Source organism: Ruminococcus champanellensis 18P13 = JCM 17042 (assembly GCF_000210095.1).
GTDB lineage: Bacteria > Bacillota > Clostridia > Oscillospirales > Ruminococcaceae > Ruminococcus_F > Ruminococcus_F champanellensis.
Genome location: NC_021039.1, coordinates 1170261 through 1227931, shown reverse-complemented (window position 1 = coordinate 1227931; position 57671 = coordinate 1170261). Strand labels below are relative to the sequence as shown.

Below are 57671 nucleotides of genomic sequence, written 5' to 3'. Positions count from 1 at the left end.
GTACGATCCAGGATCAGAGCCGCCACATCCCCTTCACGGATGCTGTCCACCTGCTTGCCGTCCGCAAAGATTCCCAGGATCTTTGCGCCGCAGGACATCTGGGTGTAGCCCACAAATTCCGTCTTGGGTGCGGAGATATCCGCAATGCTCTCGTTGCTCCAGGAGGTCTTGACCTTGGATGCACGATCCGCCCGTGCCATGGACTTCTGCTGCTCCATCAGCTCCCGGAACTTGTCCTCGTCCACCTTGATGCCCCGCTCTGCTGCGATCTCCATGGTCAGATCCAGAGGGAAGCCATAGGTGTCGCTGAGCTTGAATGCGTCTGCACCGGAAAGCATGGACAGGCTGTCGGAGCTGACCCGATCCAGGAACATGTTCAGCAGCTCCGTGCCCTTGTCGATGGTCTTGGCAAAGCTTTCTTCCTCGTGACGGATGATCTTGCAGATCAGATCCTTCTTTTCTGCCAGCTCCGGATACGCATTCTCATTCTCGTGAATGACGGTCTCTGCGACCTGATACAGGAAGGGCTCCTGGATGCCCAGCATCTTTCCATGCCGTGCAGCCCGCCGCAGCAGTCGCTTGAGCACATAGCCTCTGCCTTCGTTTGCAGGAGTCACACCGTCCCCCACCATAAAGGTAGTACTGCGCACATGGTCGGTGATGACACGGAGAGAAACATCCTTTTTCGGATCCTCCTTGTAGGTGATCCCGGCAATGCGGCAAATGTGCTGCATAATATTCTGCACCGTATCCACCTCAAACAGGTTGTCCACGCCCTGCATCACGCATGCCAGACGCTCCAGACCCATGCCGGTGTCGATGTTCTTGTGCTCCATTTCTGCGTAGTGCCCCTTGCCGTCGCTGTTGAACTGGCTGAATACCAGATTCCATACCTCAACAAACCGGTCACATTCGCAGCCCACCTTACAATCGGGAGAACCGCAGCCCTTTTCCGGACCCCGGTCAAAGTAGATTTCAGAGCAGGGACCGCAGGGACCGGAGCCATGCTCCCAGAAGTTATCCTCCTTGCCCAGTCGGGTCATATGATCCGGCGCAACGCCGATGTGCTTGATCCAGATGTCGTAAGCCTCATCGTCCTGTTCGTATACGGAAACGTACAGCTTGTCCACCGGCAGCTCCAGCACCTTGGTGAAAAACTCCCATGCCCACTCAATGGCTTCAGTTTTGAAGTAATCCCCAAAGGAGAAGTTCCCCAGCATTTCAAAGTAGGTACCGTGACGGGCAGTCTTGCCCACACGTTCAATATCCGGGGTACGAATACACTTCTGACAGGTGGTCACACGCACATTGGGAGGTGTCGCCTGCCCCAGGAAGTATTTCTTCAACGGTGCCATGCCGGAATTGATCAGAAGGAGACTGTTGTCCCCCTGGGGGATCAGGGACGCACTGTCCATCCGGGTATGCCCCTTACTCTCAAAGAATGAGAGAAATTTTTCACGTAATTCGTTCAGTCCTTGCCACTGCATTGCTTCATTACTCCTTTATGTATATTTGATGACAAAATAGATCACATAAACCCAGCCGAAAAAGCCGTTCACGATGGCCCAGAACAGGGAATGCCAGTGCATGGCGGATAAAATCGCTGCCACAATGTTGCCGGCACTGATCCCGTACACGATGGGGTTACATCCCAAAGCCTTGGCACAGCTTTCCTTCTCCTTCGCCATAGCTTCACCTCCATACAGAAAAAACACCTCCGTCACCGCAATGGGACGAAGGCGTTCGTGGTACCACCCAAATTCAAAAGCATAGGTCATGCTTTCCTCGTTCGCTTTAACGCAGCGCATACGTTCCGCTTTCGCAGACCGGCTCAAGGGGAGCACCCGTCCGTACACTAAAAGCTCACACCAACCGCTTTCTCTCTGAAAGGATCCGGAACAGTCAATCCTGTCAACGCCAAAATTATTATAGTATAAACCGACGAAAATGTCAACCGTTTTTTGTGATATTTTCCGTAATCCCCTCTGCGATCCGGCGAAAAATCGGTGCCGCCGCCGTATTACCGCTGCCCCCGTTTTCCACAAAGACCGTTACTGCATACTCCGGCGTCTTTAAGGGAAAATACCCGGTGATCCAGGCGTGACAGCATTCCACCCCGTCTGCATCATACTGACCGGTCTGGGCAGTAGAGGTCTTTCCCGCCGCCCGGGTATTGTCCGGCCGGGCAAGGGAATCCGGATTGCCGTCCACTGCCGCCTCCATCAGAAGCCGCACCTGTCGGGCAGTATCCGCCGGCAATGCCAGCCCCCGACGCTCCCCGTTCAGCTGGGTGCAGGTTTCTCCATCCGCTGTCCAGCCCTGCACCAGTCTTGCCACCGGCAGAGAGCCATCCCCGGCAATGGCACAGGTCATCATGCAGATCTGCAGCGGGGTGGCGGTCAGCTTCCCCTGACCAAAGGAGAAATTTGCAAGCTCCGCCGGAACAGAAAGCTGACGAGCAGTCTGTACCTGTCCCGGAGCAGATACCAGGGAGGAGCAGAGGATGGTCTCCCTGCCGAAGCCCAGGGCGGATACTGTTTCCAGCATCTGCTTCACCGACAGCTGCTGCACCAGGGAAATAAAATAGGTGTTGCAGGAATTGGCGGTGGCATCGATCATATTCTGAATACCGTGGCCGCTATGCCGATGACAGCGAAATATCTGACCATAGATCTGGGTCATGCCGGTACACTGATAGCTGTAGCCCGGAGAAATACCATTCTGGATCGCAGAAGCAGCAATGGCGAGCTTGAAAATAGAGCCAACGCTGTATGCGTTCAGCGCACGGTTTACAAAAGGGGAACCTTCTGACCGAAGGGCTTCCCCTAACGCTGCCGGGTCAAAATCCGGTCTGCTTACCATGGCGAGGATATCCCCGCTGTGTACATCCATTACCACCACAGCGCCCCGCTCCATCTGCTGCGCCGCATCCTCGCATATCTGCTGAATATCCCTGTCCAGGGTGGTCACCACCCCGGTTTTCACCGGCTCTGCCGGCGTCACCTTCGCAGGACTTCCTGCAAGCAGCTCACCTTGTCCGTTCACCTGATACACCACCTGGTTGGTGCCGGTATCCTGCCGAAGCAGCTGCTGGTATGCAGACTCCAGTCCGCATACCCCCTCCCCTTCCAGGGCATATCCCATCAGATGCTGGGCAAGGCGGCTTTCCCCGTACCGCACCGGCACAGAAAATACAAGCACATCCTCACCGGATATCTCCTCCGAATCCACCGGACACACAAAGGGCTTCCCCGCCCGGAGCTGTTCCGCCAGGTCATACCCCTCCGGCACATGCCCCTTCAGAACGGCAGCAGTCTGATCCGTGGGGATCACTGCCGCCAGGTATTCCGTATCCCGGTTGGTCAGCGGCTCCAGATTCCGGTCGTAAATATTCCCATAGGTACTGCCCACCCGGAGGGTATACGTACCCTGCCGTCCGGCGGCTGTCTGCACCTTTGGATCCCGCTGCACCAGTGCCAGACGGATATACAGCCCTGCATACAACAGCAGCAGTATCACACCCACCCAAAGCATCCGGCGGCGGATCTTTTCCAAATCCATACCATCACCTCAGTGTGAGTATGGACCTATGGGGCTTAATTATTCGAATCCAGCACAATGGTGAATGGACCGTCATTGCAAAGGGATACCTTCATATCCGCCCCGAATACGCCGGATTCCACTTTTTCCACCCGGCTGCGGCAGTACGCCAGAAAGGCTTCATACAACTGCTCTGCCAGTTCCGGTTTGGCTGCCTGGAGGAAGTTCGGCCGGTTGCCCTTCCGGCAGTCCGCATACAAAGTAAACTGGGAGATCACCAGTAATTCTCCATGCACCTGATCCAGGGAGCGGTTGATCTTCCCGTTTTCGTCCTCAAAAATTCGCAGCTGGAGCATCTTATCCGCCACCTTCCGCATATGACTTTCGTCATCCTCTGCACCGACCCCCAGCAGCACCAGATAGCCTTTCCCGATGGCGCCACGCACGGTTCCATCCACACTCACGCTTGCATGCTGTACACGCTGAATCACTGCACGCATGTTGATTGCCCTCACTTTCTTGCATCATACTTTGGGTGATATTGCCTTTGCTTATTGTAGCACAAACCGGCAAAAGATGCAACTGCGGGCATAAGACATGCAGAAACGGGATATACTAAGACAGAAGCAGGCAGCAGCCACAAAGAAAGGAGAACGGAATGGAGTACACGTTTGAGAAAATGCCGGCAGCAGAACAGATCCAGCAGCTTTTTGCCGCTGTCAACTGGGAATCCGCCCAGTATCCCCAGGCGCTGGTGCATGGGATTGCCAACGCCCAGTCCCTGCTGACAGTATGGGATGACACACAGCTGGCAGGACTGATGACTGCCATATCCGACGGCAGCATGAACGTATTCTTCCCCTATCTGCTGATCGATCCCAAGTATCAGGGGGCGGGCATTGGCAAGGAAATGGCGTGCCGGATGCTGGACAAATACGCCCACATCTACCGGAAGATCCTGGTGTGCGATGGGAACAAAGCCGGATTCTACGAAAAGTGCGGAATGGAATGTCGCACCGATCAGCGCCCTATGCTCCGGATCGATCCACCGGTTTTTCCGACTGTTCAGTGACAAAATAACCGGTTCTGCATAAGATAAAACATATCCGATGGGAGGTTTACATTATGCAGCAGTCTTATTTTCTCGGCGGAGTCACCGCCGGCGGATTCCGCACCAGATTTTCCGAACAGATCCAGCAGCCCGGCTTCTACACCTACATACTCAAGGGTGGACCGGGAACCGGAAAATCCACGCTGATGAAGCGTGTGGCAGCAGCCTTTGACGGGGAGCCGATTTCCCTGTATCACTGCTCCTCGGACGAAAGCTCTCTGGATGCAGTGGTGCTGGAGGATCGGGGCGTGGTGATCGTGGACGGCACAGCGCCCCATGTGTTTGAGGCAAAGTATCCTCTGGTGTCCCAGGAGCTTGTGAATCTGGGAGCATGCCTGGACAAGAAAAAAATGCAGGATGCGGGAGAGGAAGTCCGACAGGCGGCGGATGAAAACGCACAGTGGCATCAGCGTGCCCGGCAGTATGTGCAGGCAGTCACCGCCCTGCATCAGGATCTGACAGCGCTGGGGAATCACGCCCTTTTGCATCAGAAGCTGACAGGGTTCGGAGAACGACTTGCCAAGCGGACACTGCCAAAAGCCAGGGGCGCCGCCGGCAGCATTTCCTACCGACAGCTTTCCGCCCTCACCGCCTCCGGTTATGTGACCCAGTCCCTGCCCCCGGACTATCAGATCACGGAGCTGCTGGATCCCCTGTATACAGCCAGTGATACCCTGCTGCGGCAGCTGGCGGCTCAGGCATGCAAACGTGGGCTGCATGTAATCGCTTCGGAAAACATGCTCTTTCCGGAGCCTATGCTGGAGGCTGTGCTTTTGCCGGAGCTGAAGCTGGTATTCTCTGCCCGAACGCCCATCCGGCAGGAGGAGACACCCAACGCAGTCCACATGCACATGACCCGGTTCTACCACAAAGAACTGCTTGCCCAGCGAAAGCAGCGGATCACCTTCGACCGGAAGGCGGCTCTTGCCCTGGCAGAGGAGGCATCCAGCGCCATTGCCAATGCCCTTACAGTGCACGACCGACTGGAGTCCCATTATATTGACGCTCTGGATTTTGACCAGGTCAGCCGGATTGCAGAGGATCTGATTGCGCAGATCCGGGCACGGAGCTGATGCAAAAAAACAGACCGGAGTGTCCATCCTCCGGTCTGCATAAAAAATACGGCAGCAAAATCTGCTGCCGTATCTGATGGTCTGGTGCGCTGTGAGGGACTCGAACCCCCGACCTACTGGTTCGTAGCCAGTCACTCTATCCAGCTGAGCTAACAACGCATGTGATCATCCGAGATTCGGATGATCTCAACCAACGCTTAATATTATATCATGTCTGATCTAAAATGTCAAGCTTTTTTGAAAACTTTTTCAGTTTCAAAAAATTAGTCGTCGATGGTGTCAGCCAACTTCTCCCGGCACTCTTCGCAAACGTACTTGCCCATGAACATTTCATCGGTACGCTCGCTGCAGAATACACAGCTGGTCTCATACTTCTGCAGAATAATACGGCTGCCCTCTACATAGATTTCAAGGGGATCCCGCTCTGCAATACCCAGTGTGTTTCTCAGTTCCTTGGGGATAACCACACGGCCGAGCTCGTCAACTTTTCTTACAATACCTGTGCTTTTCATAGTTTTTCACCATTCCGCAGATCAATGTTTTTCAAATCTGCGCCTTTCCCATATTTAACTACTTCATTATACATTACGTTTTTCCGTTTGTCAAGTATTTTTGAGCTAAAATATGTGAAAAATAGATGATTTCAGGAGGAATGCTTATGATGAACCGTTTTTTCGCCCTGCTTGCTGTTGCCGCCATCCTTTGCGGCATCTGTACCGGCAGGGCGGATGCCCTGACAAATGTGGTTCTGGAGGAAGGTGCCGGTGCCATTGAGCTATGCATCTACCTCACCGGCGGCATGTGTGTCTGGGGCGGATTGCTTCGGATCGCCCAGTGCAGCGGTCTGACGGATCGGCTTGCAGCCTGCTTTGCCAAGCCCGCATGCTGGCTGTTTCCGGGACTGAATCCAAAGGGAACAGCCCTGCCCGCCATTACCATGAATTTTGCCGCCAACCTTCTGGGGCTGGGAAACGCAGCTACTCCCTTCGGTCTGACAGCAGTGGATGCGCTGAAAAAAGAGTCCGGCTGCGGCAGCACCGCCTCGGACAACATCGTCCTTTTCACCGTACTGAACACCGCTTCCCTGACCCTGTTTCCCACCACAGTGGCTGCTCTGCGGGCAAAGCACGGCTCCGCCGCTCCCCTGTCCATCCTGCCCTGGGTATGGCTCACCAGTGCTGTGACGCTGATCGTACTCATTGTCATTACCCGCACCCTCTCTGCCATCCAGGCATGCAGCCGTAGAAAGGAACGCAAATGCAGCTGACATCCTATTTTGTACCGGTGATCTTTGGGGCGGTGCTGCTGTATGGTACATACAAAAAAGTCCCCGTATTTGATGCATTCCTGGAAGGGGCGAAAGAAAATCTGAAGCTGGGCGTTGATTTGCTGCCCACTCTCATTGCGCTGCTGACAGTGGTATCCTTGGTGAAGGCATCCGGACTGACAGACCTGCTCACTTCCCTGTGCGCTCCCGTCCTGTCCGCCGTTGGCTTTCCCGCCGAGTGCATCCCGCTGGCACTGATCCGTCCCATTTCCGGCAGCGGCTCCCTTGCGGTATACGAAAGTCTGCTGGACAGCTACGGTCCGGACAGCACAGTCGGAACCATTGCCAGCGTGCTGCAGGGATCCTCCGAAACCACCTTTTACACCATTGCCCTGTATTACGGCACCTGCGGCATCCGCAACGGCAGACACACCCTGCTGTGCGCCCTGTGCGGAGACTGCACCGCCTTCCTGTGCAGCTGCCTGTGCATCCGGCTGTTCGGATAAAAGCGGCACTGCACAAGCATGCAACGCCGCTTTTATCCACTATTTTTTCAGCATCAGCTCTGCCTCCTGGATCTGATGCTCTCCGATCCGCTGGATCTTCACATCGAACAAAGGGAATTCCACCGGGATATCACAAGCTCCATCCTCCGGGATCCGGCTCAGGGCACCAAACACAAAGCCGCTGAAGGTGTCGAATTCCTCCCCGGGGATCTGAACCCCCAGTGCCTTTTCCAGCTTATGCATCTCCACATTGCCCCGGATCTTCCAACAGTCGCCCTCGCCCCGGATGATCCTGGGCATTTCTGCGTCCGCCTCTTCCCCTTCTGCCGGAAATTCTCCGATCAGCTGTTCGATCAGATCTTTCATGGTTATCACACCGGACATGCCACCGTATTCGTCCACGACAACCGCCATGGCATGGCCGCCGGCTCTCATGTTCCGGAACAGCACATCCGCCTTGATGCGCTCCGGCACAAAATAGGCTGGCTTCACTGCATGCTTCAAAATATTCTCCCGGCTTTTTTCCTCCAGTCGGTAATAATCCGCCACCCGAAGCACACCGGTGATGTCGTCCTTTGAGCCATCGCACACCGGGTACAGCCCGTGCCGGGTCAGACGAATGGATTCTGCCCACTGCTCCGGCGTATCCTTCAGCCACAGAGTATCCACCTCCGTCCGGTGTGTGGCGATCTCTCCGGCGGTCAGATCGTCAAATTCAAACACGTTGTGGATCAGCTCCTGCTCCGCTGCATCAATGGCACCGCTCTGACTGCCTGCGTCCACCATCATGCGGATCTCCTCCTCGCTGATCTCCTCATCCGCCGCTTCCGGATCAATGCCGATCAGCCGCAGCACGCCGTTGGTAGAAGCGGTCAGCAGCCATACTATGGGAGAAAAGATTACGGAAATGCCGCCGATCAGACCGGAAATCCCCAGTGCCAGCTTCTCCGACTTCCGCATGGCGATCCGCTTGGGTACAAGCTCTCCAAAAATCAAGGTAAAATAGGACAGGATCAAGGTGATGAGCACCACTGCAATGGTGTCCAGGGTCTTTTCAGAAACAGGCACTCCCAAAGAAAGCAGCCAGCTCACCAGTCCGTCTGAAAAGTTATCTGCCGCAAATGCACTGCCCAGGAATCCGGACAATGTGATGGCAACCTGGATGGTGGCAAGGAACTTCGCCGGCTGCCGGGTCAGCTTCATAAGCCGGGAGGCCTTCTTGTTTCCCTGCTCGGAAAGCTTGGCAAGCTTTGTTTCGCTGACGGACAGCACAGCAATCTCCGCACTGGCAAAAACGGCGTTCAGTCCGATCAAAAGTGCCTGTAACAGTAACATCCATATGACTTCACTCACAAACAATACCTCTTTCTCATGTGTTCTGTGTTTTCTGCTCGCCGGAGAAGATCACGTTGGAGTATGCGGTTTTGGTGCTGACCCCGTGCAGCCTGCCGATCTTCCCGGACAGGGCACTGATGCAGTCCTGGGGCGCATCCACTGCAATGCTGATCACGTTAATGTGCTTTTGCCGGTAGGGAATGCCCATTCTGCCGATGATGTAAGCACTGTACTCGTGGAGAATGCCGTTGAGAGCATCCACCGCCCCCGGATCCTCCACAATGATCCCGATCAAAGCCACCCTTGTATCCATATGTACCTCCTTTGGCTGATGATACCGCCCCTATTATAGCATACTTGCAACAGGTTTGCAATCAAAACGTATGTTTTTGCTTCGTATATCTTGACAGAACGTTCAGTGCATGGTATAATTTTTTGTTGGATTTTGTCGAATATTCTGTTATCCTGTACAAAAACCCGGATTCTTTTGCAGGCTTACAAATATTTGCACATCATTGTGTTAAAGGAGCTGAAACATGGACTCGTTCAACCAAATCGTCAAACTGGTGGATGACTATGTATGGGGCGTTCCCCTGATCGTACTCATTCTGGCATGCGGACTGCTGCTCACATGCCGAACCCGTTTTTTACAGGTTTCCAAGCTTGGCGCGGCACTCAAGTACATGTGGAAAGAGGAGGAAACCGGACACGGCGAGGTATCCAGCTTTGCCGCATTGTGTACCGCCCTTTCCGCCACCGTGGGCACCGGAAACATCGTTGGTGTCGCCACCGCCATTGCCGCAGGCGGACCCGGAGCACTGCTGTGGATGGAGGTTGCCGCATTCTTTGGCATGGCCACCAAGTATGCAGAAGGACTGCTGGCCATCAAGTACCGTGTCACCGACAGCCGGGGCAACATTCTGGGCGGCCCCTTCTACTACATTGAAAACGGTATGGGCAACCGCTGGAAGTGGCTGGCAAATCTGTTTGCCATATTCGGTCTGCTTGCCGGGCTTATGGGCATCGGCACCATCACCCAGATCAACGGCATTACCTCTGCGGCAAACAATTTCTTTGACCCGGATCAGGTGCACACCTTCCAGATCTTCGGCCAGACCTATACCTGGACTACCATGATCACCGGACTGCTCATTACTCTGTGCGTGGCGCTGATCGTCATCGGCGGCATCAAGCGCATTGCCGCTGCATCCGAGCTGATCGTCCCCTTTATGATCGTCGCATATGTGGTCAGCTGTCTGATCATCATCTTCACCCATGTGACTGAAATCCCCGCCGCCATTGTCACCATTGTGAAAAGTGCCTTTGGTCTGCGTCCCATTGCAGGCGGCGCAGCTGGCATCTCTATTGTACTGCTTTCCATGCGCAACGGTATCGCACGGGGCATTTTCTCCAACGAGGCCGGCCTTGGCTCTGCACCCATTGCGGCAGCCGCAGCAAAAACAAAGGAACCGGTTCGCCAAGGACTTGTTACCATGACGGGCACCTTCATTGATACCATCATCGTCTGCACCATGACCGGTCTGTCCATCGTCATGGCGGGCAGCTATGCAAAGGATCTGAAGGGCGTTGCCATTACCACTGACGCCTTCCGGTATGGACTGCCCTTCCCGGAAAAGGTATCCGCATTCATTCTGATGGCATGCCTGGCAGTATTCGCCTTCACCACCATTCTGGGCTGGAACTACTACTCTGAGCGCTGCCTGGCGTATTTGACCGGCTCCAATAAGACAGCTGCCATGCTGTTCCGTTTGCTCTACGTGGCTGCTGTATTCATCGGCCCCTATCTGACCGTAGAAGTTGTCTGGAACCTGGCAGACATCTTCAACGGACTGATGGCAATCCCAAATGTGACTGCGCTGATTTATCTGTCCGGAGTAGTATCCTCAGAAACGAAGGATTACTTGAAACGCTTAAAGGCAGGTAAAGTGCCAGAAGACGCCTAAGCGCACACTCAGGAAATACAAAGCGGTGTATCCAAAAGATACCCCGCTTTTTGTGTCCATCCCCTGTAATTACCGATCCAGCATCTTTTCCAGCATCACCGGATTCAGCTGATTGACTGTTTGCAGCTTTCCATGATAGAACACGGCAAAATTGTTGAACACGCCGGGCAGATTTTTCGCCTTTACAAGGGTATCTACCAACACGAAGGTTGCAGGAATCCGGTGAGCCGTACAGTAAGCCTTGAGCTTTTCCACCCGTTCCAGGATAAAGGGGCACTGCATGTCGTAATAGATCACCAGCTTTTGCTCCGGGATCTCCGGGTGATGCACCTGGGGCGCAAATCGGGGCTTTGAGCCATCAAAGGACATGGCAAGCAGCTGATACCCGTTTTCTGTCTGATCCACCGTCTGAAATCCAAACTGCTTTGCAAAGCTCTGATCCAACAGCCACGCCTTCTGCTTATCTGCTCCCAGTATGCAAATTCCGGACTTTGCCTTGGATTGGGCATCGAAAATGCAATATTCCATCAACGCATGCCCATAGCCGTGATGCTTCAGCGCTCCATCCACCCACAGGCAGTAAATGTACAAGAAATTTTCACCCAGAATCGGCACCCAGGCACGCTCCAAAGGCGCATACTCAATGAATGCGCAGCCCTTGGCATCCAGCTTCCGGAACATATGTCCCTCCGGCAGTCTGGCAGCTAGCCAGCGCCGTTTCGCCTCCACACCGGGATGCTGTGCTTTTTGCCGGATGATGCAGCACAGATGCTCCTGCATCAGGTTCCCGGGCGACAGATTGATATACTCCCCACCCAATCATTTAACCTCCTTGATTATTTAAGTGTACTTGCATTATACGCCAGATCCGGACAATTGTCAAGAAAAAAGCGCACAGAATATCCTGTGCGCTTTTTGAGGTGCACTGCACAAAAAACTGCCCAGTGCTCCCGTGATTATTTCAGCATGGAAATAGCGTCCCGAATGGTTTTTTCCATGGCTTCCTTGCCGTATTTGTCAACCTCTGTCCGGTTCTTTTCTCCGTGGGTCAGACAGCCTGCACCACCGATGCAGCCTCCCACGCATGCCATACCCTCAATAAAGTTGGCATCCAGCCGGTTGACCTTTTTCTTCAGCAGAGCCTGACGACATTCTTCAATGCCATCGCAGGCGCAGGCCTTCAACTCAAAATTGGTAATACCATTTTCCTTCAAGCCCTCTGCCACCGCATCTGACAAGCCGCCGCACCGGGCAAAGATCCGGCCAAAGTAAGAGGCATTGTCCAGCACATCCTCCTGTAGCTGGGTAATGTCGATATCCCGGCTGTCGAACAGCGCTTGCAGTTCCTCAAAGGTCATTGCCTCATCCACATAGGGACGGACGGATTCCTTGCGCACTTCCGCCTTTTTTGCAGTACAGGGGCCGATGAATACCACCTTACAGGGAGCATCCTCATGCTCCTTGAGGTACTTGGAGATTGCCGCCATAGGCGACAGATTGTGGGACACATAAGGGAGAAGGTCGGGGAAGGATTTCTCAATATAGTCCACAAACGCCGGACAGCAGGAACTGGTCAAAAATCCCTTTTCTGCAAGCTCCTTGCATTCTGCGTCTGCCACCATATCTGCGCCCAGCGCAGCCTCCACCACCGTGTGGAAACCCAGCTCCTTGAGCCCGGATACCACCTGACCCAGCTTTGCATAGGTGAACTGGCTGGAAATGGAGGGAGCAACCACTGCGAACACCTTGTAATTCTTGTTGTGATCGCTCTTTTTGATCATATCAATCACATTGAGAATGTAGGATTTGTCCGTAATGGCGCCAAAGGGACACTGATACACACAGGCACCGCAGGAAATACACTTATCATTGTCAATGGCTGCCGCCTTGTTCTCGTTCATATGCAGCGCCTTGATCTTACATGCATTTTCACAAGGACGTCTCCGGCAGTTGATGGCAGTATAGGGACATACCTTGGCACAGGCACCGCAATTTTTGCACTTGGACTTGTCAATATGCGCAACGTGCTGATAATCAAAGGTGATAGCGCCGAACCGGCATACATCCTCGCATCTGTGAGCCAGGCATCCCCGGCAGGCATTGGTGACCTCATATCCACCCATAGGGCATTCATCGCAGGCAATCTCAATGACCTGGATCACGTTGGGATTTTCCTCATCGCCCCCCATTGCCAGCTTGACACGCTCCCCCAGAATTGCCCGCTCCTTGTATACACAGCAACGCATGGTAGGCGTATTGCCCGGCACGATGATCTTCGGAATATCCAGCAGATTGTCCAGCAGAGTATCGTTCCATGCCTGCCGGGCAACCTCCCGAAGCACCTTGTACTTTAGATGCTGCACCTTGGTATCAAATTTTCGCATACTTATCCTCCCTTAGAAATGACCGTCCCAGACTGCTTCTTCAGGCCTTGTGCAGAATGTGCTCCTGAAAAAAAGCAGCAGCGGTGTCCGGCGTGACAGAGTAAAACTGATCGTCCAGTGTTACGCACACGCCCTGCTGGCACTTGCCCATGCAAAAGGTTCCTGTCAGCTCCACACGATCCCCCAGCTGATGCTCCGCAACCAGCTTCTGCAGCTGCTCCACCACCTGGTGAGATCCCTTAATGTGACAGGAGGAACCAATACAAACGGTTACTTTCATGCTTCTCCCCTTACGCCTTCTGGGCAGCAGCCCGGTCAGCAGCCTCGTCCAGCTTCTTGTTGCGGAAATACAGCCCAACGTCAACAGAGATTTCAATGAAGTTCAGCACATAGAAGAAGAAGCTCAGGAAGAACAGGAAGCCTTCGCTGCCGGCATCCAGCTGAATAAACTTTCTTGCAATACCGCAGGCATAACCGATCAGCAGGAACACCTCAAAAAACAGGCTCTTGCCCTTGGCGGTACGGGAAACGATGGACTTACGGATGGAGATCGGCCAGGACAGACCAAAGCAGAAGATTGTCAGCGCCTCAAGCAGATCGGAAATCATAGCTGTATTCATAAAATATTACGACCTTTTCTTATTTTTGATACCGGTAATCCGGCAGGAGCTTCGGAGAAACAGCGTCTGTGCTGATGCCGGCTGCTTCACGCTCAGCATCAAACCTTGCAATGTGATCCAGCGTCAGCTTACCCACCTTTGTATCCTTTGCAGCAGCGGCAGCATTCTGACCGGCGCTGCGTCCGAATACGATGATGTCCAGCAGGGAATTGCCCATCAGACGGTTCTTGCCGTGGATACCGCCCACAGCCTCACCGGCTACAAACAGGTTCTCCACATTGGTGGTCATGCCGTTCACGTTGATGTCCAGACCGCCGTTCTGGTAGTGCAGGGTGGGATAAACCAGGATCGGCTCCTTCCGGATGTCAATGCCATAGCTTGCAAACATACGCATCATGGCAGGGATCCGCTTTTCGATGGTACCCTCTCCCCCTATCTTCTCAATCATGGGTGTATCCAGCCAGACTGCCAGACCACTGCCAGTGTCAACACCCTCTGCATGGTCAGAACACTCCCGGATAATAGAAGCAGCCGCCACATCACGGGTCTCCAGTGGGTGCATGAACACCTTGCCGTCCCGGTTTACAAGCTTCGCCCCCAGAGAACGCACCTTCTCGGTGACCAGTGCGCCGAAGATCTGCTGGGGGAATGCGGCGCCAGTGGGGTGATACTGGAGGGTCTCCGCATACAGCAGCTTTGCGCCTACACGATAGCCCAGCACCAGACCATCCGCAGTTGCGCCGTAGTGATTGGAGGTGGGGAAGCCCTGGTAGTGCATACGACCCGCACCGCCGGTTGCAATGATAACGGTCTTTGCCCGTGCAACCATCAGCTCCTTGGTCTCCATGTTCATCAGAACTGCGCCGGCAGCCTTGCCGTTCTCATCCAGGATCAACTCAATGGCAGCAGTGAAATCCACCACCGGGATGCCCCGGTTCAGAACCTCATCCCGCAGGGTGCGCATGATCTCAGCGCCGGAGTAATCCTTTGCCGCATGCATTCTCTTTCTGGAGGTACCGCCCCCGTGGGTGGTAATCATCGTACCGTCCGGTGCCTTATCAAATTCTACGCCCAGATCGTTGAGCCAATGAATGGCCTCCGGTGCATCGCAAACCAGCTTCGCCAGCAGCTCCCGCTTTGCGGCATAGTGACCGCCGCCGAATGCGTCCACAAAGTGAATGGCAGGAGAATCGTTGGGCTTGTCAGCAGCCTGGATACCGCCCTCTGCCATCATGGTGTTGGCGTCGCCGATCCGCAGCTTGGTGACGATCATGGTCTTTGCGCCTGCATTGTCCGCTTCAATGGCAGCAGATGCACCTGCGCCGCCGCCGCCGATGATCAGCACATCCACATCATACTTCACATTGTCCAGATCCACGTCCTTAGCCTGAATCCGGCTGTGAGCCTGGAGCATTTCGCAAAGCTCGTGGGGCACGGATTCCCCCTTGTTGGGGCCGATCTGCAGTGTGGCAAATTCACTCTTTTTGTAATCCGGATGGTATGCCGCCAGCAGATCTTCCTTCTCCTGTGCGGTCATGCGCGCCGGCTCATATGCAATATTCGCTTCTCTTGCAGCTTCCACTGCCTTCAGAGATTCCTGAAATTCCTTTGAATACATAACAGCGCCCCCTTACTTTTCAATCTCACGGTTGTTGTAAAGCTCTTTGATCTCCTCAATGGGCTTCTGCATCAGGGATTCGATCAGCTCTGTGAAGGTACCGTCCTTGATCTCCTTGATCCGATCCTCCAGATGCTGGGTCTTGGGGGCTAAGTACTTGCCGTTGAGCCGGCGAGCCAGCATAGCTACCTGGGGATGGGAGATCCCGGCAGGACAGCGGGAGGAGCATACGCCGCACATTACGCAGTCGAAGGATTCCTCAGCACACTTGTCAAATTCGCCCCGCTGTGCATATGCAATATACTGCATGACGTTCAAGCTCTGGGTGCAGCTCTTGGTGCAGGCATTGCAGCCAACACAGGCGTAGATCTCCGGATACAACTGCATCATGATCTGCTCGGTGGGCTTGATCTTTTCCATATCGTAAACCTGCTTGACCAGCGGGAAAAAGGGCAGCGTTGCCACATACATATCGTTCTCCACCTTGGTCTGGCAAGCAAGACAGGTTTTCAGTTCCCGGTCACCCTTGATCCGGTAGATTGTAGCGCATGCGCCGCAAAAACCATTCCGGCAGCCGCAGCCCCGTACCAGCTGATATCCTGCATACTCCATGGCACGCATGATGGTCAGATTGTCCGGAACGCTGTACTGCTTACCGAAGAGGTAAATATTCACCATATTCTCCATTGCAATGTTCCTCCTGATTAATATTCATCCGGCAGCTCATCGATCTCGTCGCACCGGAACACCGGTCCGTCCTTGCAGACATACTTTGCGCCGATGTTGCAGCGGCCGCACTTGCCGATGCCGCACTTCATGCGAAGCTCCATGGTGGTGTAGACCTGGGTCTTGTCAAAGCCCAGCTCCTGCAAGCCAGCCAGGGTAAACTTGATCATGATGGGGGGACCACAAAGCACTGCGATCTTGTCGGTGGAAAAGCCCAGTTCCTTGACGTAGTTGGGCACGAAGCCAACGTGGCCGTCCCACTCCGGCTGCTCCCGGTCAATGGTCAGATATACGTTGACGCCCGTATCCTTTGCCCACTCGTCAATGATTTCCTTGTAGTCCACCAGATCCTGCATGCTGCGGGAGCCGTAAACGATGTCGATCTTGCCGTACCGATCCCGGTAATGGCGGCAGTAGTTGATGACGGAGCGCAGAGGCGCCAGACCGATACCACCGGCAATAAACAGCATGTCGTGTCCGGCGAAATCCGTATCCACCGGGAAGGGTCTGCCGTAGGGTCCCCGGATGGTGATCTGCTGCCCTACCTCCATGGAGTGGAGCCATTCGGTCACGCATCCGCACTTTTTGATGGAAAATTCCATAAACTCTGTATTGGTAGGAGAGGAGGTAATGGAGAACATCGCCTCACCTACGCCCGGAATGGACAGCATCGCACACTGTCCGGGCTTATGCTCAAACGCCTTTTTCCCCTCCGGTGTTACCACCCGGAAGGTCTTTACATCCGGCGTGTCGATCCGGATATCGGTTACAACGCCCACTACAGGAATAAGCGGCTCCTTGATATCAGTCATTGACGCTGCCTCCTAACTTCTTCATCACCTTGACAATGTTCATCTGGATCGGGCATTTTGCCAGACAGCGACCGCAGCCGACGCAGGAGAACATTCCGTCATTGTTGGTGGGATAGTATACCAGCTTGTGCATAAAGCGCTGACGGAAGCGCTCCAGTTGAGTCAGTCTGGGCTGACCGGCGGACATTTTGGTAAAGTCCGAATACATGCAGGAATCCCAGCAACGGAACCGCTTGACCCCGTGACCGGTGTTGAAATCCTTGATGTCGTAGCACTGACAGGTGGGACAAACAAAAGTACAGGTGCCGCATCCCAAACAGGTAGCGGACAGATCCTTCCACTCGGGCGCATCAAAGAACTTGCTGGTGGTGCCTGCCCCAAACCCATCGGTTTTCAGTCCCGCCAGAGGCAGCTTTGCAAGATGTGTCCGGGTCTGTGCCTTCTGCGCTTCCACCGGAGCGGTATCCGCATCCTCTGTCAGGCAGGTCAGACTCTCCAGCAGAGCATTGCCCTTTTCAGACTTTGCGTCCAGGTACAGAGCATCCGCCGTCTTATAGCAGACCACATCCCCCTCCGGCTCCGCAGCGTCAATGCCGAAGGTGCCGCAGAAGCAGGTCTCCTGGGGTCTGGTGCATGCCAGGGACAGGATGATACCATGCTCCCGGCGGTTCTTGTAATAGGAATCCACAGGCTCTGCAAGGAAAACTCTGTCCAGAACCTCAAAGCTCTTCACGTCACAGGCCCGCACGCCGAACAGCACGAAATCCTCGCACTCACTGCGGGTGTCGATGACTTCAATGTTCTTGCCCTCCACCTTGAAATCCATCAGATTTTCGGTCTGGGGGAAGAAGAAATCCTTGGCGCTTCTCACCGTATTCAGGGCGTCGGACAGCACTGCGCCCTGCTGCCACTTGGTATATTTTGCACCAGCCTTGGTATCCGTGGGCAGATACAGGGTCTTTGCAGACGCAATCTCTGCAAACAGCTGATCCAGCTGATTCAACGCAATTTTACGCATGCTCGCCACCCCTTTCCACTGCTTCGCCCGGCTCCAGATCGTCGGTTCTGTAGTTTACGATGGGGGCACGGCTGCCAACCTCTGCGCCAGCCTGGTAGTCCCCGTAGAAGTTGTCAATATCCTTGATGAACTTCCGGTTCAGCAGGTGCAGCGGAATATGCTGGGGGCAGACACGGGAACACTCGCCGCAGTCGGTGCAGCGACCAGCCACATGGAATGCCCGGATAATGTGGAACATCTGTTCCTCAAAGGAGGTTGCCGGTGCCTTATTCTCCACACCGGACTGGGGATTATCAAACACGCACTTTTCACAGGTACATGCGGGACATACATCACGACAGGCATTGCAGCGGATGCACCGGGACAGCTCACCCTGCCAGAAGGCATAGCGCTCATCCGGGGTCATGCGCTCGATCTGCTCCACCTCATCGAATCTGTGGCAGTCCAGCACTTCCCCGTCGGAGCCAAGCAACTCGTCATAGGCAACATGCTTCCTGGACTTGCAATTGACGCACCGATCCGGCAGCAGCTCTGCCCGATCCAATGTTACGGTGCCGTCATACAGGGTTTCCACTGCAACCTTGTCCGGATCCTCCGTATGAACACGGAGGATGCCCTCTGCGCCGGAGCGGAGTTTTGCCACATCCAGCATGCCGTTGCAGCCAACGCCTACCGCATAGACCTTTTCCCGGTCGAAGCGATGCTCTGTCAGCAGCTGATTGAAGCTATAGGTATCACAGGGCTTGAGGAATACCAGGATCTTGTTTTCGCTTTTCCCTGTTTCTGATACCAGATATTTTGAAAAATTCGCACCGCAGAAATCATTCCAGACGAAATCCTGTTCCAGTTCTTCGCTAGTGTGGAATACAGCGGGCGTAATATCGTAATCGAATTCTCCGGCCTTCCAACCGAGTACACGATCCACTGTGCCGTTTTTCAGCAGTTCGGAAGCCTTGGATACGAGAACTTCACGTTTTACTTCTTGCATCGCAGATCCTCCAGTCTCTTGTTTTCACCAAGCGCCGCAACGGTCTTGGCAAAGTCGTTCATGGTGGCAGCAAACTTTGCGCCCTCAGCTGCGCTAACCCATTCTACACGGGTGCGCTCCTTCTCGATGCCCAGGTAGTCCAGCATGGAGAACAGCAGAGCCATACGGCGGCGTGTATAGTAGTTGCCGGATGTATAGTGACAGTCCCCGGGATGGCATCCGCAAAGGATCACCCCGTCCGCACCTCTCTGGAAGGCACGGAGAATGAACATAGGATTGACACGGCAGGAACAAGGTACACGGATGATCTTGATGTTGGCGGGATAGTTCAAACGATTGTTCCCGGCAAGATCTGCACCGGCATAGGAGCACCAGTTGCAGCAGAAAGCCACGATCAGGGGCTGATACTCGTTTACTTGCATATTGCGTCCACCTCCGCCATAATTTGTTTATTTCTGAAGCCTCTCAGATCCATTGCGCCGGACATGCAGGCAACGGTACATGCACCGCAGCCCTGGCAGACCGCCTCATTGACGGACGCCACACGTCGAACCTTTGTGGTTCTGTCGGGCATTCTGAATTCCTTCTCCACATAGGTGATGGCACCGTAGGGGCAAACCTTCTCACAGGTGGAGCAGCCGTTACACATCATTTCATCCGAATGGGCAATGCAGGGATTGCCGGTGAGCTTATCCTTGCACAGCAAACCGATGACCTTGGATGCAGCAGCGCCTGCCTGGGAAACCGTCTCCGGAATATCCTTCGGGCCCTGACAGGTGCCGGACAGGAATACACCGGCTGTCGGGCTTTCTACCGGACGGAGCTTGGGGTGGGCTTCGGTGAAGAAATCGTTGGTATCCATGCTGGCAGTCAGCATGGTTGCCAGAGGACGGGCGGACTTATCCGGCTCAATGGCAGCAGCCAGAACCACCAGATCCGCATCAATGTGGAGCTGCTTGTTATCCAGCAGATCAGAAGCCTGAACATGCAGCTTCTTCCCCTCCGGCGTTACCTTTCCAACCATGCCCTTGATGTAGTGGACACCGTATTCCTCTACGGCACGGCGATAGAATTCGTCAAAGTTCTTACCGGGCGTACGCACGTCAATGTAGAACACATACACGTCCGTATCCGGATACTTGTCACGGATCAGCATAGCGTGCTTTGCAGTGTACATACAGCAGATCTTGGAACAGTATTCCTTGCCCTTTTCTGCGCATGCGGAGCACCGGGAACCAACGCACTGCACCAGCACGATGGTGTGGGGATGCTCATGGTCGGAGGGGCGCAGCAAAGTTCCCCCTGTGGGACCCGCAGCGTTCATCAGACGCTCCAGTTCCAGAGAGGTGATGACGTCCTTGGACTGGGAGTATGCAAACTCGTCAAACTTCTCCATAGAGATGGGATTAAAGCCGGTGGCAACCACAATGGCACCGTACTTTTCCTCCACAAACTCGTCCTTTGCCTTATAGTCAATGGCGCCGGCGGTGCACACCTTGGAGCAGACGCCGCACTTGCCGGTTTTCAGCATGGTGCAGTAGTTGGGATCAATGGTCGCAACCTTCGGCACAGCCTGTGCAAAGGGGATGTAAATGGCACGGCGGTTGTCCATGCCCAGATTGAACTCATTGGGCACTTTTTTCTGGGGACACTTTTCGGTGCATGCGCCGCAGCCGGTACATACATCCTCCTTGACGTAACGAGCCTTCCGCTTGATGGTCACATCAAAGTTGCCTACAAAGCCCTTCACATCGGTCACTTCAGAGTAGGAGAAGATACGAATCTTCTCGTTCTGTGCCACATCCACCATTTTCGGGGTCAGAATGCAGGCTGCACAGTCCAGGGTGGGGAATGTTTTATCCAGCTGTGCCATCTTGCCTCCGATGGTCGGCTTGGTTTCCACAATATCCACCGGGAACCCTGCGTCTGCAATATCCAGCGCCGTCTGGATGCCGGCAATGCCGCCGCCGATGACCAGCGCACGCTTGGTAACCGGACTTTCACCGGGAGTCAGAGGCGCATTCAGGTTCACCTTTGCAACCGCAGCCTTTGCCAGGATGATCGCCTTTTCTGTACCGATGGGCATCTCCTTGTGTACCCAGGAGCACTGCTCACGGATGTTGGCGATCTCCACCATATAGGGATTCAGTCCGGCTGCTGCCGCAGTCTTGCGGAACGTAGCTTCGTGCATACGGGGAGAGCAGGAGCAAACCACAATGCCGGTCAGCTTGTTGTCCGCAACTGCCTGCTTGATCATTTCCTGTCCCGCCTGGGAACACATATACTGATAATCGGTGGAGAAAACAACACCGGGTTCATTCTTGATCGCCTGTGCAACCGCCTTCACATCCACCGTACCGGCAATGTTCGTACCGCAGTGACAGACAAAAACTCCAATTCTCTGCATGGTCGTTTCTCCTTTCCTACTTAGAATACTTACGCATAGCACTCATCAGCGCCTGCTGGGGCATATCCTCGTCCACCAGCGCCGGAATATCGTTGGCAGTCATATGGTTTGCGCCCTTTTCACGAATCACGGTAAGCCGCAATGCCTCCACCAGCTTTGCCGGCTCCACACCCCGGGGGCATCGATCCACGCATGCAAAGCAGGACAGACACTTATAAATGGAGTCGGACTGCATCAGCGCCTCGATCTCCCCATTCTCTACCATATATACGAACTGGTGGGGATGGTATTCCATCTCGTCATAGGACGGGCAGGTGCCGGAACATTTGCCGCAGCGCATGCACTTGCGGGGATTGACACCGCTCATGCGGAGGATCTGCTCCTTCCGGCGTTCATCTTTATTCAGCATAGGTATCCTCCTTTACGCCCAGCGCTTCTGCCAGCAGTTCAGTGAAGTAAACCACCGGAACCGGACTGCCGTTCTTCACCAGATTATACTTGCACAGCGGACAGGCGGTCACCATCAGCTCCGCCCCCTGGCTTGCAGCATTCTCGCTGACTGCATTGCTCTTTTTCTTTGCGGACGCAGGATCCTCCAAAGCTACATAGCCGCCGCAGCACTCGTTGCGCAGTGCATAGATCACAGGCTCTGCGCCCAGTGCCCGGATCAGATCCTCCATGATCTGAGGATTCTCCACATCGTCGAACTGCATCACCTTGCCGGGGCGCAGCAGCAGACAGCCGTAGTATGCGGCGATCTTTTTGCCGGTCAGAGGCTTTACCACTGCCGCCTTGATCTTGTCAAAGCCGACCACATCCCGCAGCAGCTCCAGGTAATGATACACCTGGGTCTCCCCTGCATAGGGGGCAGCAGGGTTGGGATCCTGTGCCATGTAACGGTTGACCTTTGCAGCAAAGTCCGCATCATTCTGCATGGCATAATTGGTCTGCTTGATCACATTGTGACAAGCCGAACAAACCGTAACCAAAGGCTGCTCCGCATCTCTTGCTGCTGCAAGGGCACGGACGCTGGACAGTTTGGACGCAATCTCGTCCTTTGCGCTGACGAATACGCCACCGCAGCACTGCCAGTTCTCGATCTCACACAGCTCTACGCCAAGGATCTCGGCGCACTTCCGTGCATAAAAATCAAGCTGCTTTGCCTTTGTACGGAGGGTACAGCCCGGAAAATAACTAACTTTCATCCTTTACCTCCAATACTGCCCGAACTCAGACCATCTGCTCGGGATGGAATACCTCGTCAAACCGCTCTGCTGTCAGGAATCCCAGTTCTACGCATGCTTCCTTCAGAGAGATATTGTCCTTGAATGCCTTCTTTGCTGTCTTTGCTGCATTCTCATAGCCGATGTAGGGGTTCAGCGCTGTTACCAGCATCAGAGAATTATGCAGATTGTGATACATCTTATCCTTGTTTGCGGTAATGCCCACTGCGCAGTTCACGTTGAAGGATACGATGGCTTCCGCCAGCAGCCGAGCGGACTGGAGGAAGTTGTATGCCGCAACCGGCATGAATACATTCAGTTCAAAGTTGCCCTGGGATGCTGCCATGCCAACTGCCACGTCGTTGCCCATTACCTGTACAGCAACCATGGTGACAGCCTCACACTGGGTAGGGTTTACCTTGCCGGGCATAATAGAGGAGCCGGGCTCATTTTCCGGAATGTGGATCTCGCCCAGACCATCCCGGGGACCGGATGCCAGCCAGCGTACATCATTTGCGATCTTCATCATATCGCAGGCAGTTGCCTTGATGGCGCCGTGTGCAAATACCAGCTCATCCTTAGAAGTCAGCGCATGGAATTTGTTTTCAGCAGTGATAAAGGGCTTGCCGGTCAGCTCCGCAACCTTCTTTGCCACCAGCTCGGAGAATCCGGCAGGCGCATTCAGACCGGTACCCACTGCGGTGCCCCCCAGTGCCAGCTCATGCAGGGGCTTCACTGCCAGCTTCAGCAGCTCCACATCCTTTTCCAGGCTTGCACGCCAGCCGGAGATTTCCTGGCTGAACTTGATGGGAGTCGCATCCTGCAAATGGGTTCTGCCGGACTTGACTATGCCCTCGTTTTCCGCTTCCAGACGGCGGAAGGTTTCGATCAGGGTGCCCACTGCCGGCAGCAGCTTATCTTCAATGGCGAGCACTGCGGAAATGTGCATAGCGGTGGGAAATGTGTCGTTGGAGGACTGGCTCATATTGATGTCATCATTGGGGTGGCAAAGCTTTTCGCCGGCGATCTGGTTTGCCCGGTTTGCAATGACCTCGTTGGCGTTCATGTTGGACTGGGTGCCGGAACCGGTCTGCCATACCACCAGGGGGAAATGATCGTTGAGGGATCCGGAGATCACCTCATCGCATGCCTGAGAAATAGCAGCCAGCTTCTGGGCAGTCATCTTTTCCGGCTTCAGTTCAGCGTTCGCCAGTGCGGCAGCCTTCTTGAGAATGCCGAAAGCGTGGGTGATCTCCCGGGGCATGGTTTCAATGTCCACACCGATCTTGAAATTCTGGTGACTCCGCTGGGTCTGTGCAGCCCAAAGCCGATCAGCCGGAACCTTCATTTCGCCCATAGAATCATGTTCAATCCGATATTCCATCGTGAAAATACCACCTTTATCTTAAATTTCCAGATTCTTGATTACATCCTTCAGCGTATCCGCACTCAGCCGCAGCTTTGCAACTTCCTCATCAGTCAAAGGCACATTCACCTTTCCACGGATCCCATCGTCGCCTACCAGATTCAGCGTACTCAGACAGACGTCATCAATGCCATATTCCCCGTGCATCATGCTGGAAACAGTCATTGTGGTATCCACGCCGCCCAGCAGGCACTTGCAGATGTGGCATACGGAAATAGAAACCGCATAGAAGGTGGCACCCTTCCGGGCAATGACTCTGCCACCGGACTTTCTGACATACTGCTCAATGTCCACAAAATCCAGCTTGGGCTTTTCGATGCCGGGTGTGGTGATCAGCTTGTCGCACTCCAGGATCGGCACGTTGGAAATGTTGGCAACGGACCAGGGAATGAAGGAGGAGTCCCCATGCTCACCGAATACATATGCGTGTACATTGCTCTGGCTGATGTTGTAGTACTCAGACAGTCTTGCACGCAGACGGGCAGTATCCAGAATCGTACCGGAACCGATGATCCGGTTTTCCGGCAGGTCGGAGAACTTGTGGAATGTGTAGGTCAGAATATCTACCGGATTACTTACTATAATATAAGTAGCGTTGGGTGCATGTCTGGTAATTTCCGGGATAATGCTCTTGGTAATGTTGACATTGGTCTGCGCCAGCTCCAGACGGGACTGACCAGGCTTTCTTGCAATACCGGATGTCAGGATCACAATGTCCGAATCCTCTGCATCCACATAGCTGCCTGCGTAAATGGAGCAGGGGCTGCAGAAGGGGGTGCCCTGTCTGATATCCAGCGCTTCGCCCAGAGCCTTTTCGCTGTTGATATCAATCATGACGATTTCGGACGCCATTCCCATAATGGCCAGAGAGTACGCAATGGTGGAACCAACGCTGCCGGTTCCGATGATGGAGATTTTGTTCATAAGTACACACCTTCCCAATAATACATATCGTGAATATTATAACACACTTCGACAGAATATGCAATCACTAATTTTTCATATGAAGCCATGCCGAAGTGTATATGTGCCGCAAATGCCGGTTTTGCGACATTTCCACTGGATCAGCACAGGAAAGAGATGCAGGATCCCCCCCTAATACAGCATTTTGCTTCGTCGCAAGCACGATGATTTCCAATCTCTTCAAGCCTAAGTAGAAACAACACACAGCAAAAAGAGGCGCAGATTACGCCCCCTTTGCTGTCCGTTGAGCTTTGTGCGGTATTGTCCTAGCGTATTTGATACGCTTTTGCACCGTGTGCGTTGAGACTGACCGTCAAGCTGCTGTCTATTGTACTTTCCTCCCCCGACCAAAGCTCCATTGCCGTGGAGGCATGCTCGATCTCAAGGTCACGCAGCTGGATTTCAATCGTCCCGTTGTGATCCCCCACATTGAAAACCGCCGCATACTGTCCGCCCTCTGCGCATACAGCTGTCCAGAGGATATACTCGCTGCCGCCAATCACTCTCCGCCATACCTGGTGTGCATGTCTTGCCATTTGATGCATGGCAAGCACCGCTTCATTTGTAACAAGCGCCAGCGTAAACGCATCAAAGCCCGTCAACTCCCCTCCGAGCATAAGCGGCGAACGAAAGATGCTCCAGAGGGTAAGCATTGTGATCTGCTCTTCCTTTGTGAATTTGGTTCTGTTTTCCTTACTCCACACCTGATTGATCGGGCCGATGGGCAGCATGTCTGCGTCAGGCCAATGCCCAGGTCCCGAATGGGTACACCACTTTTCCGCACGTTCAAACATGGCATAAAGCAGCTCCCATTGATCCCAGAAATCATCGGTGATCCGCCACATATTCGAGACCTGCTTATAAAGCTCAGCCTTTTCCAAAAGCGCAGGGCCGGGCGAAAGACTCAGCACCATATCCCGTCCGCAGCCTTTGAGGGCATTGCTCAGCATCACAAGCTCCGCTTCTTCGTGAGGGAGCTCCCGGCAAATATCGTCACACTTGATAAAATCAACGCCCCATGCAGCATACAGCTCAAATATACTATTATAATATGCCTCTGCTCCCTCTTTTTCCGGATCCACGCCGTACATATCCGTATTCCAGCGACAAATGCTTGCGGTTTTTGCGATTTCACGGGCAGTTTTGTCCGTACCCAGAATGCCTGTATTTTGATGAACTGCCTGTCTTGGAATGCCCCGCATGATATGGATCCCGAACTTGAGTCCCAGCCCATGCACATACTCAGCCAGGGGCGCAAAGCCCTTTCCTCCTGCGGAAGAAGGGAACCGGTTTTCGTCCGGGATCAGCCTTGAATAAGCATCCATACAAAGCTCGGTGAACGGGTTGTAAACATGCGTAACGGCTTTGGGTTCATACCATTGAATATCCACAACGATGTATTCCCAGCCGTATTGTTTCAGGTGCTTTGCCATGAATTCTGCGTTTTGTCTTACAATGTCCTCCGTCACAGCTGCGCCGTAACAATCCCAGCTATTCCAGCCCATAGGTGGTGTTTTTGCAATCATTTTCGTTCCTCCATTATGAAAACAGCCCTGCATAAGTCCTACAGGGTATAGATCTACTCAATTGGTATTATATCATTTGCTTTTGCTGTTGTCTATGTAAATTCGGTATCTTCCTGCAAGTGGAATGAAGCAGCCCATTCCAGCCATGCAAAAAGGCACATCCACCATACAGACTCTGTACAGCAAATGTGCCTTGCAAAATGTTATGCCCGGGATGCACAAGCGCCTCGGGTCTTTCGATGCTTTGCCCACAATTTCATGATCTGTCCCAATACTACCCCGACCAGCACCGCAGAAAGCGCTGTTCCAATGCCTACGCTCCCCATACTGCGCAATACAATGAGACAGGCCACAAGGGAAATCAGAACCATTGTAATGTCAAACCCCACCTTGACCTTCGGGAAGGCAATGCTTGACACGTGGGAGACAGCCTGCATGATCCCCTCCCCTGCTAGCGGCATAATATCCGCCGGAAGATAAAAGAAGATACCGACGGCCACCAGCACAATGCTCACCAGAACCATACCGATGCGAACAGCTATATTTTCCGGTGTCGGCGCAAAGGTCATCAGATAATTGCAGAAGGTTGTAAAATAACCAAATACTACGCCAACCGGTATTTGCAGCAGGGACTTTAACTGAAAGCTTTTCCGCAAGATCAGAATCTGAAGCAGTACCAGCACACAATGAAACAGTATGGTTGCCTTCCCCATTTCGATCCCCCAGCACCTGGTCAGCGTGTAGGGAATCGAACTGACCGGTGATACCCCAAGATTGGATTTGACGGATATGGCAATGCCGGCAGTCATGATGAACAGACCGGCAAAATAGCAAATCAACCGATTTGCAAGGGTTCTGGACGCTTCATTTTGTTCCATTCTTTCCTACCACACTTTCCAGATTATTGCACACTTCGGTCAAAAGCCCTTTGACGGTTTCCAGATCCCCCGAATCCATCGTTTCAGAAACCTGCCGATCATATGCTTCAAAGATCGTGTGCATCTTATCGGCAGCCATTCTTCCGGTCTGGGTCAGGTACACAAATAGGGAACGGCGGTTTCCATGCTCCTGCCTGCGCTCAATCAGCTGTTTCTGTTCCATGCGCAGTAAGATGCTCGCCAGAGTCGCCGGCTCTATTTCACAGTAAGCGGCAATTGTTTTCTGATCACTTCCCTCATGGCTATAAAGATAATCCAGCACCTTTGGCTGTCCGGAGGACAAGCCAATTTTCTGTGCTTCGGCAAAAATACAGCGCTGCATCATGGCATGGGCTTTCATCAGCAGATAGTGAAGACTCTCCATACTTCCTCCAATCAGAATTCTTATAGTTTGCATTCTAATTATATCCGTTCAATTTGTTCCTGTCAAGCATGCAGCAGGATACGGATTGAGAATTTGTATTCTCACTAAAATAGAATGTCTGTCGGTGCATGGAATGCCGCACATTGCTTTCACAGCGTCACCCTACAAAAAAATCCCCGAAGCCGTTCCATCGAACAACTTCGGGGATTCTTATTTCAGAAGTCAAAATTCAGCGGGGCATTATCCCTCAATGGCGATATACTTGTGACCCTCCACTTTCTTGGGCTCTGCCTTCGGCACGGTGATATGCAGAACACCGTCCTCAAACTTTGCCGTTACATCCGCTTCCTTCACAGCATCGCCCACATAAAAGCTTCTCTGCATAGCGCCTGCGTAACGCTCCTGACGGATCATTTTGCCTTCTTTGGTTGTTTCGTCCTTGTCAAGCCCCTTTGCGGCACTGACGGTCAAATACCCATCCTGCAGCTCCAGATTGATCTGATCCTTCTTGAAGCCCGGCAGATCAATTACAATCTCATAGTGGTCATCATGCTCATGCACATCGGTTTTCATAACCTGTGCAGCGTGCTTGCCGTACAGCTTCTTCTCCACATCTCTGCCAAAGTCAGGGAATCTGAAGAAATCATCGAATAAGTTTTCACCAAAAATGCTAGGATACAACATAGGTCAGTCCTCCTTATACTCATCACATGCTTTCATGATTCTGAGCAAGGGCACGGAGGTTCAGCACCGGAATCCTTTGGTGCTGCTCTGTTCCTTTGTTCTGTTTATAGTATAGCACGGAGGATTAGCACTGTCAAGTGGAGAGTGCTAATTTTCACATAGCTTTCATTTTTTCGCAGGATTGTCACATATACTTGGAGCATCCGCTGCCAGAGGGATTCTTGTTGTTATGCGTCAATCAGCAGCATGCGCTTGAGTCGATACAGGTCAGTGCCGTTCAGAGTACCGTTGCCGTCCAGATCTCCAAGCCGTCCATTGGTGACAGTACCGGACTGAATGAGCCATCTTTGCAACATCAGCAGATCCGCAACAGTTACTGCTCCGTCCTCGTTCACGTCTCCTGCAACACCTACGGTGATAACTGCTTTATCCGAGGTGATGTACCCCAATTCATTGAGTGCATCACAATAAACAGTTTCTCCGTCCCAAAACTCAGAAACATTGTACAGTGTCAATGTGCGACCGTTGCTTTGATATTCCAACAGTTCTTCATTATCTATCTGATCCCATTCATAATTGGTAAAAGACCAGCGAAATTCATCTGCATACAAAGTTTCATAAGTGAAAGACGTAGTGCCGCCAGGCGCAACAATCACATTTTTAAGCTGAGATGATTCTGCCGGCGGTTTGACGATAATGTTAAGATATGCTGTGTGAGAGGTGACACCGCCATCCTTGCCTTTGATCCATACATGTACCGCTTTATTCAAAAACCAGGAACTGACACCATAAATCTGAAATGTACTTTCTTCAAAGCTGTTGACACCAAAGCAGTGTGCCAATACAGTTTCTCTGGAATAGGGCTGCTGCGTTTCATCTTCTACATCAAATATTTCCCATTCATAACGCACGGCACCAATTGCTTCTACAGAGAACCTTGCATCATTGCCCGAAATCAAAGTTACATTCTGAGGTTGTTTCGTGATTATAGGAACTGATTTTTCAATCGTCAGGCGGTTTTCGCCAAATATGAATGCTTCTGTGTTGAGATCAATCACCACACCATTACCCATAGCCCTCATGCCATTGCTGTTCTTGTTCGGAAGAATGTCTTTCAACGGAAACTTTACGTTGGACCGTATTCCGGTTGTCCCTGAAAATGTCCCGTTGTAGACTGTGATATTCATGTTTTCCATATCGGAAATCACCATTGCCCCCTGTTGGGCTTCTCTGGGATTCCTGCTTTTGAAAGAACCGTTCCAAATAGTAACCTGTCCGGCTGATTGCAGGAACAAGCCCTGCTTTGCTCCGTAAAAGCTACCGCCATATATGGTCAGATCACCAGTGCTTTTCATCATAACGGCACAATTCTGGGATTTTGAAGAAGAAGATGTTTTTTCATAGCGGTCGAACTCGCCGCCATGAATCACTACACTCGCATTGTCTCCAATGTACAATCCGTTATCCCAACTGCCAATATATCCGTTGTTAACTGTTAGCTGTGCATCATTCCGTACAGCAATGCCACAAGCCGTGCCTTCATATCTGCCGCCATTGATAACAGCCGTGCCACCGTCAATCAGAATTGCTGCTCCACGGGTGCTTCCACTGGACGAGAACGAATCAATCATATTGCAGTAATATCCCCCATCGATCTGCAAATTTCCTTCGGAAATGACCATGGGTTGCCCGTAAGCCATACCATCGTAGGGCGTAAAACCGCTCACATTCGTCAGGCGCAGAGTACCATTTTCCCCAACCCGGAACAAGCAGGATGTACGAGCCAAACTACGAAATTGCATATTGTAGTCATTTACTGGAATGCCTGTCAGTTGTGTGCTGAAAATTCGCAGTTTACCCTGCCGGATGTCAAATAGGGCATCATCATACCTACCTGTGTCCCGAATCACACTACAACTATTCAAGTTGATCGTGATGTCAGCATCCGGATCATCCAGAACCAACATATTATCAGTGTCCATGTCTTCTTGATATATCCATGTATTTACAGAAGTTTTCGACTTTAAGGTGATCCACTGCTTTCCGCCCTTAGCGAGTGCCGCCTGCAGTTCTTCGTAACTGGAAACAATGGTCTGCTCAGAAACAACAGGAGCCTTTATAGTATCATATGCATACTCACAAGAATCGCATGTTTTCTTCCAAATGCCTTCCCGAGTTTCTGTTGCACTCTGTTTGCATGTCCATTTTTCAAGCATGCCATAGATGATGCTGTGACTGCGAACGGTATCTACCAGTTTAATTCCACATTCAGGGCATGTTTTCCAATGACTATAATCATCAAATGAGCAACTGGAACTTTCAGTATGCATATGACCACTGGGTGAGCAAATCAGGGAACCTGTGTCAATGTACATCAGGGAATCGTTTATTGTCATGCCAGAGGGCAGGTCTACTGAGCCGCCGAGCTCATCCATAAGATCTTTACAGCTTGTCAGATAGACTGTGTCTGCATTCAGCTTCTGCATTGTTGCAGAATCCACCAGAGTAGCGGTTGCCTCATCATCTATGGATACTGAGACATTTTTGATCATAAAATAGATGCGTTGGTAGTACATTTTCCCGTCTTCAAAGTTATACAGCGTGTTAAAATTCCTACTGTTCACGAACGTATACATCCATTCAATAAACTCTGTGCCATCATCCCACTGTTCCGTATCCTCAACATTTTTCCATTCACACCCCAGATAAGTAAGATCTAAAGAATCATTACTGTCAAAATCTTGCGGTGCCTCCGGCACTTCTCTGACTCTTGGATATGTAATGGTCAGGGAAATGTCATAGTTATTTTCCGCGCTGATCGGCAGACCCTCCGTTCCCACAACACCACACAGCATACCAAAAGATAAAAATAAGCTCAACAGCTGTTTTGCAATTTTTTTCTTCATACTCTTTCCTCCATTCTATTATAGTATACCACTCCGGATCATCTGCCAGAAGCGCTCCCATCCTGCCCGCATGCCCAAGGATCCGCTGCTTTTGGAAGACGCACACCGGTCAGCAGATATTGCTCCCACAAGAACCACTTACCATCCCGACCACGCTGGCGGAGCTTTACCGGGCGTGGACTGTCCGCACCGCCGCAGGGGATGAACAGCTTCATATATCCAGCTTCTTCCTCGGAAAAATGACCGCATTCCACGGTAATTGTGTAGGGCTGTGCCGGCGTGTAGCCATTGTCCGGCGTTGCCCCGGCAAAATAGGTATACGGCAGATAGTCTTTGCCGCCACGGAACCGATCGTTTAGAAATGAGATTTCCTGACCGTTCAGCGGACGGGGTCCTCTGAGCCAGTTGAGCATTTCTATGCCCCTGTTCTTATCAGCTGCATATGCGCAGAGCGCCAGTACCGTCATCACCGCCGTTTGATAGGGCGTACTAAGATTAGCTTCCGGAAACGCCTGCATTTGCGCAAGGTTCTCCGGCAGCGCAGTAAAACGAAAGGTTTCCCGTTGGAATCCAGCAGATTGTGCAGTACCGCCTGCCACCTGCGGTGTGGTGTTCAGACCGTCATAAATAGGCATATTCTCTCTCCTCCCGGATCCCATCATCGGATCCATGTGCAATTTCTGTCATCCACCCAGCGCCGTCCATGTATCGGTTATGGCATCATAGGAATAAATCAGATTATCGCATACGCCATAATACAATTCCCGGACAAACTGATCCTCGTGATCCGTACCCAGAGCAAAGATCCAGCATGAGCGCCCATCAATGACCTGAATTTGACCGGTGTATTGCAGAGTCATGCCCAGATTCACATAGGACTGCACCTCGTCCGCTTCTAACAAAAGACCGTATGCAATCATGACATCATCCTGCGTTTCGTTGCCATCCGTATACATGGAAAAATCATAGCAATCCAGATTTTCAAGCCTGCCATCCTTGCCGGAAACCATCGGATTCACAAAAAAGCGCTCGTCCCCCGTCTGAATTGCGATGGATACATTAGAGTGTACCTCACTCATATTGCAATACAGCAAAAAGCAGTCTGTGCCTTTTCCTTTATACAGGGGCTTCTCCGTATGTACGTCGTATGTTCCCTCCTCGTTTACATCCGCCGGATAAACGGATGCACTCCGGTCTTTTCTCGTGGTGACGACTGCATACAGCTCTGCGCCGTCTGCATCGACCAAGGGCGCATCACAGAGAAAGGCATACGCTTCCGCATACGGGCTGCCTTCCAGGAAGATGCGGATCTCCTCCTCCGTCCTCTCAGCACCAACATACCCAATGTACGCAATGCCCGCCTGATAGCCGCTTTCATCAATCCTCTTGCACAAGCCCAGAAGCTGCGGATCCGTTTCTTCTGTCGGTTCACACGAGTCCAAAGACTCCGTTCCCTCCGTTGGCTCGCTGGATTCCACAGGCTTCGGATCCACCCGTTCCGCTGTCGTGGATGCGGCAACAGAAGAATCGCTGCCGGATGCTACAGATTGTTTGGCGGAGCTTTCCTGCATCTCCGCCCCGCATCCTGCACACATACCCATTCCCAAAAGCAATGCAATCACGGATGCAGCAGCTTGTCTGAATCTCATACTAACCACCTCCTAATTCATTTCAAGAACACAACTCATTCAGCCAGATGTCCTCTACGCCACTATTTCCATTTTCAGCATACCTTGCGGCAGAGATAGTTTCCGTCCGCCAGCTTCTGGGACTGAAATATATGGATGGATGCCCCACAAATTGCACAAGTATTTTCCGTAATCATGACCCACTTCATTCTGAACCTGTTGCGAAAACAGGAGTGGCAACAGTACCATTATATCTGACCGACTGTTACACGCTGTCGACAACCGAAGCAAAATAATTCTCGGACACCGAGCCAAACAAAAAAGCATCGATCAGCCCTTCACGCTTTGCCTGCCGCACATGTTCCGTCAGATCGTAATCGCTTTCATCATCCACAAACAAAATAATGCGGCAATCGGGATTGCTTTGCCGAAGCTTTTCACGGATCTCCATTCGCTCGGAAAACATCCAGGGAGAATACGCCTTGACCTCCATCAGCAGCACATCGGGGCTGTGTACTTTGCACCACTCGGCGGTGGAATCCGGTGACTCGGAGATCACCACCTGGTAATCCTCCAGCTTCTGCATCAGCATGCGCTCCATGTTGTGGGCATGAATACCGCTTTGCATGTCTAACACCATTTTTCTCATGTTTGCATCACCGCCTTTTGCAATTACGAGTCTATACAGGCAATACGCACAGAAATTGTACGGTGCTGCCTATCTATTATTGTACTGATTTTTCCCCTTTTGTCACTGTCACTTGTGACAGTAACCGAAGAAACCCCCCTCATTTTCAAAAAGCCGGGACAAAAAATCCCCCTGCGCCATAAAGCGCAAGGGGAAGCTTCATGCTTCTTCTTTTAAGGTGGTAACCATCAGCTTGTTTTCAATGGCGGTGGCAACCAGAGCCTCCCTGTTCTCAAATCCACCTTTTTCCACCATATCATCCAGCGCCCAACGGACGCCTCGTTTGGTAATGCCCAGCTTGTCGGCGATTTCCTGATAGGTAAGCCCACGAATGTACCACCGCAGAATGCTCAGTTGACGGGGAGAAAACTGATCGGACATGGTATCCTCCATCTCCACCGCAGGCGAAATGTCCGGAAAAACGTGCTCTCCGGCAAGGGTGCGCCGGATCACATCCAAAAGCTCCGCCGTTCCGTGATCCTTATACCATAGACTATCCGCAGCGCCCGTTCTGGCTTTTGCCAGCACCTCCGGATCCACAAGGGAGGTCACCACCAGAATCTTCACATTGGGAAACGCCTGCTTGATTCGCCCGGCAGCAGCAAGACCGGAATGCTTATGCTGGGTCTGCACATCCATCAAAATCAGCTGTACAGTGCGATCGCAGTGTCTTTCAGCCTCAAAAGCGTCACGGTACACGCCAACAAGACGGAATCCACCATTCGCCTCCAGCCGCTCGGCAAAATATTTTTGAATATACAGATCATCTTCTACTAGTATCGTTTGGATCATAAGTCGTTCTCCTTTTCCGGAAGCGTAATGAGCAAGGCAAAGCACGGCTTGTATGCCGTATACATTTCGCCGCATGCCGCTTCAATACTGCGGCGAAGGGAGGTAAGCCCGCTGCCCTCCCGAATGGGCTCTGTAGGAATGGTGCCGTCGTTGGTGATGGTAATATCATACAGACCATTCCGCTGGACGATGTGGATCCGCACCAGGCTGCCGCCGGCGTGCTTGACACAATTGGTCACGCATTCCTTTGCTGCAGTAACAATCAGCTGCTCAGCATTGGAATCCGGCGGCAGATAGCCCTCCACCTGAACAGTGACACCCAGAGCCTTTGCAGCCTGTTTCACCTGCTCCATGGAACTGCGGGGGGAAGTACGGTCACTGGTCAGCACCCCCACTGCCTCCTGCAAAGATGCAATCTTCTGATCGGTGTCCTCACCGCTGGCGATGATGTCACGGATGGTAAGCAGGCTTCTGCCAATGGTATCGTGAATGTAAATTTTCAGATTCAGGCTTTCCTTCTCTTTGATGTCATCCGCCATACGCTCGTACATTTTTTGCAGCTTTTGATTGACCTGTCGGAGCTGCTGATTGATCTCTCCCTGCCGAACGTTTCCAAGATGCAGCTCGGTTACATTGTGGGCAGTCATCTGTCGCCAACGATCATTGCCGTCCACGATAATGGCTTGGGTACGGAACTGCCAGACGGTTTGATCCGGCAGAATGTAGCAATCGCCTCTCACGGTAACAGTGCTGCTCGGATGCGCCAAAGCATTTTCCAGATCCTGAACAATTTGCAGCTCATGACCGCAAAGTGCAAAGGAAAGCTGCCGCATCCGGTTGTTGCACAGAATCATGCGACCGTCCGGGTCAGCAAAGCAGATACCCATAGGAAGCTTGTCAGTGGCCTCTTTAATAGAGAAGGGAGACAACTCATTTTTGCGGCGGCGGTATTCTCTCGGAAATGCAATGGCAAAGTGCAGTGCCGCAAGGATGATAACGATCACAAAAAACAACCATGCTGCATGGATCAGAAATGCATCCTTGCCCGCATTGGGATCTCCCTGGGTCACAGAAAGGAGCAGTGTGACTAAAATTCCAAAATGCACAGCGCAGGGCAGACTCCGCAGCGGCATTCGACTATGCAGGAGCTGGTACAACAATAAGCCAAGCTCCAGCACAGCTTCACAAAAGAGAACCAGTGGGATCACAGTTTGCCAAACAGCGGGAATTGCAGAGAAGGGGCTCATGGTGCACCTCCTTCCGGAAAAAAGAGGATACACTGATAGTCATCCTCCCCCTCCGACTCGTATCGGACACCGGGACGGTCAGCGAGTGCTGACAAATCGCTTTTGCAGCATAGATACAAGGAGAAGCGGAGCGTTCCGGCATTGGTAAGACTCACTTGAACGCTTTGCAGATGCTCCAGATCGGCTTCGATGACCTGTTCATAAAAATCGAAAATTGCCGCTGCCGTCCTGCCGGAAAGCATGGGATCCCCACTTTCCATATACAGCGTGCAGCGGACGTGCAGCAATTTCAGCGTTTGCAGGGATTCGGACACAGCCCGTTCCAATTCGCTGACAGCAACCTTGTAATCCCGGTCAGCAAGCAGCGTCAGATGCTTCCGGCGCTTGATATAGCTGCACAGCACAGCGATTTCCCCCAGCAATGTTTTCGCCTGTGCCGGATCGGTTTTAGATGTCATCCGATATTCCTGCGTCAGTACAGCAATGCGGTCAATCTGGGTTTGGGTAACCGATTGCAGCAGATCGTAAAGCCGGTTTTGTTCCTCCACCTTCCGGTGCTTTGCCTCACGCTTATACTCATACCGCAGCAGGTCATTGCGTTCCTTGAGTTCCTCTGCAAGGCTTTCGGATTCCTCCTTCACAGCCAGCAATGCGGACACATCCTCCGTCCATACGGCATAGCCACCGCTGATGGGCATGGTATGAACCGTCAGACCATTTCCTGTCGGAACGGGATGGTTCACCGCCCGTTTCATTGTGGTCAGCGAAATCGGCTCCGTGTTTCGTGCAGCATAGCAAACGGAAAAATCCTGATCGGTGATTTCCGCAGAGGTGCCTACAGAGGCGGCAAACAGTTCCCCATAGCGGCTGTTGGAATGGATAAATCCACAGGAAATACAGGCTTCAAAGCAGAGCATATACATAAAACTCTGAAAGGCAGTTACATCCCCAAGCAGGGATTTCAGCCAAGGCATGCCGGCATAGTTCAGCGCAAGGTAGGTCAGGGAGATTGCCAGCGGAAGCACCGGCCACAGGCGTCGCCTGCCGTTTTTGATCCGGCACTGAAGGAGCATGGCGATCAGCGCTGCCACCCCGCAAAGCACCTGCCAGCCGATCACGGCAAAATACCCGATGCCATAGCCGTAATTCGTGTCTGACCACAGAGCAGCATCCTGGGGAAAGGTGAATACCAGCTGGTGCAGGTCATTGGTCAGCACCAGCAGAAGCAGCGCACCGGAAATCAACCAAAGCACGGCAGTCGATCCAGGGAGGCGATAGGTATCCGGCTTTCCAAGAGACATGGCGATCAGCAGTGCCAGCATGGGCACGAACAGCATAGGCAGATAAAACAAGTACCACAGGTATCGTATGGGGATCGGCTGCCAGAAAATAAAATACTTTGCCGACCGAAAAACAAACCACAGGATCAGTAGCACCGACACACTGGTCAGATAACGTCTCACCTGCTTTTGCACAATACGCTGACGAACGGAAAGCCCCCAGGCAGCGTACACGCCGATATAGATAAAGCTGCGCAGATAAGAAAATAGCGTAGGATAAAAGCTCCCCCTACCAATAAGACGGAATATGTATGCCAACGCAACGGAGAGCAGAACAATGCCGCTGGCTGCATAGTTCCTTATCAGCCGATTTGTCATGCCTCTCCCCTCTTTTCCGTGTAATAAATCCATGTTTCAGTTCTATTGTAGCATATATTTCTGATTTCTTCAATGGCTTGGGATTACGAAAAAATCGCCGGAGTGCTCTGCTCCAGCGATTTCTTATCAACATAATAGTATATTTTCGTATGTGGCATACATGGGAATCCTCTCCGCATGCATCCCGCAGTTCCCCGGCACAGGGAAGGAACGCATCAAGCACCTGCAATCTTGCCATCCTGAATTTCAATGATCCTGCTGCACTGCTGCGCAATGCCCGGATCGTGGGTGACAATGATTACCGTGCTGCCATTCTGATGCAGTTCCTGGAATACGCCCATAATTTCCTCCGCTGTTCGGGAATCCAGCGCTCCCGTTGGTTCATCCGCAAGAATCAGTCTGGGCTGATGCACAATGGCTCTGGCGATCGCCACCCGCTGCTTCTGGCCGCCGGACAGCTTATTCACCGGCTTCTGCGCCATGGAATCCATCCCCAACTGTTGCAAAGCGTGCATCGCCTGTACCTTTGCCTCCCGGAGTGAGGTGCGCCGGGAGAAATAAAAAGGCAGCATCACGTTTTGCAGGGCGGTATCATCCGCAATCAAGGCAAAATCCTGTACCACAAAGCCGATATCCTGATTGCGGATCGTGGCGAGCTGCTTCCCGGAAGCATGGGTAATGTCCTTCCCATCAAACAGATACGTTCCCGTTTCAAAGGTATCCATACAGCCCAGAACATTCAGCAGAGTGCTTTTGCCGGAACCGGACTTTCCCACAATAGCGGTCAATTCTCCTTCATTGATCCGAAGGGAAACATCCACCAGAGCGTGGACTGCATTTGCTTTTTTGTACGAATAGGTCTTGTTGACCTGCTGTAATTCAATCATGTGCGAGCGCTCCTTAACAATGATGTGGGTGTAACACGTTTGGTGATCCCATAGGGCATCAGACAGCCGGACAGCAGCACCAATCCAAACAGGATCATGGTTATGCCGAGATTGTTCCAATCAAACCGTAAGCCCAACTGGGCGGGTACGCCGAACGCTGTGGCGATCAGCCAGGCTGCCCCAGTGCATCCGGCGGTCAGAACCAGCAGAATGCCAAGCTGCAGCAGGGTCAGCGTCAGACTGGTTCGCCAGCGCATGCCGCAAAGATAGTACACTGCCGTTTGCTTCAGATCCTGCATGGTGTGAATGGCAGTTGCACAAAGAATGCCAAACATGGTAATGATCAGCATGGATACCAGCAGTGGGAGAAACTTCCGTACATTCTCCAGCCGTGCATTTTCTGCCCGTTCCAGCAGAACCGAAAGGGGAATTTGGGGCTCGCCCAGTTCACGGAACAAGGCTTCGTTCTTTTCACGCTGAGCATCGGTCAGCTGGGAGGCGGTGGTGATGATCTGATTGTGCGACTGACAATCCTCCGTAACGCCCAGCTTATTCCACTGAGATCTTGAAATCAGAAAATAAACCGTACTTTCCCGTTCCAGTTGGAAGATATCATAAAAGTTATCCTGGATGGATCCGTTCCGTGACCAGCTTGACATACTGGGCAGGTAGCACAGATCCCCCAGAACCCCTTTCACCGCCACGGTTTGTCCGTAACCCGGGATGGTAACCGAATCGCCGGGCACGTTCGCCGTGGCAACACACCAAGGCTCCGTACCGGAATCACTTTTCTTCCAGCGCCCATGCTTCAGAACCGGGTGATATGCGTCCCAGAATGCATCCTCGTAAATCAGGAACTTTCCATCAACCGTTCGCTGCCCACAGCTTACCAAATTGGAACATTCACTGAATCGATAGCTGTTCCAGTCCCCCTCCAGGACGTCCATCATCGGAGTTCCGTCCTCTGCCTGTGCCTCGTCAAAGCCTCCGGACAAATAATATCCATCGGACTGCATGAGTTCCATATATGGCTCCTGGAGCATTGCCTGTTGGTTATAGCTTGCAAGCAGTACATTCGTCCCAATGGTCACAGTCAACAGCTGCAACAGGATCAGCAGGTACATACCCAAATGCCGGGCGCAGGATCGATAGCTGAGTATCAGTAGTTTTTTCATAATGTCGCCTCCCGTTCTGAAGTCATAACCTCACGCCGCAGGAAGCGGAAAAGAGGCGGCAGAAGCATGAAAAGCAGTAGTGCCAGATACGCCAGTCCCAGCAGGACGTAGAATCGCAGAGTATAAAGGGAATCAGCACCCTCGTACCATTCCGCAATGGTGTGACGCAGGCAGAAATGGAATGCCAGTGCCGTGCCAACGTAGCACAGCGCAGCGATCAGAAGACTCTCGAATAAACAGATCCCCAGCACATCGGACTGCCGGGCACCGCACATACGGTACACAGAAAAGGTGTGCTGACGCAGCCGGAATTGGTACATCTGTGCGTAGCAAAGATTGAGCAAAACCGCCAGCAGCATCAGCACCGTCATCGCCAATGTGGTAAACTGAAACTGGGCAGTCAGAGGATCCAAGGTTTCCGGCATGTACAGCTCTGTGTATCCGGGAAATTGCTCTTTCAGCAGATTTTGCATCTGCTCCGCCTGGGCGGTGGTGGGAAAATCGGCATAATTAAACTCCACCCTGTAGCAGCTCACATCCTCCGGAATCGCACGGATATCTTCTGTCGTAATGTTAGATGTCTTCATATCTGAAATTGCGGACACCCGGCAGGTAATGCCGGCATATGTAATGGTATCCCCCACTTTGTAATCAGGGAATACACAGGGATCCAGTATTACTTCCGGCATGTCCTGCGTTCCGACTGGCTGTAACAGAGGAAATCCATAGGAATGCCCATTCCATTCACCCTTCACCCAAACACGTTCCGGATACCCCATAATGGAAGAATCCGCAATGGCTTGGACTGCCTGCTGCAGTTCATTCAAAGAGACAGCGTGACTGTAATCCACCTTTGGGGATTCCTCATAAACCGGCTGCTGAACCCCCTCCACCTCCTGATAGCCGATAAGCTTCTGCTCGGTTTCCGTGTCAGAGTAAGAAAGCATATAAACGGTGAAATTACGTTGATTTTCATCCAATACCTTTTGCTTGACCAGAGTGCTTTGAATGGCAGCAGATCCGAACAGCACAATGAAAACCGCAAACACCTGCGCCAGCACCAGCAGAATGGTGAACAAACGCTGACTGCGCTGCTGCAGCTGCATCCGGTGCAGCATCAATCGGATTTGTTTCATAGAGTCCTCCAAATAAAAATGTTTTAATGGATAATATGTTTTCACATCCCGGGAGTGCATCTACATCATACTACACCCGCACGCTTCTGTCAACAAAATACAGAAATCCTTAAGAAATTCCTAAGATGTTCGATGGAAATCATCATACATGCAGGGATGGATCGCTGCACCACAGCCATGAAAAAACAAAACAGACTTGCATCCGGAAATGAATGCAAGCCTGTTTGCTTACCGGGCTTTGAAAATCGCCCGTGTGAAGTTGTAAAGATGTGCACGAATGCTGTTGCCGCCGTGATATCCTCCATTGACATAGTGCCACAAATGGGGCACATTGTTCTGGGTCATAATGTCATGGTAGCCGGATGGCGTGGAATAAACCACTGTGTCATTGGATCCGGCAGTCAGCAGAACCACCCAGGGCGCTGTGCTTTCATCCTGGAATTTGAAATCCCCAGAGGGAATCAGACCAGGCGTCAAACCCGGTGCCGGGCAGACGGCTCCCACATAGCCAAACAGATCCGGCCTGGAAAAGCCAATATAGAGGGACTCTCTGCCGCCCATGGAAAATCCCGTGATAGCGGTATTTTCTCTGCCAGTCTTGACTGGATAAGTGGATTCAATAAAAGGCATCAGGTCCTTTGTCAGATCATTGATAAAATTATCATAAGCTGCGTTGTTAGCATCATCCATCGCAGAACAGGCATCCTGGGTGGCACTTGCATAAATATAAGGGAACACCACGATCATATCCTCTGCCTCGCCGGATGCAATAGCATTCCCCACAATCTGACGGGTGCGCATAGAGGCATCTGTTTCATCAATGAGCGTGTCCTCATTCTGCCAGTAACCATGCAGGGCATACAGCACCGGATATTGCTTTTCCGCAGAATAATTTGCCGGAAACAGAATATTCACATTCCGTTGCCGCTTACAAGTGGTGGAATAATAGGTGACCTTTTTCACTGTTCCATACTGCACGCCTGCCAGTTCTTCACGCTGGGACGCAGGCTCCGTTTCCAAAATGTTCAGTGCCGCCATATACTCCGCCGGTGTCACCCTTGAAGATTCTTCCGGTACTTCCACCGGAAACTCCCGGATTCTTCCGATCAGATAGTTCTGAATCAGCACTGCGTCCGCTACAGTAATCTGCGTATCCTGGTTGACGTCTGCGGCAAGCTCTGCATAACTGTCCGCAAAGCCGACAGTCAGACCCCGGCGAATCAGTGCCAGATCCATACCATCAATTCTGCCGTCCTCATTCAGATCGCCCCGGATCAGCTTCCTGCCGTCTCCGGCGCCCTGGATCTCCGTACCCTCCACTGCACCAATGGCTTCGTCCACATAGAAATTGTTGGTGCTGTCGGCGGTTTCAATGTAAAGCTGCATATCAGAAGCATCCGCAGGAATTACATAACCGGTATTGCGCAGCTGCACCCATTCACCCCGAATGGTCTCCCCCTCTGCAATGGTGGAATACTGGGTATCCCCATTGCCGTCCCTGTACTGAAGCTTCATAAAGAAGGTGTCCGATGCGCCCCCATCCAGATACATTACATTTGCACTAAAGCTATAGGCACTGCCGGGCTTGAAGGCACGGGCGTTCAGAGAGCGTGTTACCCCGTTCCATGCAGCCGTTCTGCCCTGTACCAGCAACGCCTCACTGCCTGCATAAGCAGTCCGACCACTGGTAGATACCTCCGCCGCCCCTCGCCCAGTCCAGGCATCTGTGGTTCCCTCAAAGGTGCTGTGGAAGTACCATCCATTTGCGTCCGGTTCGATCACGGAAGGAGTGTTCCAGTCTGCACGTTCATAGTCAAAGAAGTCAATATCCGCATGACCGCCGGTGGTCTTGGTGGCATAGCTGTAGATACCGCTGCGGTAGCCGGTAAACAGCTTCAGGTCATATGCCATGCTCAAGGTATTTCCAAGCTTGTTCCAACTGTTACCGTCGTAGGAATAGTAGAAATCCGCCTTATCCAGGTTATAAGAGGCATTCAGATTTCCATCCACCGTATTGAACAGAAACTCCGCTTTCAGATAGATCTCATTGCCGGCAAGGGGCGTTTCCGCAATGATTTTGTTGTAGCTGTCCGTCACCGCAGCGCTACTGGAATAGCCCCCGTTCTCCGCCATATAGATTTTCTTTTCGCCGCTGTCGGTTACATACACGCCAATGTTGCCATACTTAAACTGGAATGCAGACAAACCGGCATAATCCCCCGGCTTCATGCCGCTGGCATCCAGCTTGATGACGCTGGAGCAGCTGGGGCCCTCCGTCCGCTGGGTCAGCGTATTCCGGGCATTCAACAGATTTGTCGCAAGCGTTTGATTGGTCAGCCGCAGCCAGCCCGGCCGATCCGTCAAAGACCATGCGGTATTGTCCGGATTGTGGTTCCACTGCCACAACAGATTCAGTTGATTGCTGCTGTAGCTGAAATCATCGTCCCCTGCCAGGAAGGTGCCTGCATAATCCCCATCGATTTCCAGAGTCACAGGAGCTTTCCCATTTACGCCCATCATCGGCCAGCCATTTTCCCAGGTCACCGGCACAAGCACCGGGATTCTACCCACGGAGCCATGATCCTGAAACAGCATGCCGTACCACTTGCCATCCGGCGTATCCACAATGCCACCCTGGGCAACACCGCTGCCGTAGGTTCCCAGACCGGAATTCAGCACAGTTTTGCCCTCATAATTTCCAAGCAGATTCTTGCTGCGATAGCAAAGCTCGATTCTGCCGCTGCCGCTGGGCCATGCAATCAGGAAAATGTAGTAATATCCATTGATCTTCTGAACATGGGAACCTTCTCCGCTAAGCCCGTCCAGCCCGGTCTTAAACAAGGTCTTGTCCGCACCGCCGGGTCGAAAGCCAGTCATTTCCGCATTGAATTCCTTGATCTTGATCTCGCCGCCGGCACCGTACACCAGATAGTTCCGCCCGTCATCATCAAACAGCATGGAAGCATCATGGTACATGCCGTTCAGCTCCGTGCGAGTCCAGGTACCGTGCTCTATGTCGCTGGTTTTATATATGTAGGACTTTCCGGTACCGTAACTGCCGAAGAACACATAATAGATACCGTTGTGATACCGCAGACTGGCTGCCCATTGCCCGTGCGCATAATCATGCTTGCCGTTGGTCAGATTCTGGATATCCCCATCCGCCAGTGTGTCATACACATAGGAGCAAAGCTCCCAGGAAACCAGATCCTTGGATTTCATAATGGGTGCACCGGGACTGAAGAACATGGTGGTACTGATCATATAATAGGTATCCCCCACCCGGATCACATCATCATCCGGCACATCCGACCATATGATTGGATTGGCGACGGTTGAAACGGAGGCAGCCTGTGCGATGGGCTGCACCGGAAAATAGGACACAGCAGCAAGCAGCAATGCCGCTGCCGTAAGCCCTGCGGCTGCACGAGGCAGCCTTACTTTGAAGTGCTTCATCAATTCATTCCCCCTGATGCCTGTTTCGGTTTCTGCTTCCTTGTAATATATAAAGTATAATTTAAACTCTATTTATATTCAATGCAGATTTATGCTATCTTTCTTTCATATTTGTGCTGTAAAAGTTGAATATTTTATGTGATAGATGTACAAGAAGCATTTCAGGCAAAAGGGCACAGACCCCTATGGAGAACAGAGCACTTGAAGAAGTTGGCATAGCTTTAAAAAATAGCGTAAATGCGACCGCACAACAAAGAGAAGTTGTGCAGCCGCATTTGTGAGAATAGGGAATCTGCATCTTTGGATCATAACATTACAAACCAATACGATACAGCTTCTTTTCGGCTTTATTCAGATACACCACGGAAGCGCCGTCCGTTACAACATATCCATCAAATGGCGGCATCTCAAGCACCGGTGTAAAGAGCCCTGCATTGTTCAGATTATAGAAACCATACGAATCCGTTTGATCGAAGTAAAATGATAGAATATGATTTTTCACAGTGCTATCCACATTGATATTGGGAGACTGATAGAAACAGTTTTCAAGCATACATGCGGTTTTGTCCTTCAGATTGTACAGCACACATTTGTTATGCATTGCATAACAAATATCTACAGTAACCAAACAGTAATCGCCAAAGGCTTCAATACTGCTCGTTCTGTTTTCCATGTCTTCTTCGAGACCTTCCCGATTTTCCAACAGTGGCAAAACCTCCGGCAATTCATAGCTTTCCAGCAGGTTTCCATTCAGATCGTATACCCGTAAACAAGGAACCTTTCCCTTTTCAGATTGGGAATACTCATAGAGCTTATTGTCGTTGACAGTATACCGAAACTTTTCATTTTTACTATAATATTCCTGTGTAACGATCTCTTGTGCTCCTGTTTCGCTGAACAGCACAACATGGTATGTATAACGAAGCCCATTCACGTGATCCCCATTGTTAGTCAGATAAATTTCAACATGTTCTTTGTCATTTACCGGATAAGTTGAATAGAACGATGTTACTCCATCATTGGGTTCTTTTTTTATGACCTCTACGGTATCCTGTTCTGTATCCAATGCATAGTGAACTTTCTCTTGGGCTTCACTGTCAAAGGAGGCATAGATTCGACCATCCGCATATGCGCACTCACCCTCACCAGCACCATACTGCCATTGTTCCAGTCTACCCTCTATATCTGCGGATTTCCCCGTATCCAGATCGTATTTGTAAAATACAATGTCACCAGAATTACTAAAATTACAGATATCTTTTTGCAGGTACAGAATGTTGTCTTTTAGAAAGAACGGGCTCAAGGAATCATACTGCTGGTCTTTCAGTGGAACAAACGCATCATATTGAAAATCGTGGATCAAATCCTCCTGTAAGCTTGGAAAAACCGTAGATAATTGAGGCTGCACCAGTTTGAATTCTGACTGCACGACTGGATCCATTGGCTCAGTCGAAGTAGAATCCGTGGATGTGGAGGCGGCAGTTGCAATAGAAGTCACAAGCTCTGCTTTGCTGTCCGTTTCGTTTTGGGAGCTGGTTTTCTGGCAGGCACACAGAAATGCCGTAAGGACAAGCAATACGGGGATAGCGGTATGTAATTTCACAGTAAGTACCTCCATTTCTCATGTATATTTCCATGGATATTTCATACATGGATTCTATCATATTATTTTAAATTTGTCAAGTGCTTTTTAAAAAAGTAAGGCTATACGGCGAAAGAAGGCTTGTAAAACAGGCTGTTGCGGCACGATTGTCTTTACAACAGTCCTGCAAATATGCATGTGTAAGGCTCTTTTGTCCGAAACGCAAAAAGCAGCGATGTGATATACACACCGCCGCTTTTACAAGCGCTTACTCCTGATAGTAGCAAATCAATGGCTGGGCATTGTGAAAGATGGCATAGGACACCTTTCCGTACCGATCCTGTATCTGATATGCGCTGCAATCCTGCAAGCCCTGCTCCCGTAGAAAGTCTGGCGCAAGATCCGCCGGAATATGGATCAAATCCGCCACATTGGATACGGGTGTCCCAAGCAGCTCTGTCTCTTGCTGCAAAGCTGCTGCACGCTCCGGATCCATCCGGAAAGAAAGCATGAATGAGGGGCGCCCAATGATCCCCTCCCCCAGCACCCGGAACTGCACATCGGCAGCCTGATCCGGAATTTGCGCCGGGAAAGCGGGAATTCGCCCGGACGCATAATAGTGGGGATAGGTGTACGCCGGACGATAGGCAAGGACGCCGTTGACAAAGGGCATTGCCAATCCGGAGGCAATGGCAAAGAAGATTAGAACGCCGACAAATTTGCTTCCCTTTCTCTCCCCATCCGGCTTTTGTTTCAACAGCCGGAACAGCAGCATGCATGCACAAAGCAAAAGCAGAACCGCCGCAAGGGCGCAGCCTGCCTGCCCATAATACAGCCCGTGCCATGCACTCCAGCATCCGGCTGCACCAAAGAGGAGTGCAGCCAGCACATCTTTTCCCTTCATCTTAGTTTCCATTCCACTCAAAGGTTTCGGTATAATAGCCTACCACGTCAAATGGCTCTGCGTAATCAAAATACGAAAGAATGACATATCCATCGTTTGTCACAAAGCCCACTTCATTTTCCTTGCCATCCACCGGATCCGGCTCATAGAAGTCATAGCGATCCACTACATAGTAATTGACTGTTGCCCGATACTTGGTTCCGTCATAGGTACATGCAGCAGTCATCACCGCATTGCACTTATTCAGAGACGCCCATGCGTCAGCATTGTTCGGATCCAGAATACCGCCGTCCAGATACCATGCAGTAAAGCTGGAATCCGGTGTGGTAGTAATGATGCGTGTTTCGCCGGGCTTCAGCGCCTGCTCAAATGCGGTCTTTAATTTGCCGATGTTCTTGTTGTAGCATGCCTGTCCGCCGGTCGTGGCTGTTACCATATCGGTAGCGTCAAAGCCCACCGTATCGCCGATGTTGGAATTGTAATACAGCAGCATATATGCCGCATTGTTGATATTGCGATTGCCTACAAAGTGTACACCCGGAATCAGACTTAGTGCCTTGCATCCCAGATCCCATGTAAGAAATGCCAGATCTCCCACATAGCCTGCCTCCCAGGTTGCCGCTGCTCTGGCACGAAGCGTTTGCAGGTACGCAAAGCCCTGCAGAGGATGCTTGAGCATCCAGGGGTAACGTTTGGAAACCACCTCATGCTCATAGTCGGCTTCGTTTTCCTTTATATCCTGAATGTATTGGGGCATCTGGAAATCATCAATGGAATCGGTCAGCTGAAACTGCACCGATCCGTCGATCAACCCGAAATGCACAGTGGGATCCGGATCCTTTGCATCCGGGATCCCGTCTCCATCGCTGTCCATTTTGTTCGGGTCGCTGGCTGCATGGCAAAGTACACAGCTGTACTTGCCGTTGATGAACTCCATTACATTTGCAGTAGGTGGCCCCATCAGTTCCTGGTAATCCGTTACTCCATCTCCGTCCGAATCCGGGTTCAGCGGATCGGAATACCAAACGGTGCCGTTCTGGATCTTCATGCCCCTGGACTCGTAAACATCATACAGACCGTCCCCGTCCGCATCGGTAGTATCCACAGCGCTGACAGTTTCGCCCCGGATGGCTTCCACCTGGCTGACCACTTCTTCTGTGGTTGCCGCATAATAGTATTCGCCGCCGGTCTCGTCCGCAATTTTTTGCAGCAGATCATTGTCGCCGCTTACCACATTGATTGTGTATACCGCAATACCTGCTGCTTTTGCCGCATCCACGGTACCCTGTATGTAATTCACATCCCCATCGCAGATCATAATGATCATTTTGGAGGCATCACTTCTGCCCTGGTCAGCCAGAATGCTGATGGTCTTGGACAGACCTACATCAGTATTGGTGCCATACAGATCCCTCAGTTGGTTGGTTCTGCTGCGCATCACCTCTTTGGAAGCCCCATAGCCTGCCACCAGGTAAGCGTTATCACTGAACGAAACCATGCAGGCGTTGTCCTGGGGCAGCATCGCATCAATAAAAGTATTCAAGGCAGTCTTTGCCTTTTCCAGTCGATCTCCGTACATGGAACCGGATACATCCACGCACAAGCCAATGTCGTAAGGCTCCAACTGGGAGGTGCCTGCATCACCGCTTCTGTAATCGATGTTTTCACGCCAGCAATCATACCAGACCTCACGATCCACAACCAGATAGGTGGAGAAATGGGTGGTGGTATAGGAAACCGTATGGGCATTGGGATCCACAACGGTGTCCTTGTCCAGGATCACATACCTTCTGTTTTCCCGGTCATACCACATAACTGCCAGGTTCTCTGCCGGTGTATCTCCCAGCAGTGCCTCATCATAGGTAAAGGTGATCTTGGCGGAAGTAAAGGAGGCATCCGATGTGATTTCAATGGGGGCACTGAGTGCGCCCACTACATTTGCAGAAAGGGTATCCTCCTTTTCAATGTTCCGGATGGACAGATGCTGATTCAGATTGCCACCCACGTTCATGGTAACGGAAACATTGTCGAACAGGGGCTTTTCCGTGCTTTCCAAAGCAGTTTGCACGGACTGTGTTCTGACTGCCGGATTTTCCTCGATGCCGGTGGGGTCAATCCCCTGCGCAACAGCCTCGCCATCGGAAATGCCATCTCCGTCAGTGTCCCGCACCAGGGGATTGGAGCGATATTCGCCCACCTCTGCACCATCGGACAGACCGTCCCCATCCGTATCCGGCTTCAGCGGATCCGTTCCGTAAATAAACAGCTCCACATTGTCCGCAATGCCGTCCCCATCTGTATCCGCATTTTCAGGATCGGTTCCGTAAAGATCCTCCACATATGCGTTCATGGTATCCCCGTCTGCATCGCTCAGATCCACCAGCAGATTTTTCTCATTCTCCTGGCTGGAATTGTTGAACCGGATGGTTTTGGTGACAGTCGTACCATCCGACAGCTCCGCCATCAGGGTGATCACATTGACTCCCTGGATCAGTCCCATATCACGGATGGACCATGCTTCACCGATCTGAATCTCCCCCCGACACAGCAGCGTATCCCATGCATCGTTATTTTCATAGGTGAATTTCACCACCTGGTCACTGCTGTCCAATGTACCCGTCAAGCCGCTGAAAGGCGTATCCGCTTCATAGGTACTGTGCTGCTGGATCATATCAAAACGGGAGAGATCCGGGTGAATGATAGTATCCGACTCCGTATAGCTGACAGCAATGGAGATTCTCTCCTGGCTGCCGCCGTATTGGAATGTCACGCTGTCCGATGTCAAGGATGTTTGGGCTGCCTCCGCACGGAGGAAATCCCTGGGACACATGGTACCCAGCACAGCCGTGCAAAGCACAAGGGAAAGCATGGCTTTGGTTTCCCTGTGCTTTTTGGCAGCAAGCAGTCCGACTGCCAGCAAGCCGAGAATCAGCATGACTGTCAGCATGCCGCTCCCATCATCCCCTGTTTTCGGCGCAGTTACCGTTTTATCTCCGGCAGGCGTCTGTACCTCCGTGGTGCCGGGCTGCTCTGCCGGCGTTGCAGCCTTTGCAGAGATCGTATAGTTCTTTGTCTCAAACGCTCCGATCTGCATCTGATACACTTCATTCTCCGTGATCTCCAATGTCTCTGAAACTGAAGCATTCAGCTTCAGATCCGACAGGTCATAATCGTTGTGGTTGATGACCTTTACGTCAAACTTGACCTGTTCTCCCTGGGCATAGCTGGTTTGATCCGGCGTAATGGTAATGCCCACTGGGGGATCGTTTACCGCCCCCGCCCGCTGCGGCACTGCAAGAGCAGCACAGAGGCAAGCTGAAAGGATCAGCGCGCTGAACCGTTTGCATAGTTTCATCTGATGTTTTTCTCCCTCTCCTATTGGATTTAAAATTTTGTGCTGCCCTTCCGACTTCCATGCATTGCATACGTCATCTCAATTGATGTCGATACCATGTCATAATTAAATGTTTCGGCTTGCACAACTTTTTTATTATACTATACCTCCAAGGGCTTGTCAATACAAAATCCGCTACAGGAGGTGATGGACCGCAATGCTTATACGGGCGTTCAGTGTATATCTCCGCAGTGGCAGTTATAAGCAAATCTGCTGCATGAGCATGTCGGTGCAATCCGGCGTTTTATTTGCTTTTTTGTTTTTTGAAGGTAGTGGAAAAATTGCTTCGACCGCACTTCAATTAAGAAGAAAATCCGAGAAATATTAAGCATAATATTATTTATATATAATTTTTCAGACGCACAGATTTCCCTTGACAAGGGTCATTACATCGTGTATAATTGATACGAAATATTATGTTCTCTTGAACATATTTCAAATTTGTAAAATATGGGAGAAATTATGGACATTAGGAAACTAACAGTATCACTTTTCACGGCTTGTACGCTTGTAGCCTCTCTGATCGCACCACTTGGATCTGGTTTAAACAATTTTAAATCAGATCATGCATTGACTGTTGAGGCAGCAGACGTAAACAATTCTCTTTCCGGCACACCTGTTTTATGTACACTGGTTGCGAATTCTTCAAATGGCGGTGTTGTTTTGCAACCCAATAAGAAGTACTACTCACCCAATGCTGATTATTATGCTAAATTCCAGTCAGATGGGCATCTTGCGGTATATAATAAGAATGATGTACTGATCTGGAAATCGAAAGAGATGAACAAAACAGGGAATCCAGGAAGAACCTGCAAAATGCAACAAGACGGAAACATGGTTATATACGATAAGAATAACACATGGATCTGGCAATCAAGGACAAATGAGAAAAGAAATGCATCCCTTTATCTCAGCGATAAAGGTGAACTCTGCATTTATTCCGCTAAAGAAGGCGCATACACGTTTTCAAGCAGCGGTAATCCCAGCGACCTTGTATTCCACACTCTGATTGCGAATTCTTCAAATGCAGACAAAGAAATACAGTGCGCAAAGAGTTACTACTCTCAAAACCGTAAATACAGAGCAATCTACCAGAATGACGGTAACCTGGTTGTATATGACAATACTAATAATAATGCAATCTGGAATTCCGGTACAGCTACCTACAATATGCGAAGATGTGTTATGCAAGTAGACGGAAATCTGGTGATATATAGCAAGGACAATAAGGCTGCATGGCAGTCACATACGAATGAAAAGAGAAATGCATCCCTTTATCTTAGCGATGAAGGTGAACTTTGCATATATTCCGCCAGCAAAGGTGCTTATACGTTTTTAAGCCATGCAATAGCGATTTCCACTAGTAATACGATTGTTTTAGATGTTGATCGGAAATACTACTCCCCCAATGCGAATTATTACGCTAAATTTCAGTCCGATGGAAATCTTGTTGTATATGATAAGAGCAATAGATGGGTTTGGCAATCGGGAACAGCGTATACCGGCAAAACCTGCAAAATGCAAGTAGATGGAAACCTTGTTATATATGACGCAAAAAATAATCCGGTATGGCATTCACATACGAATGAAATGAGAAATGCAGTGCTTTATCTGACTGATACAGGAAAGCTTTGTATTTATTCTAATGATAAGAAAAAATGCACCTTTGTAAGTGACTATAAAATTTCCATTCCTGATAGTGATATAACCCTCCAAAAGCAAACAATGAGTGAGATCAAATGCTCACTAGAGCCGAATTCTAATGGGAACAAATACTCTACTGGTTTTACAAAGCTCGATCAGACTGACGGTTTGATGTTGAGAAGAGTAACCGTAAGCACGACAGTTACTTTTTCAAAAAACATATCTGAAAGTGAGATCAGAAAACAATTACGGTTTTATGTGAGGTATAAATTCCAGGATCCTGTAACGCTAGATGTAAAAGAAGGCGGAGAGCGTTGGATGAGAGAGGAATCAAATTATTTTACAATCGCAAAGATGGCCGCCAACGAGTACACATTGACAGCAAATAATATCCCTTGTTTAGGCAATGAAGTGGATTTTGGACTTGTGAATAATTCAAATAATCGCATTACACAAATCACTAACTTTCATTTTGAAAACACAGACAATGATTTTCAAAAATACGATGTCCTCTGTAGAAACGGCGAAAACATTCATATCACAATGCAGTATAATTGTACCCAGGAAAACATCGAAATCTGGCTCAAGACGTTAAGCAGATATGTTAACAGCTTGTCTAATATTACTGGCGTTAAGAGAAATAACATTTACATTTTTGAATTTGCAGATCAGCTTTGCATTTGCCCTTGCGACGATGGATATGTAATCCCGGCTAACGATCCCATCCACGCTGTATTAGTACCATCAGCATCATGGGGACCGACCTATTCGGATGTACAGCAATCTATACAGAATTCTCCGGATTCTATACATCTTTTGTATCTCCATGAATTAGGCCATTGCTATGCGACAAAGAAGTTCAACAATACATTCAACTGCAATATTGACGATGGCAACACCAATGCTCGTGGTATAACTGCTATGCAAAACTGCACAGAGTTAAATCAAACCGTTCTTTATGCAAATGGTAACCTTGGAACATATAATGTGGCATTCAGAAATCTGGCAGATAGTAAGTATGGTGAAACTGTCAATTTCAAAATTCTTAATATGTTCGCAAACTATATCCAAGAATACGGCGATAAAAACGGCTGGGCAATCCTTGAAAAGTACTTTGAAGGTGGAGATCAATTCTTCAATGCCAATCTGTATGCAAGTGATTTTGAAAGAGCAGTGAAAGAGGAGCTCAAAAAATCTGATGACGTAAACAAAAATAATTGCAATAATCTTTGCGAAGAATCGATTAAATTTATAAATGCGCTGCAATTTTTACAGCAGAATGCTCCCAATCAAATGTCGGTATCGACATTCGTTCAAGATATTATGAATAAAGATTCTAAAAAACACGAGTATAAAGATACCCTTACGGAGTACATGGAAAGAATCGAGAAGGGGTATCGTGGTATAAAAGATCATTATTTATTCTTTACAAAGTGTGTCGGCTGATTTCACATCGGTGTCAACTAGACCACACGGCATAGGACAGGTACGGTTTATCGGTTATTCCATAAAAAACTGCGTATCTGTAAAAACGAAAACTGTGATAAAACGTTATATCGGATCGGCTAATTTTTAGCCGATCCGATTTTTTTCGGTATGTACGCTATCAGCCTGTGGTTCGTGCTGCCAGATACCATGCCATCCTGATATCATACCCTCTGGCAGCATTCCTAGAAAACCAAATAAACGTAGAGCGTTCTTCATATCACTTCGGAACGCTTTTTTATATTATTCGGAGGATTTCTTATGGGAAAGCCGTCCAACCGGAAGAACGCAAAAAACAAGGAATTTCTTGTGATCTGTGGTTCTGACAAACCTCATGCAAAAGCACAACGCATATATCGTAACAAAGCAAATCATAAATATTTATAACCAATGGAGTCTGGAGTGACAAGGCCGTGCCTTTGGCATTTCGCCCCTTGACTCTGAAAACAACAGATCAACGACCAGACATTTCCGAGTGTGTCCTCATGTATATTTCACGAAAAAGAATACAGAATTTCAGAGTCAGATTGATTGACAAAATGGGCAGAAATATGGTATACTTAATAAAAATGTTTCCTTAGCGTTTTTGGATGAACGCCCCAATTAGACAAGTCTTAACATATCACTTTACTCCGAAGGGAGATAAAGCAAGTGCCATATATCACAACAAGGATGCAGGCTCCAAGAGACACCAGCGCCTGATCCATATGATGCATCACATGCTCTTTCCGTACACTTTATTTTGAAGAATCGCTTATTGATGCGGTTCTAATCATTCTCCAACAGAAGTGAGGCAGAAAAATGGAACAACAAAGTATCGCTTTAAAATTAAGTCAGAATTCTTTTGATTATTTTCGCCTGTTCGCAGCGTTTCAGGTTATGTTTGGTCATATGGTGTCACTATATGAAATCAAACTCCCCTTTTATATCCCTTTACGTTTTATTGGCGGCGTACCAATCCTATTTACGCTGTGTGGATTTTTGGTAACAGCATCTTATGCAAAATCCAAAAATGTAGGAGAATATTTTAAAAAAAGGTTCTTTCGCATTTTTCCACCCTTGTGGTTCAGCGTATGGATTGGCTTTGTGATTTTATTACTGTTCTCCAACGGCGAATTTCCAGTAGGAAAAGCAGCCGTGTGGACATTCCTCCAGGGATTTGCTTTGCAGTATACGCCCGGATTTGCAAAGGAATTCGGTAGTGGAACGTTTAACGGTGCATTATGGGCACTGTTTACAGAGATGCAATTTTATTTATTAGTACCACTATTCTATCGCTTTATGAAAAACAGAAAGATAAAGAGCTGGCTAGTGATAGGCATTGTGCTCATTGCAGTACAGATTGGTGGAACAGAACTGGCTGCGGCAAGCCATAGCCGTGGGTTAATACTGCTATGGAAGCGTGGTATTCTTGCGCAAAGCAGCTTCTTCTATATTGGAAGCTTTCTGTATGTTTTTAAAGACACTGTGTTAAACCGGTTAATCAAATATGCACCTTGGCTGTTTGCGGGGTACACATTTTTGTATATTCTTTGGAATATTTTCGATATTGCCATTTTACAGATGCTTGCCACAGATTGTCTGTTACCGATTTTGATTTTGACTTTGGGTTATTTCTTAGGGCAGCATCGCTTAAGGTATGATATCTCCTATGGAATCTATCTGTATCATGTGATGATTATCAATATTTTCTTGGAATTGCAGCTGGCTTTGAATATCGGAACGATACTGTTGATTGTGCTGCTGTCATGTGGTTGCGGAGTGATTTCTCTGCTGATTGATAAAGGCTTCAGAAAAATATTACCTTAACACAACACCGCACAAAGCCTGCTTAATGGCTTTGTGCGGTGTTGCTCAAGATATATCATACCAGAATAGCAGATTTCCTGCTTGTGCATTCACTCTTATGCATTCTCACTGCATCAGCATCCGGCGCAGCCGCACCAGATCCGCTGCATCCAACCGCTGATCCCCGGTCAGATCCGCCTGGACTGCCTGCTCCGGCGTCAAAGTACCCTGCCTGAGCAAATACCGTTGCAGTTGCACCAGGTCAGCCACGTCCACATCTCCGTCCAGATCCACATCTCCCAACAAGGACTGGGTGTACACCGCTTGCACGGTCACATCTCCGGTCAGCTCCAATTGGCAGCTTGCATCCGTCAGCTTTTGCTGATCCCCGATGTTCCAGTATGCAAATTGATACCCTGCCTTGGGGGCAGCAGTCAGCGTGACCGGCACGTCGGTGTAATACTTTCCAATCCAGTCGCCGCCGGACAGATCCGGGGTCAGGCTGTTGACCTGTATTGTGCCGCAGGACTCGTCATTCCGCACTGTCAGGGAAACCAGCCGTCCTTGCAAAGACAGGGTTCCTGCCAGGGCAGAGGTAATGCTGTCAAAGCGACTCTGATAGAAGGAGCGCACCTGCTGCGTTTCCGAGTTGTATTGGGACTGGGCATACTGCCCACCAGGCCAGCCCGGCCAGAACCGGTTGTAAGTAGCAAGGGTCATATCCTGATACTGCCGAGAGAGGGCTTCAATCCGAGCCGTCACCCGCTCCGGCTTGAAATTCTCATTCGCCATGTCCATAAAGGTCAGACAGAAATCCCGGCGGAAGGTGTCGTTTTGCAAAGCAGCACTGAACAGCTTAGACAGGAAGCAGTCCTGCTTCAGCAGACCGGCAAAGGAATTATCGCTGGGCTTTGTCTGCCCGTACAGATTGGTGCTGTATTCTGTATCAAACAGGATGAACCGCCACTTGCCGTCTGCATAGGGGTTATTCTCCTTCACCTGCATGGATTTCCACATAGCCATGTTGTTCTGACCCCAGTCCGTGTTGTTGTAATAAAACTCGGCACTCATGTAATCCATGAAGGATTGAATATCCACCTGGGCACACAGTTTTTTGTAGTTGGCATCATCGGAAAGATCCGCAGTTTTGACCCACTCATACAAAGCGGTAAACTCTACAAAGCCCTCCTCCGTGCCTTCATCCAACTCCTCATTCTTAATGATGCATACGTCCTTTTTCTTGATGCCGTAATGATCCTTCACCAGGGAATCACTGAGCTTTTCCGTGATTTCGTAATGTCCCCAGAACTCCCCGTCCACAAAGACAATGCAAGGCTCCATGCCCTGGGTCAGCAGATCCCGGTCACTGACCAGGGACTGGTTCAGCTTATCCCGGAACCGGGTGTACTGGCTGTCGTTGCCGGCATTCCGTAGCATGAAACTGTCGAAGGAATCGATCACGCCGCCATTGAACTGGCTTTGTACCTTGCCGGAAAACAGGTCGTACTCCACCTTGGCTGCTCCATAATTACTGCGGGCATATACATTGAAACTCTTCTGGTTCTGGCTCCGGGTAGCACCTCCATGAATGCGGATCCCTACATCCTGGGACAGCACAAGACTGCCGTTTTCAAAGATCTGCATGGAGGCAGGCCGCTCCCACAAAGCACCGGACTGCATGTAGTTGGCAGGCATCTCCCAGGTGCGAGTGGAATAATCGTAATCCGGACCATTTCTCCAGTCGTCATAGGTCTTACCCAGCACATAGATGCCCTTTTCGTAGTCGAACAGATTGGCACTATCGGTAACCAGAGAGATCACCTTGCAGTCCCGGTAAAAGGACGCCCGGTTCTGATACCCGATGAAGTATGCCCCAACAGCGACACTGCTGGATGCCCCATTGGCATCCACCGCAATGGCACGCAGGATCATTGCCTTGTCCACCGGACTGGTGGGTGCCGTCACCTGAGACATAAAATCCGTTGCAGCAATATCCGTCCGGGCACTCAGCACATTCTGGGAGGAAGACACGTCCGAAATGGCGATTGGGCCAGTGTATTTCTGACTATCCGTAGTGGGATCGCTGCCGTCCAGTGTATAATAAATAGTAGTACCCGCCGGAGCGGACAAGGTCAGATCAAAGCCAGCATCATAAAAGCCGGGCTTCTTGGAAAAGATCGGCGCATCCACCGCTGTTTTCAACACATCCTCAGTCTGATTGGGCTGATCCGGGGACATATTCAGGTAGGCAAACTGGTCGGAGCCGTCCGGCACTCTGCCATAAGAAACATTCTCCCCGATGGCACCAAAGGCAATGGTGTCCACCTGTTTCCCGGTCGGATCCGTCAGAAGCAGAGTCTCCCCGTCCTTGGACAAACCAAAGGGTGCCATCAGCTGCCCTGCCGGTGCGACTGCCTTGGCATCACAAAACACCAACAGTCGTCCGCCTGCCTCCAGGATCGTGCCTGTCGGGAACACATACTGACCCGGCTTGACCGGATCATCCGTCAGACCATAGCCGCTGAGATCCACCGCCTGACCGGTGGGGTTGTACAGTTCAATCCAGTCGTAATACGCCCCATCTGCGGCAGCAAATGCGGTATTCTTGGCACATGCCTCATTGAGCACTACCCCATTCGGTGCATCAGCGGCAAAACTCACCGATGTGCAGCAAAGCCCCAGTGCCGTCACGCCGCCAAGAACAAGAATCATTTTTTTATATCGGTTCATAAGTTCCCCTCCTGTTTTTTGTCCGGCGCATGCCGAACCCATTTTGTCTAGTGTAACATAATTTTCTACAAAAAGCAA

The 57671-nt window shown here is 50.9% G+C and carries 48 protein-coding genes and 1 tRNA gene (1 of these 49 only partly in view); 7 read left to right on the top strand and 42 right to left on the bottom strand.

Going from position 1 to position 57671, the window contains the following annotated elements:
- The 4 genes from alaS to dtd all read right to left on the bottom strand — a co-directional run.
- Positions 1 to 1487, bottom strand: the 5' portion of a protein-coding gene (gene alaS, locus RUM_RS05380; RefSeq protein WP_015558178.1) for an alanine--tRNA ligase. 1165 nt of this gene lie to the left of the window's left edge; the window shows 1487 of its 2652 coding nt (coding positions 1-1487); its start codon is at positions 1485 to 1487; the stop codon falls past the left edge of the window.
- Between the two features lie 15 nt (positions 1488 to 1502).
- Positions 1503 to 1688: a hypothetical protein gene (locus RUM_RS05375; protein ID WP_022358368.1), complete on the bottom strand. Its 186-nt coding sequence runs from the start codon at positions 1686 to 1688 to the stop codon at positions 1503 to 1505.
- A gap of 262 nt (positions 1689 to 1950) precedes the next feature.
- Entirely contained in the window at positions 1951 to 3561 is a 1611-nt protein-coding gene (locus RUM_RS05370; protein WP_015558176.1) for a peptidoglycan D,D-transpeptidase FtsI family protein, read from the bottom strand.
- A gap of 35 nt (positions 3562 to 3596) precedes the next feature.
- On the bottom strand, positions 3597 to 4040 hold the full coding sequence (gene dtd, locus RUM_RS05365; RefSeq protein ID WP_015558175.1) for a D-aminoacyl-tRNA deacylase: 444 nt from the start codon (positions 4038 to 4040) through the stop codon (positions 3597 to 3599).
- Between the two features lie 158 nt (positions 4041 to 4198).
- Here dtd and RUM_RS05360 point away from each other — a divergent pair, with 158 nt between their 5' ends.
- Entirely contained in the window at positions 4199 to 4612 is a 414-nt protein-coding gene (locus RUM_RS05360; RefSeq protein WP_015558174.1) for a GNAT family N-acetyltransferase, read from the top strand.
- A gap of 53 nt (positions 4613 to 4665) precedes the next feature.
- Positions 4666 to 5724: an ATP synthase alpha/beta family, nucleotide-binding domain gene (locus RUM_RS05355; protein ID WP_015558173.1), complete on the top strand. Its 1059-nt coding sequence runs from the start codon at positions 4666 to 4668 to the stop codon at positions 5722 to 5724.
- 82 nt (positions 5725 to 5806) lie between these two features.
- On the opposite strand, the gene RUM_RS05350 is transcribed toward RUM_RS05355, so the two are convergent.
- Both RUM_RS05350 and RUM_RS05345 read right to left on the bottom strand, forming a co-directional pair.
- A tRNA-Arg gene (locus RUM_RS05350) sits at positions 5807 to 5883 on the bottom strand.
- Positions 5884 to 5987: 104 nt separating this feature from the next.
- Positions 5988 to 6236: an AbrB/MazE/SpoVT family DNA-binding domain-containing protein gene (locus RUM_RS05345; protein WP_015558172.1), complete on the bottom strand. Its 249-nt coding sequence runs from the start codon at positions 6234 to 6236 to the stop codon at positions 5988 to 5990.
- A gap of 146 nt (positions 6237 to 6382) precedes the next feature.
- Here RUM_RS05345 and RUM_RS05340 point away from each other — a divergent pair, with 146 nt between their 5' ends.
- Both RUM_RS05340 and RUM_RS05335 read left to right on the top strand, forming a co-directional pair.
- The gene (locus RUM_RS05340; RefSeq protein ID WP_015558171.1) at positions 6383 to 6991 is read left to right on the top strand and encodes a hypothetical protein; all 609 of its coding nucleotides are present in this window, start codon (positions 6383 to 6385) and stop codon (positions 6989 to 6991) included.
- Positions 6982 to 7497 (top strand): spore maturation protein, encoded by a 516-nt coding sequence (locus RUM_RS05335; protein ID WP_015558170.1) that lies wholly within the window; start codon positions 6982 to 6984, stop codon positions 7495 to 7497. The genes RUM_RS05340 and RUM_RS05335 overlap by 10 nt, the downstream gene beginning before the upstream one ends.
- Positions 7498 to 7536: 39 nt before the next feature.
- On the opposite strand, the gene RUM_RS05330 is transcribed toward RUM_RS05335, so the two are convergent.
- Both RUM_RS05330 and RUM_RS05325 read right to left on the bottom strand, forming a co-directional pair.
- On the bottom strand, positions 7537 to 8850 hold the full coding sequence (locus RUM_RS05330; RefSeq protein WP_242821754.1) for a hemolysin family protein: 1314 nt from the start codon (positions 8848 to 8850) through the stop codon (positions 7537 to 7539).
- A gap of 16 nt (positions 8851 to 8866) precedes the next feature.
- Positions 8867 to 9145, bottom strand: a complete 279-nt coding sequence (locus tag RUM_RS05325; RefSeq protein WP_015558168.1) for a TM1266 family iron-only hydrogenase system putative regulator — start codon at positions 9143 to 9145, stop codon at positions 8867 to 8869.
- Between the two features lie 223 nt (positions 9146 to 9368).
- Here RUM_RS05325 and RUM_RS05320 point away from each other — a divergent pair, with 223 nt between their 5' ends.
- Positions 9369 to 10796 carry an alanine/glycine:cation symporter family protein gene (locus tag RUM_RS05320; RefSeq protein WP_015558167.1) on the top strand — a complete coding sequence of 476 codons (1428 nt, stop codon included), beginning with the start codon at positions 9369 to 9371 and terminating at the stop codon, positions 10794 to 10796.
- Between the two features lie 69 nt (positions 10797 to 10865).
- Here RUM_RS05320 and RUM_RS05315 read toward each other — a convergent pair whose 3' ends face one another.
- From RUM_RS05315 to RUM_RS05155, 33 genes are all read right to left on the bottom strand, one after another.
- Entirely contained in the window at positions 10866 to 11615 is a 750-nt protein-coding gene (locus RUM_RS05315) for a GNAT family N-acetyltransferase (RefSeq protein ID WP_041326286.1), read from the bottom strand.
- A 137-nt stretch (positions 11616 to 11752) separates the two neighbouring features.
- Positions 11753 to 13180, bottom strand: coding sequence for a 4Fe-4S dicluster domain-containing protein (locus RUM_RS05310; RefSeq protein ID WP_015558166.1), 1428 nt, complete (start codon positions 13178 to 13180; stop codon positions 11753 to 11755).
- A gap of 40 nt (positions 13181 to 13220) precedes the next feature.
- Complete coding sequence (locus tag RUM_RS05305; protein ID WP_041326284.1) at positions 13221 to 13460, bottom strand: (2Fe-2S) ferredoxin domain-containing protein; 240 nt, start codon at positions 13458 to 13460, stop codon at positions 13221 to 13223.
- Between the two features lie 10 nt (positions 13461 to 13470).
- Positions 13471 to 13800, bottom strand: a complete 330-nt coding sequence (locus tag RUM_RS05300; protein WP_147645574.1) for a hypothetical protein — start codon at positions 13798 to 13800, stop codon at positions 13471 to 13473.
- Positions 13801 to 13819: 19 nt separating this feature from the next.
- Entirely contained in the window at positions 13820 to 15418 is a 1599-nt protein-coding gene (locus RUM_RS05295; protein ID WP_015558164.1) for an FAD-dependent oxidoreductase, read from the bottom strand.
- Positions 15419 to 15430: 12 nt separating this feature from the next.
- A complete protein-coding gene (locus RUM_RS05290; protein WP_015558163.1) occupies positions 15431 to 16105 on the bottom strand; it encodes a 4Fe-4S dicluster domain-containing protein in 675 nt (224 codons plus the stop codon).
- Positions 16106 to 16122: 17 nt separating this feature from the next.
- Positions 16123 to 16956: an FAD/NAD(P)-binding protein gene (locus tag RUM_RS05285; RefSeq protein WP_015558162.1), complete on the bottom strand. Its 834-nt coding sequence runs from the start codon at positions 16954 to 16956 to the stop codon at positions 16123 to 16125.
- Positions 16949 to 17974 (bottom strand): 4Fe-4S dicluster domain-containing protein, encoded by a 1026-nt coding sequence (locus RUM_RS05280; protein ID WP_015558161.1) that lies wholly within the window; start codon positions 17972 to 17974, stop codon positions 16949 to 16951. The genes RUM_RS05285 and RUM_RS05280 overlap by 8 nt, the downstream gene beginning before the upstream one ends.
- Positions 17967 to 18962 carry a 4Fe-4S dicluster domain-containing protein gene (locus RUM_RS05275; protein ID WP_015558160.1) on the bottom strand — a complete coding sequence of 332 codons (996 nt, stop codon included), beginning with the start codon at positions 18960 to 18962 and terminating at the stop codon, positions 17967 to 17969. Before RUM_RS05275 ends, RUM_RS05280 begins: the two co-directional genes overlap by 8 nt.
- A complete protein-coding gene (locus tag RUM_RS05270; RefSeq protein WP_015558159.1) occupies positions 18950 to 19384 on the bottom strand; it encodes a hydrogenase iron-sulfur subunit in 435 nt (144 codons plus the stop codon). Before RUM_RS05270 ends, RUM_RS05275 begins: the two co-directional genes overlap by 13 nt.
- The gene (locus tag RUM_RS05265) at positions 19375 to 21369 is read right to left on the bottom strand and encodes a CoB--CoM heterodisulfide reductase iron-sulfur subunit A family protein (protein WP_015558158.1); all 1995 of its coding nucleotides are present in this window, start codon (positions 21367 to 21369) and stop codon (positions 19375 to 19377) included. Before RUM_RS05265 ends, RUM_RS05270 begins: the two co-directional genes overlap by 10 nt.
- A gap of 16 nt (positions 21370 to 21385) precedes the next feature.
- Complete coding sequence (locus tag RUM_RS05260; RefSeq protein WP_015558157.1) at positions 21386 to 21778, bottom strand: 4Fe-4S dicluster domain-containing protein; 393 nt, start codon at positions 21776 to 21778, stop codon at positions 21386 to 21388.
- Positions 21768 to 22574 carry a CoB--CoM heterodisulfide reductase iron-sulfur subunit B family protein gene (locus RUM_RS05255; RefSeq protein ID WP_015558156.1) on the bottom strand — a complete coding sequence of 269 codons (807 nt, stop codon included), beginning with the start codon at positions 22572 to 22574 and terminating at the stop codon, positions 21768 to 21770. Before RUM_RS05255 ends, RUM_RS05260 begins: the two co-directional genes overlap by 11 nt.
- Before the next feature lie 25 nt (positions 22575 to 22599).
- The gene (fumC, locus tag RUM_RS05250) at positions 22600 to 23976 is read right to left on the bottom strand and encodes a class II fumarate hydratase (protein WP_015558155.1); all 1377 of its coding nucleotides are present in this window, start codon (positions 23974 to 23976) and stop codon (positions 22600 to 22602) included.
- Between the two features lie 21 nt (positions 23977 to 23997).
- Positions 23998 to 24942: an L-lactate dehydrogenase gene (locus tag RUM_RS05245; protein ID WP_015558154.1), complete on the bottom strand. Its 945-nt coding sequence runs from the start codon at positions 24940 to 24942 to the stop codon at positions 23998 to 24000.
- 305 nt (positions 24943 to 25247) lie between these two features.
- Positions 25248 to 26507, bottom strand: coding sequence for a glycoside hydrolase family 27 protein (locus RUM_RS05240; protein ID WP_015558153.1), 1260 nt, complete (start codon positions 26505 to 26507; stop codon positions 25248 to 25250).
- Positions 26508 to 26710: 203 nt separating this feature from the next.
- Positions 26711 to 27385: a YczE/YyaS/YitT family protein gene (locus RUM_RS05235; RefSeq protein ID WP_015558152.1), complete on the bottom strand. Its 675-nt coding sequence runs from the start codon at positions 27383 to 27385 to the stop codon at positions 26711 to 26713.
- A complete protein-coding gene (locus RUM_RS05230) occupies positions 27372 to 27809 on the bottom strand; it encodes a MarR family winged helix-turn-helix transcriptional regulator (protein ID WP_015558151.1) in 438 nt (145 codons plus the stop codon). Before RUM_RS05230 ends, RUM_RS05235 begins: the two co-directional genes overlap by 14 nt.
- A 240-nt stretch (positions 27810 to 28049) precedes the next feature.
- Complete coding sequence (locus tag RUM_RS05225; RefSeq protein WP_015558150.1) at positions 28050 to 28493, bottom strand: Hsp20/alpha crystallin family protein; 444 nt, start codon at positions 28491 to 28493, stop codon at positions 28050 to 28052.
- Positions 28494 to 28720: 227 nt separating this feature from the next.
- Positions 28721 to 31399, bottom strand: a complete 2679-nt coding sequence (locus RUM_RS05220; RefSeq protein ID WP_015558149.1) for a dockerin type I domain-containing protein — start codon at positions 31397 to 31399, stop codon at positions 28721 to 28723.
- A gap of 38 nt (positions 31400 to 31437) precedes the next feature.
- Positions 31438 to 32034, bottom strand: coding sequence for a DUF6935 domain-containing protein (locus RUM_RS05215; RefSeq protein WP_015558148.1), 597 nt, complete (start codon positions 32032 to 32034; stop codon positions 31438 to 31440).
- A 48-nt stretch (positions 32035 to 32082) separates the two neighbouring features.
- Positions 32083 to 33048, bottom strand: a complete 966-nt coding sequence (locus RUM_RS05210; protein ID WP_015558147.1) for a hypothetical protein — start codon at positions 33046 to 33048, stop codon at positions 32083 to 32085.
- Between the two features lie 244 nt (positions 33049 to 33292).
- Positions 33293 to 33676 (bottom strand): response regulator, encoded by a 384-nt coding sequence (locus tag RUM_RS05205; RefSeq protein ID WP_015558145.1) that lies wholly within the window; start codon positions 33674 to 33676, stop codon positions 33293 to 33295.
- Positions 33677 to 33874: 198 nt separating this feature from the next.
- The gene (locus RUM_RS05200; protein ID WP_015558144.1) at positions 33875 to 34507 is read right to left on the bottom strand and encodes a response regulator transcription factor; all 633 of its coding nucleotides are present in this window, start codon (positions 34505 to 34507) and stop codon (positions 33875 to 33877) included.
- Positions 34504 to 35613 (bottom strand): sensor histidine kinase, encoded by a 1110-nt coding sequence (locus tag RUM_RS05195; protein ID WP_242821753.1) that lies wholly within the window; start codon positions 35611 to 35613, stop codon positions 34504 to 34506. Before RUM_RS05195 ends, RUM_RS05200 begins: the two co-directional genes overlap by 4 nt.
- 137 nt (positions 35614 to 35750) lie before the next feature.
- A complete protein-coding gene (locus tag RUM_RS05190; RefSeq protein WP_015558142.1) occupies positions 35751 to 37412 on the bottom strand; it encodes a histidine kinase N-terminal 7TM domain-containing protein in 1662 nt (553 codons plus the stop codon).
- Between the two features lie 215 nt (positions 37413 to 37627).
- The gene (locus RUM_RS05185; RefSeq protein ID WP_015558141.1) at positions 37628 to 38299 is read right to left on the bottom strand and encodes an ABC transporter ATP-binding protein; all 672 of its coding nucleotides are present in this window, start codon (positions 38297 to 38299) and stop codon (positions 37628 to 37630) included.
- Positions 38296 to 39474 carry a hypothetical protein gene (locus RUM_RS05180; protein WP_015558140.1) on the bottom strand — a complete coding sequence of 393 codons (1179 nt, stop codon included), beginning with the start codon at positions 39472 to 39474 and terminating at the stop codon, positions 38296 to 38298. Before RUM_RS05180 ends, RUM_RS05185 begins: the two co-directional genes overlap by 4 nt.
- Positions 39471 to 40610, bottom strand: coding sequence for an FtsX-like permease family protein (locus RUM_RS05175; RefSeq protein ID WP_015558139.1), 1140 nt, complete (start codon positions 40608 to 40610; stop codon positions 39471 to 39473). The genes RUM_RS05180 and RUM_RS05175 overlap by 4 nt, the downstream gene beginning before the upstream one ends.
- A 228-nt stretch (positions 40611 to 40838) precedes the next feature.
- The gene (locus RUM_RS05170) at positions 40839 to 44066 is read right to left on the bottom strand and encodes a family 43 glycosylhydrolase (protein ID WP_015558138.1); all 3228 of its coding nucleotides are present in this window, start codon (positions 44064 to 44066) and stop codon (positions 40839 to 40841) included.
- 313 nt (positions 44067 to 44379) lie between these two features.
- Positions 44380 to 45669 (bottom strand): hypothetical protein, encoded by a 1290-nt coding sequence (locus tag RUM_RS05165; RefSeq protein ID WP_041326283.1) that lies wholly within the window; start codon positions 45667 to 45669, stop codon positions 44380 to 44382.
- Between the two features lie 247 nt (positions 45670 to 45916).
- A complete protein-coding gene (locus RUM_RS05160) occupies positions 45917 to 46552 on the bottom strand; it encodes a hypothetical protein (RefSeq protein ID WP_015558137.1) in 636 nt (211 codons plus the stop codon).
- A gap of 1 nt (position 46553) precedes the next feature.
- On the bottom strand, positions 46554 to 49907 hold the full coding sequence (locus RUM_RS05155) for a vWA domain-containing protein (protein ID WP_015558136.1): 3354 nt from the start codon (positions 49905 to 49907) through the stop codon (positions 46554 to 46556).
- A 501-nt stretch (positions 49908 to 50408) separates the two neighbouring features.
- Between RUM_RS05155 and RUM_RS05150 the strand changes: the two genes are divergently transcribed.
- Positions 50409 to 53036 (top strand): hypothetical protein, encoded by a 2628-nt coding sequence (locus RUM_RS05150; RefSeq protein WP_157864604.1) that lies wholly within the window; start codon positions 50409 to 50411, stop codon positions 53034 to 53036.
- Positions 53037 to 53876: 840 nt separating this feature from the next.
- Positions 53877 to 54884, top strand: coding sequence for an acyltransferase family protein (locus RUM_RS05145; protein ID WP_015558133.1), 1008 nt, complete (start codon positions 53877 to 53879; stop codon positions 54882 to 54884).
- A gap of 105 nt (positions 54885 to 54989) precedes the next feature.
- Here the strand turns inward: RUM_RS05145 and RUM_RS05140 are convergent, their stop codons facing one another.
- Entirely contained in the window at positions 54990 to 57593 is a 2604-nt protein-coding gene (locus tag RUM_RS05140) for a CotH kinase family protein (RefSeq protein ID WP_015558132.1), read from the bottom strand.
- Between the last annotated feature and the right edge of the window lie 78 nt (positions 57594 to 57671).

Bases quoted from the DNA above. Each gene is read 5' to 3' on its own strand.
- RUM_RS05175 (WP_015558139.1), bottom strand. From the start codon at position 40,610: ATGAAACAAATCCGATTGATGCTGCACCGGATGCAGCTGCAGCAGCGC.
- RUM_RS05170 (WP_015558138.1), bottom strand. From the start codon at position 44,066: ATGAAGCACTTCAAAGTAAGGCTGCCTCGTGCAGCCGCAGGGCTTACG.
- RUM_RS05180 (WP_015558140.1), bottom strand. From the start codon at position 39,474: ATGAAAAAACTACTGATACTCAGCTATCGATCCTGCGCCCGGCATTTG.
- RUM_RS05310 (WP_015558166.1), bottom strand. From the start codon at position 13,180: ATGCGAAAATTTGATACCAAGGTGCAGCATCTAAAGTACAAGGTGCTT.
- RUM_RS05235 (WP_015558152.1), bottom strand. From the start codon at position 27,385: ATGGAACAAAATGAAGCGTCCAGAACCCTTGCAAATCGGTTGATTTGC.
- RUM_RS05210 (WP_015558147.1), bottom strand. From the start codon at position 33,048: ATGAGATTCAGACAAGCTGCTGCATCCGTGATTGCATTGCTTTTGGGA.
- dtd (WP_015558175.1), bottom strand. From the start codon at position 4,040: ATGCGTGCAGTGATTCAGCGTGTACAGCATGCAAGCGTGAGTGTGGAT.
- RUM_RS05335 (WP_015558170.1), top strand. From the start codon at position 6,982: ATGCAGCTGACATCCTATTTTGTACCGGTGATCTTTGGGGCGGTGCTG.
- RUM_RS05265 (WP_015558158.1), bottom strand. From the start codon at position 21,369: ATGCAGAGAATTGGAGTTTTTGTCTGTCACTGCGGTACGAACATTGCC.
- RUM_RS05285 (WP_015558162.1), bottom strand. From the start codon at position 16,956: ATGACTGATATCAAGGAGCCGCTTATTCCTGTAGTGGGCGTTGTAACC.
- RUM_RS05280 (WP_015558161.1), bottom strand. From the start codon at position 17,974: ATGCGTAAAATTGCGTTGAATCAGCTGGATCAGCTGTTTGCAGAGATT.
- RUM_RS05355 (WP_015558173.1), top strand. From the start codon at position 4,666: ATGCAGCAGTCTTATTTTCTCGGCGGAGTCACCGCCGGCGGATTCCGC.
- RUM_RS05240 (WP_015558153.1), bottom strand. From the start codon at position 26,507: ATGATTGCAAAAACACCACCTATGGGCTGGAATAGCTGGGATTGTTAC.
- fumC (WP_015558155.1), bottom strand. From the start codon at position 23,976: ATGGAATATCGGATTGAACATGATTCTATGGGCGAAATGAAGGTTCCG.
- RUM_RS05245 (WP_015558154.1), bottom strand. From the start codon at position 24,942: ATGAACAAAATCTCCATCATCGGAACCGGCAGCGTTGGTTCCACCATT.
- RUM_RS05230 (WP_015558151.1), bottom strand. From the start codon at position 27,809: ATGGAGAGTCTTCACTATCTGCTGATGAAAGCCCATGCCATGATGCAG.
- RUM_RS05325 (WP_015558168.1), bottom strand. From the start codon at position 9,145: ATGGATACAAGGGTGGCTTTGATCGGGATCATTGTGGAGGATCCGGGG.
- RUM_RS05150 (WP_157864604.1), top strand. From the start codon at position 50,409: ATGGACATTAGGAAACTAACAGTATCACTTTTCACGGCTTGTACGCTT.
- RUM_RS05260 (WP_015558157.1), bottom strand. From the start codon at position 21,778: ATGCTGAATAAAGATGAACGCCGGAAGGAGCAGATCCTCCGCATGAGC.
- RUM_RS05270 (WP_015558159.1), bottom strand. From the start codon at position 19,384: ATGCAAGTAAACGAGTATCAGCCCCTGATCGTGGCTTTCTGCTGCAAC.
- RUM_RS05300 (WP_147645574.1), bottom strand. From the start codon at position 13,800: ATGAATACAGCTATGATTTCCGATCTGCTTGAGGCGCTGACAATCTTC.
- RUM_RS05360 (WP_015558174.1), top strand. From the start codon at position 4,199: ATGGAGTACACGTTTGAGAAAATGCCGGCAGCAGAACAGATCCAGCAG.
- RUM_RS05340 (WP_015558171.1), top strand. From the start codon at position 6,383: ATGATGAACCGTTTTTTCGCCCTGCTTGCTGTTGCCGCCATCCTTTGC.
- RUM_RS05295 (WP_015558164.1), bottom strand. From the start codon at position 15,418: ATGTATTCAAAGGAATTTCAGGAATCTCTGAAGGCAGTGGAAGCTGCA.
- RUM_RS05370 (WP_015558176.1), bottom strand. From the start codon at position 3,561: ATGGATTTGGAAAAGATCCGCCGCCGGATGCTTTGGGTGGGTGTGATA.
- RUM_RS05345 (WP_015558172.1), bottom strand. From the start codon at position 6,236: ATGAAAAGCACAGGTATTGTAAGAAAAGTTGACGAGCTCGGCCGTGTG.
- RUM_RS05205 (WP_015558145.1), bottom strand. From the start codon at position 33,676: ATGAGAAAAATGGTGTTAGACATGCAAAGCGGTATTCATGCCCACAAC.
- RUM_RS05275 (WP_015558160.1), bottom strand. From the start codon at position 18,962: ATGCAAGAAGTAAAACGTGAAGTTCTCGTATCCAAGGCTTCCGAACTG.
- RUM_RS05225 (WP_015558150.1), bottom strand. From the start codon at position 28,493: ATGTTGTATCCTAGCATTTTTGGTGAAAACTTATTCGATGATTTCTTC.
- RUM_RS05140 (WP_015558132.1), bottom strand. From the start codon at position 57,593: ATGAACCGATATAAAAAAATGATTCTTGTTCTTGGCGGCGTGACGGCA.
- RUM_RS05220 (WP_015558149.1), bottom strand. From the start codon at position 31,399: ATGAAGAAAAAAATTGCAAAACAGCTGTTGAGCTTATTTTTATCTTTT.
- RUM_RS05375 (WP_022358368.1), bottom strand. From the start codon at position 1,688: ATGGCGAAGGAGAAGGAAAGCTGTGCCAAGGCTTTGGGATGTAACCCC.
- RUM_RS05215 (WP_015558148.1), bottom strand. From the start codon at position 32,034: ATGCCTATTTATGACGGTCTGAACACCACACCGCAGGTGGCAGGCGGT.
- RUM_RS05155 (WP_015558136.1), bottom strand. From the start codon at position 49,907: ATGAAACTATGCAAACGGTTCAGCGCGCTGATCCTTTCAGCTTGCCTC.
- RUM_RS05200 (WP_015558144.1), bottom strand. From the start codon at position 34,507: ATGATCCAAACGATACTAGTAGAAGATGATCTGTATATTCAAAAATAT.
- RUM_RS05160 (WP_015558137.1), bottom strand. From the start codon at position 46,552: ATGAAGGGAAAAGATGTGCTGGCTGCACTCCTCTTTGGTGCAGCCGGA.
- RUM_RS05320 (WP_015558167.1), top strand. From the start codon at position 9,369: ATGGACTCGTTCAACCAAATCGTCAAACTGGTGGATGACTATGTATGG.
- RUM_RS05145 (WP_015558133.1), top strand. From the start codon at position 53,877: ATGGAACAACAAAGTATCGCTTTAAAATTAAGTCAGAATTCTTTTGAT.
- RUM_RS05190 (WP_015558142.1), bottom strand. From the start codon at position 37,412: ATGACAAATCGGCTGATAAGGAACTATGCAGCCAGCGGCATTGTTCTG.
- RUM_RS05185 (WP_015558141.1), bottom strand. From the start codon at position 38,299: ATGATTGAATTACAGCAGGTCAACAAGACCTATTCGTACAAAAAAGCA.
- RUM_RS05290 (WP_015558163.1), bottom strand. From the start codon at position 16,105: ATGGAGAATATGGTGAATATTTACCTCTTCGGTAAGCAGTACAGCGTT.
- RUM_RS05255 (WP_015558156.1), bottom strand. From the start codon at position 22,574: ATGAAAGTTAGTTATTTTCCGGGCTGTACCCTCCGTACAAAGGCAAAG.
- RUM_RS05305 (WP_041326284.1), bottom strand. From the start codon at position 13,460: ATGAAAGTAACCGTTTGTATTGGTTCCTCCTGTCACATTAAGGGATCT.